The 57,671-nt window shown below is 70.3% G+C and carries 45 protein-coding genes (2 of these 45 running past the window's edge); 12 read left to right on the plus strand and 33 right to left on the minus strand.

Going from position 1 to position 57,671, the window contains the following annotated elements; all coding sequences use genetic code 11:
• Window positions 1-193: the 5' portion of a type II toxin-antitoxin system Phd/YefM family antitoxin gene (locus IPI43_19625; GenBank protein ID MBK7776312.1), read on the minus strand. Its footprint begins 62 nt before the window's first position; 193 of the gene's 255 nt are visible here — the first part of the coding sequence; its start codon is at window positions 191-193; its stop codon lies beyond the left edge, outside the window.
• 157 nt (window positions 194-350) lie between these two features.
• Here IPI43_19625 and IPI43_19630 point away from each other — a divergent pair, with 157 nt between their 5' ends.
• The gene (locus IPI43_19630; GenBank protein ID MBK7776313.1) at window positions 351-962 is read left to right on the plus strand and encodes a hypothetical protein; all 612 of its coding nucleotides are present in this window, start codon (window positions 351-353) and stop codon (window positions 960-962) included.
• Between the two features lie 493 nt (window positions 963-1,455).
• Here IPI43_19630 and IPI43_19635 read toward each other — a convergent pair whose 3' ends face one another.
• Both IPI43_19635 and IPI43_19640 read right to left on the minus strand, forming a co-directional pair.
• Window positions 1,456-2,331, minus strand: coding sequence for an IS3 family transposase (locus IPI43_19635; GenBank protein MBK7776314.1), 876 nt, complete (start codon window positions 2,329-2,331; stop codon window positions 1,456-1,458).
• A complete protein-coding gene (locus IPI43_19640; GenBank protein ID MBK7776315.1) occupies window positions 2,328-2,609 on the minus strand; it encodes a transposase in 282 nt (93 codons plus the stop codon). The genes IPI43_19635 and IPI43_19640 overlap by 4 nt, the downstream gene beginning before the upstream one ends.
• A 39-nt stretch (window positions 2,610-2,648) precedes the next feature.
• Between IPI43_19640 and IPI43_19645 the strand changes: the two genes are divergently transcribed.
• Complete coding sequence (locus IPI43_19645) at window positions 2,649-3,722, plus strand: hypothetical protein (protein MBK7776316.1); 1,074 nt, start codon at window positions 2,649-2,651, stop codon at window positions 3,720-3,722.
• A 152-nt stretch (window positions 3,723-3,874) separates the two neighbouring features.
• Here the strand turns inward: IPI43_19645 and IPI43_19650 are convergent, their stop codons facing one another.
• From IPI43_19650 to IPI43_19700, 11 genes are read right to left on the minus strand one after another with little or no spacing between them, the layout of a single operon-like run.
• The gene (locus IPI43_19650; protein ID MBK7776317.1) at window positions 3,875-5,383 is read right to left on the minus strand and encodes a hypothetical protein; all 1,509 of its coding nucleotides are present in this window, start codon (window positions 5,381-5,383) and stop codon (window positions 3,875-3,877) included.
• Window positions 5,384-5,387: 4 nt separating this feature from the next.
• Window positions 5,388-6,029, minus strand: coding sequence for a TetR/AcrR family transcriptional regulator (locus IPI43_19655; protein ID MBK7776318.1), 642 nt, complete (start codon window positions 6,027-6,029; stop codon window positions 5,388-5,390).
• Window positions 6,022-6,870, minus strand: a complete 849-nt coding sequence (locus IPI43_19660; protein MBK7776319.1) for a 1-acyl-sn-glycerol-3-phosphate acyltransferase — start codon at window positions 6,868-6,870, stop codon at window positions 6,022-6,024. Before IPI43_19660 ends, IPI43_19655 begins: the two co-directional genes overlap by 8 nt.
• Window positions 6,867-7,796, minus strand: coding sequence for a hypothetical protein (locus IPI43_19665; GenBank protein MBK7776320.1), 930 nt, complete (start codon window positions 7,794-7,796; stop codon window positions 6,867-6,869). The genes IPI43_19660 and IPI43_19665 overlap by 4 nt, the downstream gene beginning before the upstream one ends.
• On the minus strand, window positions 7,793-9,511 hold the full coding sequence (locus IPI43_19670) for an AMP-binding protein (GenBank protein MBK7776321.1): 1,719 nt from the start codon (window positions 9,509-9,511) through the stop codon (window positions 7,793-7,795). The genes IPI43_19665 and IPI43_19670 overlap by 4 nt, the downstream gene beginning before the upstream one ends.
• Before the next feature lie 7 nt (window positions 9,512-9,518).
• Complete coding sequence (locus IPI43_19675; GenBank protein MBK7776322.1) at window positions 9,519-9,761, minus strand: acyl carrier protein; 243 nt, start codon at window positions 9,759-9,761, stop codon at window positions 9,519-9,521.
• 12 nt (window positions 9,762-9,773) lie between these two features.
• Window positions 9,774-10,703 (minus strand): enoyl-CoA hydratase/isomerase family protein, encoded by a 930-nt coding sequence (locus IPI43_19680; GenBank protein MBK7776323.1) that lies wholly within the window; start codon window positions 10,701-10,703, stop codon window positions 9,774-9,776.
• A complete protein-coding gene (locus tag IPI43_19685; protein ID MBK7776324.1) occupies window positions 10,703-12,496 on the minus strand; it encodes a hypothetical protein in 1,794 nt (597 codons plus the stop codon). The genes IPI43_19680 and IPI43_19685 overlap by 1 nt, the downstream gene beginning before the upstream one ends.
• Window positions 12,493-13,677 (minus strand): SDR family oxidoreductase, encoded by a 1,185-nt coding sequence (locus IPI43_19690; protein MBK7776325.1) that lies wholly within the window; start codon window positions 13,675-13,677, stop codon window positions 12,493-12,495. Before IPI43_19690 ends, IPI43_19685 begins: the two co-directional genes overlap by 4 nt.
• A 46-nt stretch (window positions 13,678-13,723) precedes the next feature.
• A complete protein-coding gene (locus IPI43_19695; protein ID MBK7776326.1) occupies window positions 13,724-15,334 on the minus strand; it encodes an SDR family oxidoreductase in 1,611 nt (536 codons plus the stop codon).
• Complete coding sequence (locus IPI43_19700; protein MBK7776327.1) at window positions 15,331-16,044, minus strand: HAD family phosphatase; 714 nt, start codon at window positions 16,042-16,044, stop codon at window positions 15,331-15,333. Before IPI43_19700 ends, IPI43_19695 begins: the two co-directional genes overlap by 4 nt.
• 586 nt (window positions 16,045-16,630) lie before the next feature.
• Between IPI43_19700 and IPI43_19705 the strand changes: the two genes are divergently transcribed.
• Genes IPI43_19705 through IPI43_19715 form a run of 3 tightly spaced genes read left to right on the plus strand, consistent with a single transcriptional unit; the run spans window position 16,631 to window position 18,473 of the window.
• Window positions 16,631-16,882: a hypothetical protein gene (locus IPI43_19705; GenBank protein ID MBK7776328.1), complete on the plus strand. Its 252-nt coding sequence runs from the start codon at window positions 16,631-16,633 to the stop codon at window positions 16,880-16,882.
• Complete coding sequence (locus IPI43_19710) at window positions 16,879-17,751, plus strand: 50S ribosomal protein L11 methyltransferase (protein MBK7776329.1); 873 nt, start codon at window positions 16,879-16,881, stop codon at window positions 17,749-17,751. The genes IPI43_19705 and IPI43_19710 overlap by 4 nt, the downstream gene beginning before the upstream one ends.
• Complete coding sequence (locus tag IPI43_19715) at window positions 17,748-18,473, plus strand: 16S rRNA (uracil(1498)-N(3))-methyltransferase (GenBank protein MBK7776330.1); 726 nt, start codon at window positions 17,748-17,750, stop codon at window positions 18,471-18,473. Before IPI43_19710 ends, IPI43_19715 begins: the two co-directional genes overlap by 4 nt.
• Window positions 18,474-18,494: 21 nt before the next feature.
• Here the strand turns inward: IPI43_19715 and IPI43_19720 are convergent, their stop codons facing one another.
• The 10 genes from IPI43_19720 to IPI43_19765 form a co-directional block, all read right to left on the minus strand.
• Window positions 18,495-19,229 (minus strand): hypothetical protein, encoded by a 735-nt coding sequence (locus IPI43_19720; protein MBK7776331.1) that lies wholly within the window; start codon window positions 19,227-19,229, stop codon window positions 18,495-18,497.
• A complete protein-coding gene (locus tag IPI43_19725) occupies window positions 19,229-19,972 on the minus strand; it encodes a hypothetical protein (protein MBK7776332.1) in 744 nt (247 codons plus the stop codon). The genes IPI43_19720 and IPI43_19725 overlap by 1 nt, the downstream gene beginning before the upstream one ends.
• A gap of 52 nt (window positions 19,973-20,024) precedes the next feature.
• On the minus strand, window positions 20,025-20,960 hold the full coding sequence (locus tag IPI43_19730) for a hypothetical protein (GenBank protein MBK7776333.1): 936 nt from the start codon (window positions 20,958-20,960) through the stop codon (window positions 20,025-20,027).
• Window positions 20,961-21,081: 121 nt separating this feature from the next.
• Complete coding sequence (locus IPI43_19735; GenBank protein ID MBK7776334.1) at window positions 21,082-23,082, minus strand: PEGA domain-containing protein; 2,001 nt, start codon at window positions 23,080-23,082, stop codon at window positions 21,082-21,084.
• Between the two features lie 222 nt (window positions 23,083-23,304).
• The gene (locus tag IPI43_19740) at window positions 23,305-23,937 is read right to left on the minus strand and encodes a TetR/AcrR family transcriptional regulator (protein ID MBK7776335.1); all 633 of its coding nucleotides are present in this window, start codon (window positions 23,935-23,937) and stop codon (window positions 23,305-23,307) included.
• 18 nt (window positions 23,938-23,955) lie between these two features.
• Window positions 23,956-24,570 (minus strand): hypothetical protein, encoded by a 615-nt coding sequence (locus IPI43_19745; protein MBK7776336.1) that lies wholly within the window; start codon window positions 24,568-24,570, stop codon window positions 23,956-23,958.
• Window positions 24,557-25,639 carry an NAD(P)-dependent oxidoreductase gene (locus IPI43_19750; GenBank protein ID MBK7776337.1) on the minus strand — a complete coding sequence of 361 codons (1,083 nt, stop codon included), beginning with the start codon at window positions 25,637-25,639 and terminating at the stop codon, window positions 24,557-24,559. The genes IPI43_19745 and IPI43_19750 overlap by 14 nt, the downstream gene beginning before the upstream one ends.
• The gene (locus tag IPI43_19755) at window positions 25,636-26,940 is read right to left on the minus strand and encodes an aminotransferase class III-fold pyridoxal phosphate-dependent enzyme (protein MBK7776338.1); all 1,305 of its coding nucleotides are present in this window, start codon (window positions 26,938-26,940) and stop codon (window positions 25,636-25,638) included. The genes IPI43_19750 and IPI43_19755 overlap by 4 nt, the downstream gene beginning before the upstream one ends.
• Window positions 26,937-28,157, minus strand: a complete 1,221-nt coding sequence (locus IPI43_19760) for a sulfotransferase (GenBank protein MBK7776339.1) — start codon at window positions 28,155-28,157, stop codon at window positions 26,937-26,939. Before IPI43_19760 ends, IPI43_19755 begins: the two co-directional genes overlap by 4 nt.
• Window positions 28,154-28,771, minus strand: coding sequence for a hypothetical protein (locus tag IPI43_19765; protein MBK7776340.1), 618 nt, complete (start codon window positions 28,769-28,771; stop codon window positions 28,154-28,156). Before IPI43_19765 ends, IPI43_19760 begins: the two co-directional genes overlap by 4 nt.
• A 105-nt stretch (window positions 28,772-28,876) precedes the next feature.
• Between IPI43_19765 and IPI43_19770 the strand changes: the two genes are divergently transcribed.
• On the plus strand, window positions 28,877-29,698 hold the full coding sequence (locus IPI43_19770; GenBank protein MBK7776341.1) for an SDR family oxidoreductase: 822 nt from the start codon (window positions 28,877-28,879) through the stop codon (window positions 29,696-29,698).
• Window positions 29,699-29,760: 62 nt separating this feature from the next.
• Window positions 29,761-31,341: a peptide chain release factor 3 gene (locus tag IPI43_19775; protein ID MBK7776342.1), complete on the plus strand. Its 1,581-nt coding sequence runs from the start codon at window positions 29,761-29,763 to the stop codon at window positions 31,339-31,341.
• A gap of 43 nt (window positions 31,342-31,384) precedes the next feature.
• Here IPI43_19775 and IPI43_19780 read toward each other — a convergent pair whose 3' ends face one another.
• The gene (locus tag IPI43_19780; protein MBK7776343.1) at window positions 31,385-33,097 is read right to left on the minus strand and encodes a serine/threonine protein kinase; all 1,713 of its coding nucleotides are present in this window, start codon (window positions 33,095-33,097) and stop codon (window positions 31,385-31,387) included.
• Window positions 33,098-33,432: 335 nt separating this feature from the next.
• On the opposite strand from IPI43_19780, the gene IPI43_19785 reads away from it, so the two are divergent.
• Window positions 33,433-34,695 (plus strand): OmpA family protein, encoded by a 1,263-nt coding sequence (locus IPI43_19785; GenBank protein MBK7776344.1) that lies wholly within the window; start codon window positions 33,433-33,435, stop codon window positions 34,693-34,695.
• Between the two features lie 35 nt (window positions 34,696-34,730).
• Complete coding sequence (locus tag IPI43_19790) at window positions 34,731-41,141, plus strand: tandem-95 repeat protein (protein ID MBK7776345.1); 6,411 nt, start codon at window positions 34,731-34,733, stop codon at window positions 41,139-41,141.
• A gap of 13 nt (window positions 41,142-41,154) precedes the next feature.
• On the opposite strand, the gene IPI43_19795 is transcribed toward IPI43_19790, so the two are convergent.
• The 5 genes from IPI43_19795 to IPI43_19815 form a co-directional block, all read right to left on the minus strand.
• Window positions 41,155-41,961 (minus strand): crotonase/enoyl-CoA hydratase family protein, encoded by an 807-nt coding sequence (locus IPI43_19795; protein MBK7776346.1) that lies wholly within the window; start codon window positions 41,959-41,961, stop codon window positions 41,155-41,157.
• A 78-nt stretch (window positions 41,962-42,039) separates the two neighbouring features.
• Window positions 42,040-45,804: a protein kinase gene (locus IPI43_19800; GenBank protein ID MBK7776347.1), complete on the minus strand. Its 3,765-nt coding sequence runs from the start codon at window positions 45,802-45,804 to the stop codon at window positions 42,040-42,042.
• Window positions 45,805-45,832: 28 nt separating this feature from the next.
• Entirely contained in the window at window positions 45,833-47,470 is a 1,638-nt protein-coding gene (locus IPI43_19805; GenBank protein ID MBK7776348.1) for a protein kinase, read from the minus strand.
• Between the two features lie 64 nt (window positions 47,471-47,534).
• Entirely contained in the window at window positions 47,535-50,894 is a 3,360-nt protein-coding gene (locus IPI43_19810; protein ID MBK7776349.1) for a hypothetical protein, read from the minus strand.
• 138 nt (window positions 50,895-51,032) lie between these two features.
• A complete protein-coding gene (locus IPI43_19815; protein MBK7776350.1) occupies window positions 51,033-52,070 on the minus strand; it encodes a hypothetical protein in 1,038 nt (345 codons plus the stop codon).
• A gap of 107 nt (window positions 52,071-52,177) precedes the next feature.
• Here IPI43_19815 and IPI43_19820 point away from each other — a divergent pair, with 107 nt between their 5' ends.
• The 3 genes from IPI43_19820 to IPI43_19830 all read left to right on the plus strand — a co-directional run bounded on the left by IPI43_19820 (window position 52,178) and on the right by IPI43_19830 (window position 54,273).
• Window positions 52,178-52,969, plus strand: coding sequence for a hypothetical protein (locus IPI43_19820; GenBank protein MBK7776351.1), 792 nt, complete (start codon window positions 52,178-52,180; stop codon window positions 52,967-52,969).
• 106 nt (window positions 52,970-53,075) lie between these two features.
• Window positions 53,076-54,050, plus strand: a complete 975-nt coding sequence (locus IPI43_19825) for a hypothetical protein (GenBank protein ID MBK7776352.1) — start codon at window positions 53,076-53,078, stop codon at window positions 54,048-54,050.
• A gap of 7 nt (window positions 54,051-54,057) precedes the next feature.
• Window positions 54,058-54,273: a hypothetical protein gene (locus IPI43_19830; GenBank protein MBK7776353.1), complete on the plus strand. Its 216-nt coding sequence runs from the start codon at window positions 54,058-54,060 to the stop codon at window positions 54,271-54,273.
• A 27-nt stretch (window positions 54,274-54,300) separates the two neighbouring features.
• On the opposite strand, the gene ppk2 is transcribed toward IPI43_19830, so the two are convergent.
• The 3 genes from ppk2 to IPI43_19845 all read right to left on the minus strand — a co-directional run.
• Window positions 54,301-55,455, minus strand: coding sequence for a polyphosphate kinase 2 (ppk2, locus tag IPI43_19835; GenBank protein MBK7776354.1), 1,155 nt, complete (start codon window positions 55,453-55,455; stop codon window positions 54,301-54,303).
• Window positions 55,456-55,542: 87 nt separating this feature from the next.
• Window positions 55,543-55,950 (minus strand): globin, encoded by a 408-nt coding sequence (locus IPI43_19840; protein ID MBK7776355.1) that lies wholly within the window; start codon window positions 55,948-55,950, stop codon window positions 55,543-55,545.
• 168 nt (window positions 55,951-56,118) lie between these two features.
• On the minus strand, window positions 56,119-57,671 hold the 3' portion of the coding sequence (locus tag IPI43_19845) for a hypothetical protein (protein ID MBK7776356.1). Its footprint extends 901 nt past the window's final position; only the last 1,553 of its 2,454 coding nucleotides appear in the window; the start codon falls outside the window, past its right edge — the gene reads right to left on this strand; its stop codon occupies window positions 56,119-56,121.

Below are 57,671 nucleotides of genomic sequence, written 5' to 3' on the forward strand. Positions count from 1 at the left end.
AGAGGCCCGGCATGGCCAGCGCATCGAGCAGGTTGCGGCGCTGGCCGGTAAGCCGCTGGTACTCCTCGATGCTCAGGAGGACATGAGCGGGCTTGCCACGATCGGTGATGAACACCGGCCCGTGTTTAGCGGCTCTCTTCGCTCGACCGATGTCTTGGTTGAGTTCGCGGCTGGAAAGTGTGGTGACCGTCATGGTGCCTGTGTCTCCAGTTGATGTAGTTACGTTACTACGTCGAAATCGAAGTCGCCAGCATGAGTTCTCTGCGCCCCGGACCATCCCTTGACGCCTAAGAGAAGTATGATAAAATGCACACATAGTAAGACGATCGTAATCACTACGCGGAGGTACCATGAAACAGCGCTTGACGATTTCCGTGAGCCCCGAGGCGTATGAACTGGCGGTGGCTGTGGCCTCCGAGAAAAAGTGGAACATGAGTCAGGTCTTCGAGCATGCCGTCCTCGCGGCGCACCCCATCTACGAGGTGATGATCATTCTCGGCGAGCACGGCCGCGATGTGCTGCAGGTTAAAGTCAATGGCGCACGCATTGCGTATGTGCGCTTCGCGCAGCGGAACATCGTCGCGTCTGTTGACTGCACGATTGTCCTGTCCGGCCAGGGCCAGCCGTCGACGCCGGCGATCGCGGCGGCGCTGGGGACACGCCTGCCCTGGGCGACTCAGCTCCGCTCCGGGCTGCCGGTGACATACAGCGCTGGGGGACTACGCGTCGTTGTGACAGACCTAATGATGGCGGTTCACGATCGCCCCGAGATGGTCGACAGCTACATGTTGCGCGCCTCGAAGCATCTCGACGCAATCACCCAGTCCCTTCACGCCCTGCAGCGCCAGGGGGCGTGCCCGAGCTGCGGCCAGCGAGCGGACTCTATCGCTATCTGGGCACCCGACCACATCATCGTGGAGACCGAGTTCACGTGTGCGGCGAATCACTCATGGCAGCCGTGATCTCGCCGCTCGACGCCCAGTGACGACTGTCGTAGGGCGCATCAGTTGGCGCGCCCCCCATGTTGTGCAGCACGACCGCGTCGCAGGCCTGCTCCTCGACACGCCAGGCGCGATCGTGATGGCAAACTCGGCGGAAAGTGTGAGACGCTTCTCCGCTCCGGCCAGATGGACAATATGAGGGGATCTTCATGGACGAACTTCGACTCCGAGTTCAGCAAGCAAGCAAGATGCGTCGCGACGCTGCGAATGCAGTCTTTCATCCATCGCAGCCAATCCGCAGCCCAGAGATGCTCTTTGGCCGTCACACGCAGTTGCAGCGGACAATGACCAGCCTCGAGACCCCGGGTCGATCCGTATTCATCTACGGGGAGCGCGGTGTTGGGAAGACGTCGCTTGCCCAGACCGCTGCATACATGGTCAATTCATCGGAAACGGAGCCCGTGTTTCTGAGCTGTGGAGTGGACCGGCGAAAGTGGACAGTGTCTAGCGTAGCTCAGGCCGCCATGGCCTGGGCGAGTTGAAGCTCAGCGTGCATGGGGCTGAGGTAGTTGTTGGTCGAGTGTCGACGCCGAGGGTTGTAGAAGTTGTCGATGTAGTTGGCCACGTCGTCGTACGCCTCGGTGTGCGTGGCGAAGTGCCGACGATGGATGCACTCCCTCTTGAGCGAGGCGAAGAAGCTCTCGACGGCGGCGTTGTCATAGCAGTCGCCGGCGCGGCTCATGCTCTGCGCGACCTCGTGGTCCCGCAGCTTCGAGCGGTAGGCGGCGCTCGCGTACTGGCTGCCGCGGTCGCTGTGGTGGATGAGCCCAGCGCAGGGGCGCCGAGCCTCGATGGCGCGGGTGAGCGCCAGCAGCGGCAGCTCGGTGCGCATGTGGTCTGCCATCGCCCAGCCGACGACGCGCCGGGCGAAGAGGTCGATGACCACGGCGAGGTAGGACCACCCCTCGGCGGTCCAAACGTACGTGATGTCGCTGGCCCAGACGGTGTTGGGCGCGTCGACCGCAAAGTCCTGCATCAACAGGTTGGGCGCGATGGGGTCATCGTGCTTCGAGTTCGTGGTGGCCTTGAACCGGCGAGGTTTCCGAGCTTGGAGCCCGTGCTCCCGCATCAGGCGCTGCACCTTGCCGCGCCCCACCAGCTCGTCATCAGCAGCCAGCTCCACCTGCATGCGCCGGGAACCGTAGACGCCGCTCGTCTCGGCGTGGACCGCTCGTATCTTGGTCAGCAGCCTGAGGTCCGTGCTGCGGCGAGGCGTGTGCTGGCGCTCGCGCCATGCGTAGTAGCCCGACGAGGACACCCCCAGCAGCGCGCAGAGAACGCGTACCGGGAACTCGGCCGCCACCGTCCGGACAAGCTCGAACGAGCTCATGCCCGGGTCCTCACGGCGACGGCGATCGATTTTAGCAAGGCCTCGCGGTCTCGCTTCAGCTCGGCGTTCTCGCGCCGCAGCCGCCTCAGCTCCTCCTCCGGGGACTCACCGCGGTCACTGACAACCGGGACGGCTCCTGGCTTCCGCCAGCCGTGCAGCAACGTGGAGGAGACCCCCAAACTCTGCGCGACCTCGAGCACGGTCCGCGTGCCTCGGGACTCGACCTGGCGCACCGCCTCGGCCTTGAACTCGGGGGTGTACTTCTTTCGTTTGCTCATTTTCCGGGACATCCATCACGAGGATAACCTCCTCGCAGGGTGTCCACTAAAACCGAACCAGCTCACTGCTCGCCAGATACGACCTTCAGCAAATTGGTGGTCCAGATTGCCAGTCGGCTGCTTGCGATTCCGGTCCACAAACAAAAGCGGAGAACTACCACAACCGAGGCGAACGTTGCCGCGGGTCCGCTCAGTTTGATTCGCCGTATAGAGTCATCTGACAATGACATCCGGAACGATCTCGATACCAACGACGCTGTAGATCTATTCAACGAGATCTCGAAGAGAGACCCGTCTAGAAAGACAGTGGTCGTGCTAGACGAAATTGATACGATTCGGTCGGCCGACGTTCGTCGCGAACTCGCCTATTTGCTGAAGCAACTTGGCGATCGTGAATGCCCCGTAAAGTTCATCTACGTTGGCATCGCAGACACAGTGGAAGAATTGCTGAGCGACCACGAGTCGGCATCTAGGTACATCGCGACGGTGCCGCTCGAACGCCTATCGATGGACGTGCTCAGCGAGATGGTGGTCGAGGGATTCAAACAACTCGGCATCGAACTCTGGGAACACTTTGCTACTCGAATCGCCCGCGTGAGCGATGGCTTTGCCCATTTCACGCACTTGATCAGTCTGAAACTTGCGTACATTGCCATTGACAATGAGCTTACGAAGCTCGGCGCAGAACATATCGAGCAAGCGCTTGCCATGGCGGTCGAGGACTCCGAAGCGTGGCTGAAGAACCTGTACGAGCATGCCGTCCAGAAGTACCGTGATCGTTACGAGGCTGTGTTGTGGTCCGCCGCGGACCATTGGCAGCTCGACCGCAGCACGGACCATATGTACCCAGCATATCTTCGCATCTGCGGAGATCTCCGACAGACACCTCTGCCGCGCCCCAAGTTCTCCGGCGCCCTAAACGCACTAAAGGGGCAGGCCCACGGGCAGGCACTCGTAAGTAAGACGCGCAGCTGGTTCAGATTTCGCCAGGCGATGCTCCGTGGATATTGCCGGATGGTTGCAGAGTCTCGCGGTATCCAGGTGGGGGCTGCTTACCTTGCTTCAAATTCTGTTCGGCACGCCAATGGGGGACCGACGACGTCAGAGTGCTAACGCTCTCAACCTCAGCTCGTGGCTCATCACGCTCCTTCATCAGATTGGCAAGCATTCCAACCGCCGCCGGACTTTGGCACCCAATTTAGTTCATCTTGGTGCCAGCGTCGAAGCACCAACACAAGACTGGCGCGCCAATGCAGCACTTGGGGTCACGGCGCGGGCTCGGACGACGCGCTGCCTGAGCGTCCGCGTCGCCGCCGGCGCCGACGCTTCGCCGCGCCATCGCCACCTTCGACCAGAGTGGCCTGCGCATTCACGGCGGGCTTCGGCGTACCAGCGCGCGCGTCCCGCGGTGGCGCGGCCCGCTCGTCGCCCTTCGGACGCTGAGCGTTCGCGGGCGGTGCCGAGGGGCGCTGCCCGTTCCCCGGCCGCGGGTTCTGGCCACGCTGGCCCTGCTGCTGCGCCTTGCCCGTCTGCACGGGGCGCTGCGGCTGCTTCGCCCGCTCGGCGCGTGCGGCCTGCGCGTCGCGCGCGGCCTTCGCGATCTTCGCGGCCATCTCGCGCTGCGCGTCGCTCAGCACAGGCTGAGACGCTTGCAGTGCCTGCAGCGTGGCCGCGTCGGGTCCACGTGGCCGGCGGCGTGCGTCTTGCGCGGGAGCTGGACGCGCGACGGGGCCCGCATCGCGTCGGCCCTCGGGAGTAGACGGCCCGCGCGTGCCAGGAGCACCACCAGGGCGCTGCCCAGCTCGCGCTCCCTGCGCCTCCCTCGGGGCCCCCTGTCCACCCCGGCCCATCACCACCTCCACACGGCGCCTGGGTCCACCCGAACCAGCGCCGCCACCCGGTGCATCGCCACGCTCGTCCTCGCGCGCCGGCTCGTCGTCCACCGCCAGCCCCGCCCGCACCGCGTCGCGCTTGGCGTCCTGCAGCTCGCGCAGCAGCCCGCCCATGTCGGCGGCCTTGGTGTCGGGCCGGTAGAGCCCCTTCAGCTTGGTGTCGGGCAGCAGCTCGCCGCGCTCGAACAGCGCCCACATCTCTTGCGCGAAGGGCTTCGGCCGGTAGCCACGCGTGGCACGTCCCAGGAAGTTGTGCAGGTTCTCCACGTCGCGGATCAGGATGTTGCGCGCGTTGCGGTTCCCGGCCGCGTCCAGGGCCTGCGGGAAGTCGATGACCACGGGCCCGGTGTCGCTCAGCAGCACGTTGAAGTCCGACAGGTCGCCGTGCACCACGCCGGCGCACAGCATGCGGATGACCTCCTGCATGAGCGTCTCGAAGATGACCACGGCCTCGTCGGGCGACACGTCGGCGTCGCCCAGACGGGGCGCGGCCAGGCCGTCGCCGTTGGTGATGAACTCCATCACCAGCACGCCGTCCGAGAAGATGTAGGGCTCGGGCACGCGCACGCCGGCGGCGCGCAGCCGGTAGATCATGTCCACCTCGGTGGACCGCCACGCGGCCTCGTCCTGCGAGCGCCCATGCTTGGTGCGCTGCGCCATGGCGCGCTGGTCACGCGTGTTGCGCGTGCGCCGCCCCTCGGTGTAGTCGGACTTGTGCTTGAAGGAGCGCCGCGCGGCGTCCTTGTAGACCTTGGCCACGCGCTCGCGGCCGCCGGCCACCACCAGGAAGACCTGCGCTTCTTTTCCGCTCATGAGCGGGCGCACGACCTCCTCGATGATGCCGTCGTCCACCAGCGGCAACAGGCTGGGCGGGACGTTCACAGGCTCAAGACTCGGCGTCGCGGCGGAGCAACCCGCGGAGATTGAAGTCCAGCACCGACAGCGCCATCCGATCCACGTCGACCTCCTGAACGTCCATCATCACGAGCTGCTCCACGAACTGCTTGATGGTTCCGAGAATGCACATGGCCGCCACCTCGGTGTCCAGCTCGCGAATGAGCGAGAGGCGCTGGCCCTCAGCGACGGCGTCCCGGATATAATGCAGCAGCTCGGCGTAGAAAGCACGCAGGCGCGCGTCCACCTCGGCGTCCAGGCCCACGGCCTCGCGGATGATGATGGTGGAGAGCATGCGGTTCTGGACCATGGTGCGCAGCACCTCGCGCACGGTGCCAGCGAGCTGGGCCACCACAGGGGGTGCTCCTTCGGCGGTGCTCACCCCCACGATGTGCCGGCGCAGCTCCGCCAGGAGCCCGTCCAGCAGCTCGAGGAAGATGGCGTTCTTGCTCTCGAAGTAGAGGTAGAACGTGCCGCGCGCGATCCCCACCTCGTCGATGATGTCGCTGATGTGGGCGCCGTGATAGCCCTTCTCGCCGAACACCTTGAGCGCGCCCTCGAGGATCGCCTGGCGACGATGCTGCCGCTTGCGGGTGGCCCGCAGCGTGCGTCCGTCGAGGCTCTCGTCAGCCACGACCAGCCTCCTTGCGGTCGAGGTACGCGTCCACGTGCCGCGTGATGGCGGCGCGCGTCTCGGCGGCGATGGCGGTGACCTCTTCCGGGCCGCGGCCGGCCGTGAGCACCGGCTTCTCCACGTGCACGGTGACCTCTTGCCCCGGCCGGATGACCAGCGAGCCCTTGCGCATGACGTCGTACATGCCGGTCACGGCCACCGGCACGATGGGCACGCCCAGGCGCTGCGCGGTCACGAACACCCCTCGGCGGAACGCGCCCACGCGGCCGTTGAGGGTGCGCGTGCCCTCGGGGAAGGCGAGGATGCTGCGCCCGGCCTCGAGCTCGCCCTTGATCCCCTGGTAGATGGCCTCGGTGCGCGCGGTCTTGTCGGCCGGCACCGGGATGGTGCCGCGCGCCTCCATGAACCAGCCGTAGATGGGGTACTTGAAGTGCGACTGCAGCTCCAAGCCCTGCTTGAAGTGCGGCGTGCTGTTGTACATCGACAGGTGGTCGAAGTGGTTGATGTGGTTCTGGCAGAAGATGTACTGCTGGTTCGGGTCCACGTCGGGGTGCACCTCGGCGCGCCACTTCACGAACAGCAGCTGCAGCTGCCCCTGGATGTACAGCCGGGTGGCCCGGTCGATCTTCTGCGAACCGAGGGCCTTGTAGGCTGCGGTGAACCCCAGCATGGTGGGGACCATGTAGCTGAGGCCCAGGCCCCACGTGCCCACGCTGCGCGCGTGCTCGACGAGGCTGTGGTGCTCGTGCCGGCGGTCACCCGGGAGCCCCTTGCGCTCGGCGGCGTCGGGCTCACCCAGGGGGGGCACGCTCTCCCGCACGTCCTGCTGCTGCGGGCTCATGCCAGCACCTCGAGGGCGCCCGGCAGCACGTCCAGCGACTCGAGCTCGAGGCGCAGCTGCTCACCGTCCACCAGCACGTCCAGCATGCCCACCCTGCCGAAGCGAACGGCGTTGGCGCGCGCCTGCTCCACCGCGGGGTGCTCGATGAACGTGCCCGTGAAGATCTTCGGGAACGTGGTGATCAGGTCCAGCCGCGACAGGCGGTTGACCCGCACGATGTCGAGCGCGCCGTCGGACACGTCGGCTACGGGGGCCATCATCATGGCGCCGCCCGTGTAGCGGCTGTTGGAGAACGACACGAAGGTGTTCTCGCGCTCGTCGAGCGGTGCCTCTGCCAGCGCCTCGGCGCTGAGCCCGAGCCCAAAGCGGTAGGGTGAGCGCAGGTAGCGCAGGTCGGCCGTGCAGGCGACCACGGCGGCCACGTAGCCGGCGGTGCCCAGCGACTTGAAGTGCTGGTTGGTGAGCGCGCCCGCGCGCGGCACGAAGCCCAGGCCCAGGGTGTTGATGTAGTGCAGCTCGCCGTCGCCGTGCGTCACGCGCACCACGTCGATCTTGCGCGCGCGCCGGCGGGAGATGGCCTCGAGCGCGGCGTCTTCGTTGGTGATGCCGAAGTCGCGCAGGAACGAGTTGCCGGTTCCGAGCGGCAGCATGCCCAGCTGCACCGTCTGGCTCTCCTTGTGCGCGCGCGGGAACAGCCCGTTCACGATCTCGTAGCTGGTGCCGTCACCGCCCACCGCGATGAAGTGGCGGTGGCCCGCGTCGTAGGCGTCTTCGGCCAGCTCGCTCGCGTGGCCACGCCCCTCCGTCAGGTGCACCTCCACCTTCACGCCGGCGTCGCGCAGGCGGCGGGTGGCTTGGTCGGCTCGGGCGCGGCACCGGCCCCCGCCGGCTGCGCCATTCACGATAGCGAAGAATGTATCCGTCATGCTCCCACCGGTAGAATCGCCCCCCGAGGCGACTGTGTACGAAGCGCGTCGGCCAGGGCCGCTCGCTTGATCTTCATGGACGCCGTGCGCGGAAACTCGCCGGCGAAGGGCAGAACACCCGACACGCGCTTGTAGTCCGGCAGCCTGCCGTTGCGCACGCGGATGGCTTCCAGCAGGGCGTTGCGCGCGGCGGCGTCGTCCAGCTTCTCGGCGCGCACCACCACGAACAGGCCCTCTTCCGTGAGCGCCACGCCCGGCCAGACGTAGCCCGTGGCGAACACCGCCAGCTCGTCGCAGGGCACCCCCGCGAACGCGCCCTCGATGTCCTCCGGGTAGACGTTCTTGCCGCCCGCCGTGACGATCATGTTCTTGCTGCGCCCGCGCAGGTGCAGCTGCCCCGACGGGTCCAGGAAGCCGAGGTCACCCGTGCGCAGCCAGCCGTCCATGATGGTCTCGGCCGTGAGCTCGGGCTCGTTCAGGTAGCCCAGCATCACGGTGCGGCTCTTGGCCCAGACCTCGCCCACCTGCGTCTCGGGGTGCGCGTTGCGGATCTGCAGCTCGACGCCATCGAGCGGGCGCCCGACCGAGTCCGCGCGGAAGGGCAGAAGGTCGTTCACCGTGAGCACGGTGCCCGCCTCGGTCAGCCCGTAGCCGATCACCACGGGGATGCCCAGGTCGTAGAAGAACTGCGCGCGCGCCGCATCCACGAAGGCCCCGCCGCAGAACAGCATCTCCAGCTTGCCGCCGAACGCGCTGTGCACGGGCGCCAGCAGGCGCCGGCTGAGCCCCGGGCGTGGACCGCGCAGCGTGAGCGCGGCGTTGGCCTGGCGGAGCCCCTCGAACACGTGCTCGGCCACGCTGCCGCGCTCTTCCAGGCGCTCGCGGATGCGCTCCTCGAAGGCCTCGAGCAGGAGCGGCACCACGGCCATGTGCGTGATGCCGTAGCGCTCCATGCTGTGGTTGATGAACTCGGGGCGCAGCGAGCGCTGGTGCACCACGGTGGCCCCGCTGCACAGCGGCCCGATGAAGCCCGACATGAAGTCGATGGCGTGGTTGGTGGGCAGGATGCTGAAGTAGCGGTGGCCCGTGCGCAGCGGGTAGAGCAGCCCGAGCGTGCGGTACTGCTCGAGGTAGTTGTCGTGGCTGAGCATGCAGCCCTTGGGCACGCCGCCCGTGCCCGACGAGTACACCAGCGTGGCCTGGTCGCTGCGCTTGCGGGGCACGAAGGTGGCGCGCGGCCCGGTGCCGGCCACGGCGTCTTCGTAGCGCGTGGCGCTGCCCACGTTCTTGCCCTCGGGGGCCTCGCTCACCAGCACGTGCGGGGCGGGCAGCGCGCTCACGTCGTAGCGCATGAGCACCGGCCACTCGGTCACCAGGCAGCGCGGGGTGCAGTGGGCCAGCTGCGCCAGCTGTTCGGCGGGGCTCAGCTTGTAGTCCACCGGCACGACCACGGCCCCGCGCGAGAAGGCCGCGCAGGCCGCGACGATCCACTTGCTCTGGTTGCCCATGCAGATGGCCACGCGCTCGCCCGCGCCCACGCCCGCGTCTTCGAGATAGCGCGCCACGCGATCGGACTCGCGCAGCAGCTCGAGGTACGTCAGGCGACGCGCCTCCTGCTTGCGGTTGGCCTCGATCAGGGCGACCTCGGACTTGTACTGCACGAGCGCGTCGCGCAGCAGCTCACCAAGGCTCTCGTAGCGTTCGGGCGGGATCATGGTGACGTCAGATGCGGTCGGCGATGAGCTGGGCCAGGGCGCCGAAGGTGCGCACGTCCTGGACCTCGTAGTCGGGGATCTCGATGCTCCACTCGTCCTCGATCTCGGTCAGCAGCTCCATGGCCTGGTAGCTGTTGATGGCGAGGCGGTCGAAGAAGTCGTCGTCGGGGCCGAGCGCGCTGGTGTCACGCTCGAAGCGCTTGGCTGCGAGCTTGAGGAGCTTCTCGAGGATCGAATCGTTGCTGGCCATCGCGTGCTCGGTTCAGGGGAGGTAAGAGTGGGCGTCGTCGCTCTCGACGAACTTCTTGAGGGCGGCTTCCACCACGGGCGAGCCCATCAGCTCGATGAACAGGTCCTTCTCGCGGCGCAGCTCGGCGCGCGGGATGGGCTTGGCGAAGCGCTTGGCGGCGGCCGTGGTGGCGCGGTCGAACTTGGCGGCCTGCTCGCCCACCTTGCGCGCCACCTCGAGGCCACGGCCGCGCGGCACCACCTGCGACACGAGCCCCACACTGCCCGCCTTGCTGGCGTTGATGCTGCGGCCCGTGAGCAAGAGATCGCGCACCACGGCGTTGCCGAGGTCGCGGCGCAGGCGCGGGATGCCACCGAAGCCGGGCACCAGGCCGAGGCGCAGCTCCGGGAACGCGAAGCGGGTGCTCTTCTCGGCGATGATCTCGTCGCACGTGAGCGCCAGCTCGAAGCCGCCGCCGAAGCAGAAGCCGTGCACCACCGCGATGGTGGTGATGGGCGCGGTGTCGAAGGTGTCGAACACCGCGTGGATGCGGTCCAGGAAGTCGCGCACCTCGAAGGCCATCTGCCAGCGCGACAGGCCCGCGCCGCGGCGCTGCACCATGCCGGTGTAGAGCTCGCGCAGGTCGGCGCCCGCCGAGAAGCCGCGTGGCGCGGTGCTGTGGAAGAGCAGGGCGCGCGCGCCGCCTGCGCCAGCCTTCACGTAGTCGGCCAGCTCTTCCAGCTCGCGCAGCATGACGCTGCCGATCTCGTTGCAGGGCTCGCGGTGGAGGACCACCTCCAGTGTCTGTCCCTCGAGCGACCAGCCGATGGCGTCGCCGTGGAACACGGGCGGGATGTCGGTGCGCGCGCGGAAGCGGCGGGCCGACGCGGAAGCCTGGCGGCCGAGTCGCGAGAGGGCCACGCGCGCAGGCCAGGGCAAGAGCGAGGTGTGGTCGCTGAACATCACGCCACGCTCCGCGGACCACTGCTGGCCGCATGACTGGAGGCGCTGGCTGCGCGCGGGGTGCGTGAGGCCGCAGCGTCTCGGACCGCCGCCTGGTCTCGTGCCGCCACCATCTCGCTCAGGCGAGCCGGCAACGACGGCAGGTGCGCGAACGGGTCGCCGCCCTTGCCCAGGCCCTCGGCGAACGGGAACTCGGGGTGGTGCGCGCGCACGAAGTCCACCAGGTCCATGCCCATCTGCCCCATGCGCTCGAGGTTCTCGAGCACGCACTCGTCGATGCTGGCGCGGATGCGCGGGGCGTCGGTGAAGAGCGTGAGCAGCGCCGTGTGCACGTTCGCCGCCAGGTTCGGGTCGTCCACCTCGAGGGCCAGCTCGGGCGTGCCGCGGTCGGCCATCAGGTTGCGGATGCGCTCGTCCATGGTGACGCCTGCGGACGGCAGCCCGTCGGGCATGGTGGTCACGATGGCGTGGTAGCGCGACGACAGCATCAGGCGCGCCTGCCGCATGATGCTCACCATCGCGTACATGTCGTGGTCGTCGGAGACGATCACAGGGCACTCGGCGCCCAGACGGTCACGCAGCCCTTCGCAGGCCTCGCGGTCCAGCATCTCGCTGCCGATCATCACCGGGAACACCTCGTGCTCCGCGCGGAAGCGGCGCACGCCCTCGGCCAGCGCGTCCAGGTAGCGCTCCTGGCGCTCGTGCACGTCGGCGCCCTCGCGGTGGAAGTAGACGCTGCCGTAGTGCGCGTCCTGGTACATGCCGCTGACCGCGTTCACGGCAGCGCGCGTGACGTTGGGCTTCACCGGCCACCAGAAGGGGTTGATGGGGCAGAGCGCCAGCACGGGGGTCACACCGTCCCAGCCCGCGTCACGCAGGATCTGAGCGCCCACCTCGGGGTCGGCCGGCGTGAACGTCCACGCGGTGTCGGTGCCATAGCGCGAGGCGATGCCCAGCTCACGCAGTACTTCTTGGCTCTCGCGGTTGCGCGCCAGGATCAAGGCCTCGCGGCAGTAGCGCTCTACCAGGGCGCGCAGGCCCTCGTCCATCTCGCCGGCCTCGCCGCCATAGCCGATGGCCAGCTTCTGCTCCGCCGCCGCGAGCCCGATGCTGCCCACCATCATGGTGGAGAGCGCGCTCGCGAACTTGCTCTTGAACATGGAGCCTTCGCAGGCGACCACGGCGTGGTGCGCGTGCACCGTGTCGAACAGGTAGCGCGGGAAGATCTTGGGGATGTGCAGCTGGCGCACCGTGCGGAAGTAGCCGCGCGTCTTCTCCGGGTCGATCGTGTAGATGCTCAGCTCCACGTGCTCGTCTCCGAACAGGTGCCGGAACTGCCGGATCATCTCCTCCACGCGCACGTCGGCGCCGGTGTTGCGCGTGCCGTTGTAGCCCGCCAGCAAGAGCTTGAGCGGCTCGCCCGGCTTCCACTGCGCGCCCGGATCCAGCGCGTAGCGGCTCTTGGCCGTCTCGATCACCGCGCTCATGGCGTGCATCAGCGCGCGGTCGGCATCCAGCTGCTCGCTCACCGCGTCGCGCGCGGAGCGGGCCACGTCCTTGATGGCAGCCCACAGCCCCTCCGCGTCTTCCCGCGCAGGGCGTCCCCCGCGGGCAAAGTCACGCAGCAGCCCGAGGGCGCTGGTCTCGGCCAGCTCCCGGGCGTGCTTCGGCCGCTCGCGCGGCGCGCTGCTCGCGTCGGCCCGCGAGGCCACCGCGGCAGGCTCGGCCTCTACCACGGCGGCCGGCCGCCAGCGCTGGGCGGTGCGCTTGGTGCTGTCGGGCCCCTTGGTCACGCGGAGGCGGCTCCCCTCGAGAGGTTCGGCGCGGGCGTCTTCTGCACGGACTCGCGCGACGGCAGCGGCACCACCGGGTACTCGTAGTTCACGCGCTTGGCGTAGTCGTACAGGCGCGCGGCGTACTCGGCGAAGGGCGTGGGCGCGAGGCCGATCTCCTGCACCGCGCGGTCGTTCAGGAACACCGTGTCGTAGGTGATGTACGGCAGGAACACCTTGAAGAGCGAGCCCACCAGCGTGGCCGGGTTCTTCGACTTCATGCCCGCCAGCTGGTCCATCAGGCGCTCGAACGAGCCCTCGAGCACCGGCACGAAGCGCGGCGGCTTGCGCTTGCCCGACGCCACCAGCGCGCGCGCGATCTCCACGATGCGGTGCGACGCGGCGCCCGACGACAGGTGGTAGATCTCGTGCTTCGGCGCGTCCTTCAGGTGGATCTCGGCGATGGCGCGCCCCACCCAGTCGGCGTTCACGATGTCCACGCGGCCGTCACCGCTGAACGGCAGGATGGGCAGGTCCACCAGCACGCAGAACGCACGCACCATGTCGAACTGCGACGTCTCGGCGAAGCGCGAGTCGCCCATCACGATGCTGGGCCGCAGGAACGTCTTCTGCACGTCCGGGAGCAGCTCACGCACCATGTGCTCGGCGAACTTCTTGGTGCGGCCATAGGGGTCGTAGTCGCTGCGTTCCCACTCGATGGCATCGTCTTCGCGCAGCGTCTCGCTGTCGCGCTGGCCGGCCACGGCCACGGTGCTCACGTGGCTGAAGCGGCGCAGCCCGTGGTGGTTCTGGATCTCGCGCGCCAGCTTGATGACGCTCAGCGTGCCGCGCAGGTTGTGGTTGAGGCAGGTCTTCTCGCTCTTGCGGTTGAGCGACGCGGCCATGTGCAGCACCGACTCGGCCTGCTCCACCACGAGCGTCCGGTCCTCGGCGGACAGGCCCAAGCCTGGCGCGGTGAGGTCGCCTGGCATGAAGCGCACGCGGTCGAGGTAGCTGTAGTACGTGGCCGCATCCATGTGCAGCTGCATGGCCTGCCAGAAGCGCTGAACGCTCTCCTCGCGGTTGCGCGCGCGCGTCAGCAGCAGCAGCGTGACGTCGGTCTCGCGCAGCATCACGTCGGCCACGTACGAGCCGAGGTAGCCCGTCGCGCCGGTGAGGAAGATTTGTTTCTTCGTGGTCATCGGAGGTTCACATCCATCGAGATGGGTCAGGGTGGGTGGGCGCCGCTCAGGCGCTCAGGCGAGTGGCGGCGGGGCGCACCAGGTGCTCGCCCGTCTGGGTCCTCGCGCTCTCGGTCCGCGCCGCGAGCGGCGGGTCGCACGGGATCTTCTCGCCGCGCAGGAGCGGGATGCACCAGGTCTCGAGGCCCGGCACCTGCACGTCGATGTAGTAGCGGCGCCAGTCCAGCTCATCCACATCGAAGCCGAAGAGCGGCAGCTCGTCACGATCGAGCCGCGTGGTCAGCGCGCACGCCGCCTCGGTCTCGAAGGTGTAGTCGTGGTCCCAGATGAACGGGCGGAACTGCCGCAGCATGTCCTCCACGCTCTTCAGCTTGCGGGCGTGGTTGCGCGCGTCGGTGGACCAGTCCCGCAGCTGCGTGCGCAGCCGCTCGCCATGGCGCTCGAAGGTGGCGGGCGGCAGCAGCCGCTGCACGTCCAGGTCCTTCAGCGTGTTGCGCAGCGCCTCCGTCAGGCGGCGCGTCTGCTGCACGCCCAGCGTGTACTCGCGGTCGGGGTCCGCCGAGTAGGCCGACAGCTGGCTCAGCACGTAGCGCGTGAACGGGTCCTCGGACTTCCGGTGCTGACGGCGGATGGCCAGGTTGCTGAGGTCCAGCGCGCGCTCGAAGTCGAGGCGGTTTCGCCCGCCCGTGCCCAGCTGATAGATGGGCTCGGCCTCGTCCCGCAGTGCTGCGGCGGTGGCCAAGAGCGTGCCGCGGCAGACCATGTCCACCGGGATGATGTCGAAGCCCACGCTGTGTCGCACCGGCAGGCGCCGGAAGGCGGTGCCCATGAGCCACACCAGCGGTCCCGACGTGTTGATGCCCTCGTTCCAGCCCGCGAACGGGTATCGGTCGGCGCACTCCACGATCGCGGGCCGCACCGTGGTGGTGCGCAGGTCGTCGCGGCCATCGAGCAGGTGCTCGCTCAGCGCCTTGGTGAAGGTGTAGACGTTGGGCCAGCCCAGCCGCTGCGCGCGCGCCATGCCGAGCGCCAGTCGGTCCGCCTTCGACGGCAGCGCCCGCAGCGCGGCCTCGAGCCACGCCACCTCTTCGGCCGGGTCGAAGACCGTTCCGTTCGCGGAGACGCCGGGCGTCAGGGTCTCGGCCTTCACGCCGCTGCTCATGCCCGCCACGAAGCAGGTGGAGCAGTGCACGTAGCGCCCGCTCGGCGTCAGCGCGGCCAGGTCGGCCACGTGCTGCGCGCCGTGGATGTTGGCGTCGATGGCCATCTGAGGGTCGGGCTCGAAATCGGTGAGCCCCGCGAAGTGCACCACCACGTCCACGTCCGCCATGAGCTCGCGCGCCTGCCACGGATCGAAGCCGCACAGGGGCGCGCTCAGCTTCGCGTCCAGCACCAGCACCTTCTCGTCCATCAGGTCGTAGAGGCCCTGGCCCAGGCGCTCGCGCAGCGGCCGGAACACGGGGGACGAGCGGTAGATCTGCTCGAAGCGCTGCGCCGCGTCCTGGCCCTTCTTGCCACGCCCCAGCACCGTCACGCGGCGCACGTCGGGCACGAAGTCGAGCAGCATGGCCAGCCACACCTTGCCCACGAAGCCGGTCACCCCAGTGACCATGACGTGCTTGCCAGCGAGGGTCTCCCGAACGGGAAGCAGGCTCATGAGCGGTCCTTTCCTTCCACCACCGGCCACGCGTGGTCGCGCGCGATGCGGCGCAGCTGGCGGTCGGGGTTCACGGCGCAGGGACGCCCGATGGCGCTCAGCAGCAGGCTGTCGGCCGCGCTCGCGCCATAGGCATACGAGTGGTCGAGGTCGAGGCCGTGCTCCTTCGCGAAGTCGCGCGCCCACTGCCCGGCCACGTTGCCGCCGATGACCGGATCTTCCAGGCGCCCGGTGGCCTTGCCCTTGCGGAACTCGAGGCGGTTGCAGATCACGTCGTCGGCCTCCACGCGGTCGGCCAGCGGCCCCGCGACGAGGTCGATGTTGTCGCTGATCAACACGATGCGGCGACCCTGCCGGCGGGCCTCGTCCACCAGGCGCATGCCCACCTCGAGCAGCTCGCCGGCGAGGAACTCCTCCACGTACTCGGCGGCCAACACGGTGATGCGGTCCTCGCTCATGCCGCGCAGCCCCATCCACGTGAGCCGCGAGCTGGTCACCCCGGTGCTGAGCTCCCCGCTCAGCGCCATGGGGGCTGCGAGGGCCACGTTGCCGAGCCGGGCCAGGCGCTCGCCCAGCCCCTGCGCGTTGCCCGCCAGCCAAGCGGCGGCGGCCAGGGTGGGGCGGGTCACCAGCGTGCCCTCCAGTCGGAAGAAGGCAGCGCTGCGAGGCGCCTCGGAGCCCGTGTCGGGCAGGTGTGACTGCGTGGTCATGAGAAAATAGACTGACGTGTCAGTGTAGTTTGACTGGGCTGGTATACCCGCGTGACGGCGCGGTGGCAAACAGGTCTTTTCGAGGTGACGGCCAGGCATGGTCCGCCGCGCCGAGGGGGGGGCCGCGCCGGGGGGCGCCGGGGGGGGTTCTGGGGGGGTTGGGGGGGGGGGGGGGGGGGGGGCCGGGGGGGGGGGGGGGGGGGGGGGGGTGTCGGGGGGGGGGGGGGGGGGGGGGTGGGGGGGGGGGGGGGGGGGGGGGGTTGGGGGCGGGGGGGGGGGGCGGGGGGGGGGGGGGGGGGGTGGGGGTTGGGGTTGGGGGCCGGGGCGGCGGGGGGGGGGGGGGGGTTTGGGGGGCCGCGCCGGGGTTTGGTGGGGGGGGGGGGGGGGGGGGGGGGGGTTGGGGGGGGGGGGGGGGGTTGGGGGGCCGGGGGGGGGGGGGGGGGGGGGGGGGGGGGGGGGGGGGGGGGGGGGGGGGGGGGGGGGGTTGTTGGGGGGGGGGGGTGGGGGGGGGGGGTGTCGGGGCCGCCGGGGGGGGGGGGGGGGGGGGGGGGCGGGTCGGGACGCGTCCCATGGTATGCCTGCGGGGATGATCTTCACGGCCGACCTCTGGTGGCTCTTCGCGCTCAGCATCGTGGGGGCGCTGCTGCTGCTGGCCTACCTCGAGCTCGCGCTCGCCATCTTCCGTGCCCCGGAGCTCAGCAAGCGCATGCACTGGATTGGGCTCGTGGTCCCCGGCGCGGCCATCGTCCTGGCTATCCACATCAAGCGCCGCCGGCGCCTCGGGCTCTTCGCCCTCTTGCTGGTGGGGTACGTGGCGCTCAGAGTAGCGGCACCGTGACCTCTGACACCGAAGCCCCCGTCATCCCGCGCTACCCCTACGTGCACCTCGACGTCCCGACCGACGACGTGGAGCTGGTGTCCTCCGAGCTCTGGGAGCAGGGTGCCCAAGGCATCGAGGAGCGCGACGCGACCACGATCGATCAGGGTGCCAGTGCGACCGTGACCACCTTGATCGTGAGCGTGGTCGATGACGCCGCGGCGCAGACGCTCGCCGCCGCCTATCCGCAGTTCCAAGGGCGCGTGGCGCACGTCATCGGCAACGACTGGCGTGACGCGTGGAAGGCGTACTTCAAGCCCACGCGCGTGGGCAGTCGGCTGGTGCTGCGCCCGTCCTGGGAGTCGGTCGACGCGGCGCCCCACGAGGTGGTGCTGACCATCGATCCCGGTCAGGCCTTCGGCAGCGGCATCCACGAGACCACGCGCTTGGTGCTCATCGAGGTGGACCGCCGCGCCAAGCCCGGCGACACCATTCTGGACGTGGGCTGCGGCAGCGGCATCCTCGCGGTGGCCGGCCTATTGCTGGGCGCCGAGAGCGCCATCTGCCTGGACATCGATCCGCTGGCGGTGGACGTGTCGTTCGAGAACGCCGACCGCAACGAGGTGCGCGCGCGCCTCACCGCCTCGACGCAGGACGTGCGCGAGGTGCCCGGCCAGTTCTCGCTGGTGCTGGCCAACATCCAGGCCTGGGTGCTGAAGGAGCTGGCCGAGGCGCTCATGGAGCGCGTGGCACCTGGCGGCACGCTGGTGCTGAGCGGCGTGCTGGTGGGCCAAGAGCACGACGTGGCTGGGTCGTTCACCGCGCTGGGTGAGCCCGAGCTGCGCTACGAGAACGAGTGGGTGGCGCTCACCTACACGAGGCCTGCATGAGCGAGGCGCGGAGGCTCTTCGCCACGGAGCTTCCAGCCATGGGCGGCAGCGTGGTGCTGAGCGAGGAGCAGAGCCGCCACGCGCGCGTGCTGCGCCTCGAGCCGGGCCACGACGTGCTGCTGTTCGACGGCCAGGGCCGGCAGGCGCACGCCAAGGTGGTGGCGCTCGGCAAGCGGCTCACGTGCGAGGCCGAGGTTCCCACCGAGCTGCCCGACGACGGACGCGGCGTGACCCTGCTGCTGGCGCTGCCGCGCGCGGGGAAGCTGGACGACATCCTGCGGGCCGTGACGGAGCTGGGCGTGCGCGAGGTGCACCTGTGCGACTGCGAGCGCAGCGTGGGCAACATCCAGGAGCGCAAGCTGGACGCGAAGCTGGCCCGCTACGAGAGCGTGGTGCGCGAGGCGGCCCGGCAGTGCGAGCGCGAGCGCGTCCCGCGGGTGCATGCGCCGCTGCCGCTGGCCGAGGTGGCCGCACGGGCGCCGAACGACCCGGCGCAGGTGGCCAAGATCGTGCTCGCCGCCCGGGGCGACGCCCGGCTGCCGACCGCGTTGCCCAAGAGCGCGTGGGTGGCCGTGGGGCCCGAGGGGGGCTTCAGCGACGCGGAGCTCGACGGTTTGGTGCAGGCCGGGTTCGCGCCCTGCCGCGTGGGCCGCACCATCTTGCGTGTGGAGACGGCTGCCATCGCGGGGGTGGCCTTGGTGGCCGAGCGCCTCACCGATTGACGCTCACGCGGCCGCTTGGGATCAAGGCACGCGGTAGCGCGGAGACACGCGCCCGAAGCCGTCCAGCCAGGCCAGCTCGCGCACCGCGTTGGGGGCCGGCGGCCGCACGCCGGGGCGCACGTTTCCGCAGCGCAGCGGCCGAAAGAGGGTCACCCGGTCGTCCTGCTGGCGCACGCGCGCGGCGGCGCCCAGCTCGCCGTCCCAGTAGCCCAGCAAGATGGGCGAGCGCTGCGTGGTGGGCTCGAAGTGGGCCACCACCTCACGCGGGGTGTCGGACGTGGCGGCCTGCGCGCGCACGCGCGGCATCATCAGCGAGACCTCGTTCGGTGCGGCCGGGGGCGCCGGCAGCGTGGCACCCGCCACGATGTTGATGCTGGCCGCGGTGGGCAGACCCTCCACGCGCCACAGCCCGAGGGAGAGCGGGGTGCCCGCGCGCAGGCGCGCCACGCCCACCCCCAGTTCGTCCACGATGAGCGGCACGCGGTGCCCGCGGCGCGTGAGCGCGAAACCGTTGGCGAAGGGACCGTTCCGGTACGCCTCGTGGCGAAAGTCCGGCTCGGCCAGCAGCACCAGCGCGAACGCGTCTTGGTCTTGCGGCAGGCCTTGGCTGGTGTTGGTGACCAGCGTGGGGACGTACCAGCTCTCCGGGCAGGCCGCCTCCGCGCGCGCAGGGCTGCGGGGGGAGAGACCCGGCGGCAGCGTCAGCAGCGCCACGACTCCCAGCAGCCCCAGCGCCGCGCGGCGACCCCGCTGCATTACTGCCGTGCCCTCCGTGACACGCGGCCGAAGGCGTCCACGGTGGCGAGCTCGCGCTCCTCACCGGCGCGCGGTGCGCGCGTCCCGGCCAGCGGCGATGCGCAGTGGATGCTGTCCCGGAAGAGCACCACCTCCGTGACGCCTTGCGGCACCAGAGCGGCCGCGCCGGGCTCGCCGTCCCAGTAGGCAATGAGTGCCGTGGGCGGGCCCGTCACGGGCGCTGGCAATGTGGCGCGCACCGCGCGCGTGGTCACTACGCCGCCGCTGCCGCCCTGGACACGCATGGGGCCCACGTTCAGCTCCACGCGGCTCGGAGGTCGCGGCGGGCTCACGCGCAGCGCGCCGCGCCCGCCGAAGGTGATGGGGCGCGCACGCCCGAGACCCACCAGCTGGTAGACGCCATCACGTGGACGCGTGCTGGGCTCGTAGCGCGCCAGCCCGGCGCCGATGGGTACCACGCGCAGCGAGATGCGCTCTTCGGTGGTCGCGTCGCCCTCGCCCACCTGGCGGACCAGCGCGGCGTCTTCGGGGAAGCGCCCCTGGATGGCCTGATTCTGCATGTCGAACTCGAGCATCATCGCCACCAGGAACGTGGCGTTGGTGGGCAGCGGCTGTTCGGTGGGGGTGACCAGGGTGGGGATCCAGAGCGCCCGCGCGCAGCGCGCCTCGGCGTGCTCGGGGGCGTGGGCCACCAACCCGAGGAGGAGCGCGAGCGAAGCCAGGAGCGTGGGGGCGAGTCTCATGCGGCAAACAGTACCATTCATGCGCATGGGGCGCTGCCGGGGACGGTTCTATTCACAGGAGCGCGACGTTTCCGCCCCACGCCGCGAGCCCTGCCACGAGCGGGATGGTGAAGTTGTCGTCGAGGCGGCCGCTCAGCACCTCCGCCACCGCCCCTGCGCTGCCGCCCGCGAGCGCGACGCCCAACGCGACCCCCACGGGCAGATGGTGGCCCAGCAGCAGGACCGGCAGGCACATGAGCGTGCCCGCTGCAACGAAGGCCAGCGACCCCTCGAGCGAGCGCCCGCCCGGCAAGCGCGTGCGCCCGAAACGCCGGCCGATGATGGCGGCGAACGGGTCGCCGAAGCCCAGCACCACCACGCCCACGGCGCAGCCCACGGTCGGCACGAACAGCGCCAGCAGCATGAGCGCCAACGCGTACCACGACGCCGAGTTGATGCGGTGGCGCTCGTAGGGGTGCGCCACCTTCCCGAAGGCACGCATCAGCACTTCGTTGGCCCGCGGGCTCAGCTTGCGGCTGCTCTCCATCAAGATGGCCGACGTCAGGAAGCCGCCCGCCACCCACAGCATGCGCTCCGTGAAGACCTCGATCACGAAGAGCGCGAAGAGCGACGAGCACACGTGGAAGAAGTTGCGCGAGTAGTTGGTGGGCCGCAGCGAGGGCACGCGGTGGCCAACGCGACCCAGCGCCGCGACCAGGTCTTCGTAGTGCGGGCCCACGGCCACACGCAGGGCGACCCACGGGGCCACCTCCTGCGTGTCCGCGGTCGGAGCGGCAGCGAGCGCCTGCGCCAGCGCCGCGCTGCACGTGGCCACTTCGCCCTCGCTGCTCGCGAGCGTCCCGAGCCGCGCGGTGAGCTGCGCGAGCGTGGCGTGCAGCGCTGCCGCGCGACCCGGCACGAAGCGCGCAGGGTCCAGCTCGAGGAGCGTGCCGTAGAGTTCGAGCGCGAGGTCGGCCGCTGGGGGGCGCGTGCCGGGTTCAGCATCCATGGGCCGGGAGACTGCCAAACTCCCGAACGCCGGTCGAGAGCGGTGCGTGAGCGTGCCCGTTAACGACGACAGGCGACCCCGGGGGGCCGCCTGCAGTCAGGTCAGGAGCGGAAGCTCGCGCTCAGTGGAACTTGTACGTGAAGCCGAGGCGCCCGGTGAACACCGACGCTTGGTTGCCACGCGCGCCCGTGGCGCTCTCGGTGCGGAACAGGCCGTCGTAGATGTTGCGCTCGGTGCCGAGGAGGTTGCCCTCGAACGTGGTGAACAGGTTCCAGTAGGGCGTGAGGCGCAGCTCGAACGAGCCGCCGATGCGCACCATGCCGGTGGTGTCGGTGAGGCGCGCGTCCATGACGGTGGGGGTGTTGCGCGTGTAGCGGTCGCGGTAGAAGTCGAAGCCGACCCACAGGGTCATGGCCGCGCGCTTCGCGAAGAGGATGCTCGCCAGAGCCTCCGCGCCGACGCGGAGCGAGTTGGCGCTCTCCGGCCCGATGCCGCCGCCGAAGAACACCTGGGCGCCGAGGCCGATCTGCGGGGTGACACGCCACGCCACGCGCGAGCGCGCCTCGAACTCGAAGAGCCGATGGTTGCCACGGATGGCGATACCGCCGTCGATCCACTCGGCGAAGCCGGTGCTGGCCCGCAGCTCGAAGAAGCTGGGGTAGCCCACGCTCATGTCGATGAGCGCCTGCGAGGTGGGGATGACGTTGGCCGCGAAGCTGGTCTGGCCGGCGTAGTTCTCGAGGCGCTCGCGCTCGAGGCGGGCGCGCTCCTCGTCGCTCATGGCGCCCTCTTCGATGAGGGCCACGTCGAACAGGCGCGGCTCGGCCCCAGGGGTGAGCATGACCTGCGCTACGTGCGGGTCGTAGCCCGGCGCGCGCACCTCGAGGCGACGGTTGCCGGACGGCACGGTGCCCTCGTACGGGACGGGGCCGATCTGCTCGCCGTCGATGTACAAGGCGCTGCCGGGGATGTTGGAGCGCACGATGACGCGCACGGGCTCGGCGCCCAGGTTGGCGTCCACTTCGCAGTTGCGGCCGGGGCCGACGGTGCAGGTGGTGCGGTACTCCTCGAAGCCGGGAGCGCGGACGACCACGGCGTGCGTGCCGGCGGTGGCCGACTCGACGACGATGGGCGGTGCGCCGCGCTCTTCACCATCGATGAGGACCACCGCGCCAGGCGTGGAGGAGCGCACAATGATGGAGCCGGGGGCCAAGACGACCTCCTGCAGCACGATGTTGACGGCGCGGCGCTGGCCGGCCTCGATGGTGACGGGCTGCGAGATGGGCTGGAAGCCGGTCATGGACACCTCGAGGATGTGCTCCCCGGGGGTGATGCCCTCACGCGTGACGGGGCCGGCCCCGAGGGCCTCACCGTCCAGCACCACGCTGGCGCCGCGCGGCTGCGTGACCACCACCAGGGTGCCGCCGGGCGGCACGTCGGGGCGCAGCTGGACTTCCACGCGGGCGCGCTCGCCGGCGCGGATCTCCACCTGCTGCGACTGAGTCTGGAAGCCCTCGGCGCGGACCTCGATCTGGTGCACGCCGGCCGTCACGTTGTCCACGACGGTGGGCGTCGAGCCGCGCGGGTCGCCATCGATGTAGATGGCCGCGCCGCTGATGTCCGCCGCCACGAGCACCGAGCCCGTGGACGGAGCCTGACGCTCGAGGATCACCGGCAGCGCCAGCTGCTGGGCGCCTCCGACCTGCACCCACTGGGTGAACGTGACGTAGCCCTCGCGGTCGATCTGGATGAGGTGGCGGCCGGGCTCCACCATCTGCTGCATGGGGACGGCGCCGACGGGCTGGCCGTCGATGCGCACCGTGGCGCCCGTGGCGGAGTCATTGGCGGCGGCGATGGTGATCTCGCCGAGCGGGTCCAGCACGCCGCGGAAGGTCTCGTTGCGGCGGACGACATTGACGGAGACGCTCGCGTCACGGTGGCGCGGCAGGCGGAAGATGAGCGTGTGGGCGCCGCGGGTGATGCGTACGCGCCGCAGTGGGGTGACACCGAGGTTTTGTCCGGTGGCGCTGTCCAGGAACACGGTGGCTCCGGGCGGGGTGGACTCGATGTTGACAGGGATGGTGCCCGCTTGCGCGTTGGCCGCGGGCGCCGGCAGCAGCATGGCGAACAATACGGCGGCAACAAGGGCACCCGTGGGCGCTAGGCGTTCTACTTGGTTTCGAAGCACGGTAGTCCTCTCTTCTCTTCCTTGGACGGGTCTACGCTCCACGACGCTGACCCCCCAGATGGCTGGAATGTGGGGGAGGCTACCATAGGGCCCCCCCGAGTGCTCCCCCTTTCGGGACAGCCACCTCGCGCTACACAGCTATGGCCAGGCTGTTTTTCACCCCTGTGGGCGGACCGCCCCGTCGAGTTGGAGGTGCGCGCCGCATGCCCGCAGCATCGCGGCATAGGCGCGGTGGCCGCCTTCGCCTGCGGTGAGCGCCATGCCCACGGTCACCGACATGAGCAGCGAGGCGAGCGCTCGGGGGGTGGACGCGCCGGCCACCAAACGGTTCAGGATGGCAGGAGTGTCGATGCGCATCGCGCGGATGACGGCACCCAGCTCACTGTGTCGTCGGATGTCGAGCGGGACGGCGGCCATGAACAGCGGCACGCTCTCGTCCACACGGTGCAGCTCGATCGCCGCATCCAGCAGCGCGAGCAGGCGTTCCTGGCGCGACCCGGGGCCGTCCACCACGGGACGATAGGCGTCCGCGATGCGCCGCTCGGCGTCGCGGTACACCTCCACGTACAAGCCCTGCTTGTCGCCGAAGTAGTGATAGAGCGTGGACGTGGTGTACCCGGCTGCCTCCGCGATCTCACGCACGTTGGCGGGTCCGAAGCCGCGCCGGGCGAAGTGCAGCCGCGCTGCCGCGAGGAGCGCGTCGTGGCTGCGCTCCGAGTCGGAGCCCGGCGGACGCCCTGCCGGCTTCTGGCGCGCGGGGCTCGGGCTCTTGCGGGATGCGGCGCTCATGGGCTCCGCGTGACCGTATCACGGCCGCGCGAAGCGGCGCTTCGTGCGTAGCGCGGCTGCCCACGCACGCACGGCGGGCTCGATGGACAGCGGCCGGCCCAGCGCGGTGAAGTCCAGGATCTCGAGGTAGATGCCGAGCTCTGCGCGGGTGTCGTAGTAACGGTAGTCGAAGGACAGCCCGCGCCCGAGCGCCAGACCGCCGCGCACAGCCTCCGGGTAACCGGCCGCCACGAGCTGCGCACCGATGCGCCCCACGCCGGGCTGGTAGATCCCCGCGTGGTGCAGGCGCGCCTCCGCGCCGTCCAGCATGGCCGTGTAGAAGTCCGTGCCGCGCCCTGGGCCGAGGAACTCCACCTGGGTGTCGCCGGCATAGCCGAGGCCAACCTCGAGCGTGCAGCGCCGCGGCTCGCCTCGCTCCTGCCAGCCCGTGGCCGGGATGCGGGCCACCAAGAAGGGGCCGGCGCCCAGCGACTCGGCGACGGCGCAGCAGCGCCGCACGTCGCGGCAGGCGATGCCGTACTGCTGGGCTGCCGCCAGCCCGTACGTGTCCCGGAAGCGGCTGGGCAGCCGGGACGCGAGCGTTGGCACGTCGAAGCGCTCCAGCACCCGCGAGAGCAGGTCAACGCTCGCCACGCGCGCGCTCCTTGCGGGGCATCCACGCCTTCGCGGCGTTCCACGCTGCCTTGGCCAGGGTGAGGGCCTCGAGGGCCTCGGGCAGCAGCGGCCGCTGGCCGTGCTCCACGGCGTAGTGCCGTGAGTTGGCGAGCGCCACGACGCGCGCGACGGGGCCCACGCGGTCCACCAGGTGCACGCTGCGGCCGAGCCCGGCGCGCACCTCCGTGAGGTACTCGGCATAGCTGCGGCGCTGGTAGTCCAGCAGCGCCTGGCTCTCGTCGGAGTCCACCCAGTCGGTCAGGTAGAGGTGCTGACCGAACGCCTCGCGCGGCATGGGCGCGATGCCCATGGACGCGAACGCCTCGTTCAGCCAGTCGCGGTACGTGTAGCGGTTGGCCGCCCCGCCTCCCAGCAGCAGCACGCGGCCCTCGATGTCGTCGCGCACCAGCGAGTTGGCGATGGCCAGCGCCACGTCTTCCGGGTGCGTGAACTCCACGCGGGTGTCGGCGTGCATGTCGAAGATGAAGGGCCCGAGCGCGGCCGGCTCCACCGGCGGCGTGACGGCCAGCCGGAAGACCACCCAGCGCAGCGACGACGCCTGCAGGTCGCGCTCACTGTCGAGCTTCTGCCGGGTGTAGTTGTCCGACGCCTGCACCGGGTCGCTGGCCCGGCGCGGCGGGGTGGCGCGTGCGTTGTCGCCGAACACGGCGGCGCTGGACGTGAAGGTCAGCCGCGGGCGCTTCGCCGAGGCCTCGCAGAGCGCGATGAGCGTGCGTGTGGCCTGCACGTTGACCTTGTACGCCATGCGCTGGTCCACGTCGGTGGCGGGTGGGATCACCGCGGCCAGGTGGATGACGTGGTCCACGCCCAGCACGGCGCTCGCCAGCGTGGCCCGGTCGCAGATGCTGCCCCAGCGCACGGTCACGCCGGCCGGGAGCGCACGCGCACGCTGACGGTTGCGGGGGCTGTCGAGGTCCAGCGCCACCACCCGGTAGCCGCGCTTCGCGAGCGCCTGCACGGTCACCACGCCCACGTTCCCGCAGGCCCCCGTGACGAGCACCGTCTGCGGTCCGAGCGGCGTGGTCATACGCCCTCCGCGAGTTGTTGCGCCACCACGCGGAACGCCTCGTTGGTCTGCGCCACGTCCTCGTCCGTGTGCACCCCGGAGACGAAGAACTTTTCGGCTGCCTTGAGCACCCCCTGGCGCAGCAGCAAGTCCGAGAAGCGCATGTGTCGCAGCGTGTCGGCCTTGCCCACCGAGCGGTGGTCGCGCGGCTCTTGGTCGGTGAACCAGATCTGGAACACGGTGGGGTCTCCACACACTTGGGCAGGCACGCCGGCGTCGCTCATCGCGGTGCGCAGGCCCGCCATCAACGCGCTCCCCACGGCGTCCATGCGCGCGTAGATCTCGCCCTTCTCGAGCTCGGCGATCACGGCGCAGGCCACCCCGGTGGACACCGGGTTCGAGCTGAACGTGCCCGTCTGCATGGTGAACGGCAGCATGCGCAGGCGCCTCCGGGGGTCGGCCAGGTCCATGATGTCCGCGCGCCCACACAGCACGCCCAGCGGAAGGCCGCCGCTGATGGCCTTGCCGGTGCTGCACAGGTCGGGGGTCACGCCGTAGCGGGTCTGCGCGCCGCCGAGCCCGAGACGGAAGCCCGTGACCACTTCGTCGAAGATCAGCGGGATGCCGAAGTTGGCGGTGATGGTGCGCAGCCCCGACAAGAAGAGCGGGTGCGGCAGGAACGACCGCTGGATGGGCTCCACGATCACGCCGGCGAGCTCGTCGTGGTGCCGCTCGATGATCGCCGCGGTGGTCTCGAGGTCGTTGAAGGGGGCCACCAGCACCTCGGCCTGCACGCTGCGCGGGATGCCGTGCGAGTTGGGCACGCTGCGCGGGTAGGGGGCGTTACCCATCGTCCACTGATTGCTCATCAGCGCGTAGTCGTGCATCCCGTGGTAGCCGCCCTCGAACTTCAGGATCTTGTCACGGCCTCGGAACGCACGCGCCAGGCGCAGCGCGAAGAACGTGGCCTCCGTCCCGCTGCTGTGCAGCGACACCTTCTCGGCGCAGGGCACGTGCTCCACGATCTTCTCGGCCAAGCGGATGGCGTTCTCGTGGATGACCAGGTGCGACGTGCCGTCGAGGCCCACTCGCGTCAGCGCCTCGAGCACGGCGGGGTGCGCGTGGCCCAGCACGTGCGGGCCCGAGCCCAGCAGGTAGTCGATGTACTCGTTGCCGCTCACGTCGGTGAGGCGCGAGCCGCGCGCGGTGCCCACCACGAAGTTGAGCTCCTCCTCGAACGTGAACGCTCGCGTGCCCGTGGCCAGCAGCCGCTCGGCCCTGGCGATGAGCTCACGCTCTCTCTCGGTCCGCTGGATCATCATTCGCCGGCGCTCCTCTTCTCGATGCTGCGCGGGAAGCGCGCGATGTACTGGGCGAAGCGCTCGTGGACCATGGCCCGCGGCACGCCGAAGTCGCTGCGCTCGTAGTCGTGGGTGCCGAAGCGGCCGGGAGGGTTCGCCGCTTGCCACGCGCGCAGGGCGGCCTCGGCGTGCGCCGGAAAGGGCTGATCGAAGCGCTGGTAGATGCGCGCCACCTCGCCCACGGGGTCGGCCATGAAGTCGTTGAAGTACACGTCGTGGAACTGGTGCTCGCGTCCACGCCGCAGCTCGATGCCGCGGTCGCACGCGCGCGCCCACACCTCCAGCTGCTCACGCGCGATGCGCGGCCGGTCGGGGGTGACCTCCATGAGCGACCGGAAGTGCGCGCACAGGCTCACGTAGGACGGCAGCACCGAGGCCGGGTCGCGGTGCGTCCAGATCACGCAGGCGTCCGGGTAGGTGTCCAGGTAGGCCTCGAGGTTGCGCAGGTGCACGGGGTACTTGTCGAGCCAGCGCTTCTCGGGCTCGTACGAGCCCACCAGCTGGAGCGCGCGCTTGTGCCGCGCGTAGGTCGCGCGGTGCACCGTGTTCGCGTACCACTCGGAGTACGTGGGCACCGTGTTCACGACCTCGAAGCGGTCGTCGCTGAAGCCCTGCCCCAGCAGGCGGCCCGGCTCGTCCGGCCCCTCGGCGGTCATGAAGTGGATGGACTCGAGCACGCTCTTGCCGGCCGCGTACATCATGTCGAGCTCGATCTTGGCGTGCTGGAAGTCGCGTGCGGCTGGCCACGTGGCGTGCGGCGGCCGCGGCTGTGGGTGCAGCGCCAGCCAGTACTGGAGGTGCTGCATGTCCGGGTTGGCGCCCATCAAGTAGTGCAGGGCGGTGCTGCCGGTGCGCACCATGCCCGTGATCACCAGCGGCCGCGCGATGCGGTGCGAGGCGCTCTCGGGCTGCAAGTGGAACCAGTCCTCCGTACGCAGGCGCGACGTGAGCAGACCCACCAGCTGGTAGGCCATGGCCAGCTTGCCCTGGGTGTGGAAGCGCGCCTCATGGTCGTACGAGTAGAGCAGCCGCGTTAGGCCCTCGCGGTAGCTCGGGTCGCCGAAGTCGCTGAGCCCCGTCGCGCGCATGGCCACGTCGTGGAAGAGCTGCTCGCGCGACTGCCACGCGCCCTGGTGGATCGCGCGCGCGGCGCTCGAGTCTGCGGAGAGGCCGCTCACGAGGCGCCCCCTTCCACCCAGCGCGAGAGCGAGGGCAGCAGCAGCTCGCCCACCACGGTCCGCGCGAGGCCGCTGGCGCCGCGTGGCAGGGCCTGGAGCTGCAGCTCGAGCGCGTCGTCCACCATCTGCACGCGCGAGATGGTGAGCGCGCTGGTGGCTACGGCCGTGGCTTGGGCGATGGCCGCCTTCTCGGGGCGCGTGAGGGCCGGCAAGCGCATCAGGTCCAGCACCACGGCGTTGCCCTTCGCGCTCACGATGAAGTCCGGCAGGCCCAGCTGCGCGCCCACGCGGTCGCCCACGCGCGAGAGGTCGATGCTCCCCGCGCGCAGCGTCGCGGCCAGCGGTCCTGGGGCGTCGTCGGGCACCTGCGCGCGGGTGTCGAAGAAGCGCAGCGTCAGGAGGCGCGCGCGCCCCCGGACCTCGAGGCCGCCGATCTCGAGGTCGGTCGAGAACGTGATCGGCGCCCGCAGCGCCTCCGCCACGCCCGCTACACGGAGCCGCGGGCCGGCGCCTTCGAGCGAGAGGGTGATGGGGGCGCGCGCGAGGGCACGCCTCAACCGCGAGAGCGGGATCCTCAGGCGTCCGCGCGAGAGCGTGCGAGGGCTGTTCAACATGGTGCACAGGCTGCCCGCGCCCGTGCCCCGCGACAACCACCACAATGGAGCGCGCGTTTCATTTGGTGTGCGGCCCGCGGGCTCGCCTCGGACTAGCCTTCCGGCATGGCGCGACGACCCACGGCCCACCGAAACCGACCGACACCGAGAGACCGCGTGGCGCTGGTGACCGGCGCTGCCTCGGGGTTGGGCGCGGCGCTCACGCGGCAGCTGCTGGCCGAAGGGGCGCGGGTGCTGGCGCTCGACCTCTCCCTCGCGGCGCTCGACGCCCAACACGGCGCGCACGCGAACCTCCGCAAGCGGGCCCACGACGTGCGGGACCGCGCGGACGCGGCCCTCGCGGTGGCCGAGCTGGTGGACACGTGGGGGCAGCTCGACCTGGCCATCCACAACGCGGGCGTGGTGGGCGGTGGGCCGCTCCAGCAGTTCGACCCTGCCACGAGCGACCGCATCCTGGACGTGAACCTGCGGGGCGTGTTGCACGGCACCGAGGCCGCCTATGCGCAGATGTGTCGGCAGGGCACGGGCCAGATCGTCAACGTCGCCTCCATGGCCGGGCTCCACGCGGTGCCGTACTCGGCGGTCTACGCAGCGTCCAAGCACGGTGTGGTGGGCCTCACCCTCTCGCTGCGCGAAGAGGCCCGCCCGAAGGGTGTGCGCGTGAGCGTGGCCTGCCCCGGCCTGATCGCCACCGCCATCTTCTCTTCAGCCACCGACGCGGGGGGCTATCAGTACGCTCAGCAGGTGGCGCGTGTCCCGGGTGGGGCGCAGACGCCCGAGGAGGCCACGCGTGCCTTGTTGGACGGGGCCGCTCGCGACGAAGCCGTCATCACGTTCCCGCGTTCCTCGCGGGCCCTCGCCCTGGCCACCCGCCTGGCCCCGGGGCTGCTTCGGCGGGCCATCGGCCTGACCATGAGCCCGCGCTGACCACCGGTCGGTGCAGCCTCGCGTGGCCCCGTGAGCGCCTTGCTGTTACACCCCACGCCCCGATGGCCAATGAGTTCCAAACCCGGCGCACGTTCGCCATCATCTCGCACCCGGACGCGGGTAAGACCACCCTGACCGAGAAGCTCCTGCTCTACGGGGGCGCCATCCACGCGGCCGGCGCGGTCAAGAGCCGCAAGTCGAAGCGCAGCGCGGTCAGCGACTGGATGGAGCTCGAGAAGGAGCGCGGCATCTCGGTCACGTCCTCCGTGCTGCAGTTCAAGTACGACGGCATCGACTGGAACCTGCTCGACACGCCGGGTCACAACGACTTCAGCGAAGACACGTACCGCACGCTCACCGCGGCGGACTGCGCCATCATGATCCTGGACGCGGCCAAGGGCGTGGAGCCCCAGACTCGCAAGCTGTTCCACGTGTGCCGCATGCGCGGGACGCCCATCGTCACCTTCGTGAACAAGCTGGACCGCCCGGCGCGCGACGCCTTCGACCTGATGAGTCAGGTGGAGGACGTGCTGGGCATCCACACCGTGCCCTTCACCTGGCCCATCGGCAGCGGTGACCTGTTCCAGGGCGTCTACGACCTGCGCAACCGCGTGGTGGAGCGGTTCCAGAAGGGCGAGGTGGGCAAGCGCGCCGAGGTCACGCTCACCGGCATCGACGACCCCGAGCTGGGTAAGCTGCTGGGCGACGAGCCCGCCGAGACGCTGCGCAACGAGATCGAGCTGCTGGAAGGCGCCGGCGAGGGCTGGGACGAAGCCGCCTTCCTGGGCGGCCAGCTCACCCCGGTCTTCTTCGGCAGCGCGCTCAACAACTTCGGCATCGAGACGTTCCTGCGTGACTTCAAGGCGCTCTGTCCGCCGCCCGGCACGCGCCTGGCGGGCGATGTGGAGGTGCACCCCACCGACGACCGCTTCAGCGCGTTCATCTTCAAGGTGCAGGCCAACATGGACCCCTCGCACCGGGACCGCGTGGCCTTCGCGCGCATCTGCTCCGGCAAGTTCGAGGGCGGCATGCGCGTGAACCACTTCCGCCTGAAGAAAGAGATTCGGCTCAACCGCGCCGAGCAGTTCTTCGCGCAGGACCGTGAGACGGTCATGGAGGCCTTCGCGGGCGACATCCTGGGGCTCTACGACCCGGGCATCTTCCGCATCGGCGACACGCTCAGCAGCGGCAGCCCGCTGGCCTTCGACGCGGTGCCGCGCTTCTCGCCGGAGCACTTCGGGCGCATCCAGCTGCTGGACCCGCTCAAGCGCAAGCAGCTGCAGAAGGGCATTCAAGAGCTGGCCGAGGAGGGCACCGTGCAGCTCTTCACGCAGCCGGGACGCGAGAAGGACCCCATCTGTGGCGTGGTGGGCCGCCTGCAGTTCGAGGTGCTCACCTTCCGCATCCAGCACGAGTACGGCGCCAAGATCGTGTTCGACGCGCTGCCGTACACCTACGCCCGCTGGGTGGAGGGCGCGGCCGACTGCGAGGAGCTCGACAAGCGGCGCGTGCCGCTCGCCGTCATGGACATCGATGGTCAGCCGGTGGCGCTGTTCCGCGACCAGTGGGAGCTCGACCGCATCGCGCGGGACAACCCGTCGTGGAAGTTCCACGAGACGGCGCCCATGTTCGTGGCCTCCTGAGCACGCCCGCCTCCGGGCGGTGCGCGACGGAGGGACCCTGCGCTCAGAGGGTGGGCAGGTCGCCGGCCGGGCCGCTGTAGACGTGCGGGTTGGGCGGCGGCCTGGGCGTGGGCGTCGGGTCCACCATGGGCGCGGGCGTGGGCTCTGCCGCCGTGTCCGTGCCGGGACGAGTGCTGTCGGTGCGGAGCCGTGTGGAGCCCGACCCGCTGGTGTCTTCGACGACCTGACCACCGTTCAGGGCGGCGTTCAGTTCGTCGGCCGTGGCGTCGCGCAGGCCGCTGCCGCGCGGGAGGTTCACGCGCAGGCTGCGGGCTTGGTCGAGCGTGAGCAGGAAGCGCAGGCTCTGGCGCCGCTCGCCGCTGACCTCGATGAGCTCGGGCTCGGTGCTGGACTCGATGTCGGCGTCGTACGGGAGGTCCAGGATGCGGCCACGCACCACGGCGCGCCCGCCATCGGCATCGCTCTCGATGTGCAGGCTGACGGTGGCGACGGCAGGCGCCGTGCCGGCGGCAGGTTGCGTGCCGCCCGCGGGGTTGCCGTCCGTGTCCGTGGCCGCCACGGTGGCGGTGGCGGGGATGACGGGGGAGACCGCCACGGCCGCGATGGGCGGGGGGGCCTCCACTTCGGAGCGCGAGATGGCGATGGCCGCTGCGCCGCCGCCCAGGGCCAGCACGGTGACCACGGCCAGCGCGATCATGAGGGTGCGGCTGCCGCCGCTCACCGCCTCCGCAGGCACCGGCGTCTTCTTGCGAGCGCCAGGCCCCGTGCGGATGTGCGAGCGCGTGCCCGCGCTGAGCAGCGCAGACCCAGAGGGCAGGTCCGAGCGCACCGAGATCTCGGCCTCGGTGACGCTCTGGTACGGACGCAGCGCCTCGGCGAACTCGTCCATGGAGGCGTAGCGCTCGGCGAGGTCGCGCTCCATGGCGGTGGCGATGACCTCTTCGAGGCCCGCCGGGAGGTTGCCGCGCAGCATGCTGAGGGGCGGCGCGTCACCCGTGGTGATCTGCAGCGCGAGGCCGGCCAGCGAGTCGGCCATGTACGGAACGCGGCCCGTGAGCGCCTGGTACATGATGACACCCATGGCGTACACGTCCGCACGGGCGTCCACCGCGGAGGCGTCACGCAGCTGCTCTGGCGCCATGTAGTACGGCGTTCCCATGGCGGCGCCCACGGCCGTGCCGGGGCTGGTGGCCATGTGCGACGCGAACTTGGAGATACCGAAGTCCAACACCTTCACGTGGGGGTCACGGGGGCCGTGCTCCACCAGGTAGATGTTGTCGGGCTTCATGTCGCGGTGGACGATGCCCTTCTTGTGGGCCGCCGAGAGCGCGCTGGCCGCCTGCAGCATGATGTCCACGAGGCGACCGACCTGCATGGGGCCGCCGACTTCGATCTCTTCGTCGAGGTCGCGTCCAGTCAGCAGCTCCAGCACCAGGAACGGCGAGCCGTCCTCGGCCTGGCCGAGGTCCGTGCAGTCCAGGATGTTGGGGTGGCCAATCATGGCGGCCGCGCGCGCCTCGTTGACGAAGCGCTTGACGACCTTGCTCTCGGACGCGAACTGCGCGTGCAGCACCTTCACGGCCACGCGTCGGCCGATGACGGTATGCTCGGCTTCGTAGACCGCGCCCATGCCGCCTTCGCCCAGCAGACGCAGCACGCGGTAGCGATCAGCGAGGACGGTTCCCACGTAGCGGTCGGGTCGCGAGAACTCCTCGAGGTCGTCCAAGTGGTCGGTGCTGAAGTCGGCTTCGCCCATACGGATACTGTACGGGAGCATACGCCGAGGAGGCCCCCGTTGACCACCTTTCACTGTGATTTTCTTCTGACTTTTGCCTGCTCTGGATGAAACCCAGATGAAACGTGCTTGTATCGCCGCCGCGACACGCGCCGTATGGGCGAAAACCCCTATGAGAAAGCGTGTCGCAAAGCAGCGGAGGTGCGCGGCGACGTGGTACCGTGTGGGCTCTTATGCGCTCGCCCGCCCCGCTCCGCCCCGCTCTCGGCCTCGCTCGGTTCGTCGCAATCACCCCAGGGGCGCGACTTCGTTCGCGGGTGCCTCAGCGGCGACCAAAGTGGGCCGGGGTCACGCTCGTGGCGCTCGGTGTCGCGCTCGCCGTGGCCGCGATTGCGCCAGTGCCTGCTTTCGCGCAGGCGGGGCGCGGCCCACACGTGCTGCGCGTCGAGGGCGCCGTCGGCCTGTCGCTGCGTCGCAACGACGACCGTGACAAGTGGGGCTTCGGTGTGGGTGTGGGCTACGAGTACCGCTTGTCGCGTTGGCTCGGCCTCGAGGGCATGCTCAACGGAGTCTTCTTCCCCTACGACGAGGAGCTCTTCGTGGGCGGCGGCTGGGCCACGTATATCGGCTTCGGCCTCGGCGCGAAGCTGCACGTGCTGCCACAGGACTCGAGCGTGGATCTCTGGCTGAACGGCGGCGCCGACGCGGTGCTCACGGGCTCGCTCGTGCGGCCGGGCATCCATGCGGGCGTCGGGCTCGATCTGCGGCTCGGCTGCGGGGCGGTGGGCATAGGCCCCTTCGCGCGCTACAGCCACGTGTTCCAGCCCAACGGAGCGCCACAGGGTGGGGCAGACGGACGCATCCTGCAGGCGGGGCTCGCCTTCACGTGGGGCCCGGACCCGGCTTGCTCCGGTGAGGTGGTGGAGCCTGAGCCGGAGCCGGAGCCGGTGGTGGAACCCGAGCCGGAGCCGGTGGTGGAACCCGAGCCGGAGCCGGTGGTGGAACCCGAGCCGGAGCCGGAGCCGGAGCCCGTGGTGGAACCCGACCCCTTCGAGGACCCCGAGCCCGTGGTGGAGCCCGAACCGGAGCCCGAGCCGGACCCCGAGCCCGTGCCCATCGACCGCAGCGAGGACCCCGCTCGCGGGGATGGCGGCCGCGACCGCGATGGTGATGGTGTGCGTGACTCGCAGGACCGCTGCCCAGACGAGCCGGGCGATGCGCGTCATCGTGGCTGCCCCGGCCGCACGCACACGGTCACGCTCGACACCATCGTCTACTTCGACTTCCAGAGCGCCACGCTCAACGCCGACGGCATCGACGCGCTGCGAACCGTCGCCCGCATCATGCGTGACGAGCGCGGCATCCGACGCGTCCGGGTGGTCGGTCACTCGGACCACCTCGGCGACGCGGCGTTCAACCGCTGGCTGAGCCGAGAGCGTGCGCACGCCGTGGTGAGCTGGCTGGTGCGACAGGGAATCCACCGGAGCCGATTCGTCATCGACGGGGTGGGCGACACCGACCCTGCCGTGCAGGCCGAGACCGCCGAGCAGCTCGGCCCCAACCGCCGCGTGGAGTTCGAGATCATCGACCCCGCGAACGGCGTCGTGCGAGGTCAGTGATGGAGTCGAGGAGCAACGCCATGAACGCAGGACGCATGACCAGTTCTCGCAACCCCGCGGCTCGGCTCGCGCTGCTGCTCTCGGCAGCCGTGTTCGCGGCGGGCTGTGGTGAAGCGGTGGTCGGTGGCTCGGAGCTGCGCAACACCGCGCCCACGCTCGGAACCTTCACGGACCTCACCACCGACGAAGACACGCTCGTGACGGGCAGCTTCACGGTGGCGGACGCCGAAGATCTCGCCACGCTCACGTTCACCGTAACCTCGTCGGACCCGGCCGTCGTGTCCTCGGCGGGTGTCGTCATCACGGGCAGCGGCACGGACCGCACCATCAGCATCCTGCCCGAGGCGAACGCCAGCGGTCTGGCGGTCATCACGGTCCTGGTCTCCGACGGCGAGTACTCGGCCACCGGCACGTTCACCATCACCGTGCTGCCCATCAACGACCCCCCGGTCATCGCGCCCATCGCCAACGAGTCCACCACGGAGGAGCTGCCGGTTGGTCCCATTCGCATCACCGTCACCGACATCGACAGTCCGCTCGGCGACCTCACCCTGACCGCGGTCTCCGGGGATCTCGGCATCGTGGACGCGGCGGGCGTCATGGTGGCCGGCAGCGCCGGGGCGTTCACCGTCACGCTCTCCCCACTGCCCGACGCGTTCGGAGAAGTGGTCATCACGGTCACCGCGAGCGATGGCGCGGCCAGCAGCGTGGCGTCGTTCACGCTCACCGTCACGAACGTGAACGACGCGCCCACCATCACGGCGCTCACCGATCTGACCACCGACGAGGACACGGCAACGGCGGCGCTGCCCTTCACCATCGCCGACGTGGACACGCCCGTGGGTGACCTGCTGGTGACGGTCGTTTCCGACAACGCCACGCTCCTGCCCCCCGCCAGCTTCATGCTGGGTGGGAGCGGGGCGTCCCGCACGCTCACCATCCTGCCCGCTACGCAGCAGAACGGCAGCGGCACCGTGACCGTCACCGTCAGCGATGGCTCGCTGAGCGGCAGCACGTCGTTCGTGCTCACCGTCACCGCCGTGGACGACGCCCCCGAGATCATGGGCGTGACCAACGTCACGGTCATGGAGGACCCCGCCGCGGTACCCACGCTGGCCTTCACGGTCGTGGACGTGGACACCCCAGCGCCCACCGTCACCGCCACGAGCGACAACCCGGCGCTGGTGCCGAGCGGGGCGCTCACCATCGTGAACGGCGGTGGCAACGCCTACACGCTCTCCCTGCCGCCACTGCCCAACGCGTTCGGCATGGCCACCATCGTCATCACCGCCAATGACGGCGTGAACGCGCCCGTCACGTCCAGCTTCGTGTTCACGGTCACGCCGGTGAACGACGCGCCGGTGCTCACCGCGGTGATCCCCAACCGCTCCACCAACGAGGACACCCCGCTCTCGTTCTCCTACGGCATCAGCGAGATCGACGACAATCTGGACACGCAGGTGACCTATGCGCTCGAGCTCGTCAGCGGCAGCGCCACGCTGTTCCCTGCGGCCAACATCGTCCTCGGCGGCGCCGGCGTGCTCCGCACCGTGCAGCTCACGCCCGCGCTGAACCAGAACGGCGTGGTCCGCTTCCGTATCGTGGCCACGGACTCCGGCGGCAGCACGCCCACCGTCCTGACCGTCTCCCAAGAGTTCGACATCACGGTGGTGGCCATCAACGACGCGCCCACCATCGTGCCCAGCGCACCCGTGCCCAACCCGCTCTTCGCGGAGGAGCGCAGCTTCGGCGCGCCGCCCAACATCGGCCCGCTCACCTTCACCATCGCCGACGTCGAGACGCCGCTCGGCTCGCTCACCATCACGGCCGCGCGCGCCAACGGCACGGTCATCGACACCGTCACGTTCGTGGCGCAGGGCGGGGGCGTGTTCGAGCTGGGCGCGTCCAGCTTGGACTTCATCTCCGGCGACGAGACCATCACCATCACCGTGACCGACAACGGCGCGGGGGGCGTCACAGGCAACGCTCAGTCCACGTTCGCCATCCCCGTGAGCGTCGTCCCGGTCAATGACCCGCCCGAGTTCGTCAGCTTCAGCGGTTCGCCCACGGTCGCCGGCACCGAGGACACCGCCTCGGTCGTGCCCTTCGTGGTGTTCGACATCGACAACGCGCAGCCGGCCGCCTTCCCCGTCTCGGGCGGCTCGGCCGGGTTCACGCTCACGGCCACCACGCCGGGCATCCTCGGCTCGTTCAGCGTGGCGTTCATCGCCGCCGCAGGCCCGAACCAGGGGCAGTGGGCGCTCACGCTCAACCCGGCGCCCAACGCCAACGGCTCCACGCAGATCACGTTCGTGGTGCGCGACCCGCTCGGCGTCTCGGACCCGCTCTCGCGCGACACCGTCACGTTCACCTACAACGTGGCCGCCACCAACGACGCGCCCACCATCGCCAACGTCACCAACGTCACCATGGCCGAGGACACGGTCGGCAACGCGGTGCTGAGCTTCAATGTCAGCGACATCGACGACGTGCCGAGCACGCTGGTGGTCACGGGCTCGTCTTCGCTCCCGGCGCTGGTGACCAACGCCAACCTGGTGCCCACGTGTGACGCGCTGGGCGCCTGCACGCTCACCATCACGCCGCAGCCCAACGCGTTCGGGGTGGCCACCATCACCCTCACGGTCGCCGACGACGGCCTCCCGCCGGGCACGGCCTCCGCCAACTTCCAGCTCACGGTCACCAACGTGCCCGACGCGCCCGTCATCACGGCGGTGGCGGATCGCACGGGTGCCTCGGCGCTCACCGAGGACCTCGCCAGCGTCGTCGCGGTCACCGTGCAGGACCCCGACCTGTGCAACGCCGCAGGCGGCGTCAACGGCGCCGAGAGCATCACGCTCACGGCCTCGTCCAGCCAGACCACGCTCCTGCCCAACGCCAACCTGGTGGTCGCGCCCACGGGCGGCACGTGCGCGCGCACGTTCAACCTCACGGCCACGAGCGGGCTCAACCAGTTCTCGCCGCCGAGCGCCACGGTGACGCTCACAGCCACCAGCAGCGACACCCTCAGCGGCACCGACGCCTTCGCCGTGGAGATCAACCCGGTGGATGACCCGCCCGTCATCTCGGCCATCGCCAACCAGACCATCTCCGAAGACGGCATGACCACCGCGCTGGCCTTCACGGTCACGGACGTGGACACGGCCATCACCCTCGCCGACCTCCAGGTGCTCACCAGCAACGGCGCGGTCGTCCCCGTCAGCGGCATCACGCTCGTGAGCACCGGCGGGTCGGGCAACGTCACCAACTGGACCGTGCAGGTCACCCCCCTGCCCAACACGTTCACCAGCGGGGTGCCCGTGACGGTCACGGTGCGCGTGCTGCCGGGAGACGCCAACCAGACGGACGAGACGTTCACGGTGACCGTGAACCCCGTCGACGACCCGCCGGTCATCACGCAGATCGGCACGCAGCCCATGGACGAAGACACCACGGCGATGATCACGCTGACGGTCACGGACATCGACTCGCCGTGCAGCGCCATCACCCTCAGCGGCACTAGCAGCGACACCAGCGTGGTGGCCAACCCCGGCATCAGCGACGGGACCATCTGCCCCAACCACGTGCTGGTCATCGCCCCCGTGGCGGACCAGTTCACGAGCCCGCCCGTGGGCAACACGCTCGACATCACGGTCATCGCCAATGACGGCACCTCCAACTCGCTGCCCATGACCTTCGCGCTGGACGTCCAGAACACCGATGACTCGGTGGTGGCGGCCAACAGCGCGTTCGCGACCACGTGGGGTGTGCACCTCCCCGCCGCGGTGGCCCGCACGCTGACCGCGAACGACCCGGACCCCGTGGACACCGTGGCGTATCGCGCCGACAGCGGCACCACCACGCTGGGCGGCTTCTATCAGGTGTTCGCCAATGGCACGTTCGTCTACGCGCCGCCCACCATCTACGCCCTGGGCGGGCCCACCGGCACGGCCGACACGTTCCCCTTCCGCGCCGTGACCGGCGGGGACACGGGCGCCGACCCGTGCAACGCGCCCACCTGTGACGAGGCCACCGCCACCGTCAACCTCTCCGGCGTGCAGCAGCTCATCATCGACGACACGGTGAGCTACGCGGCGTGCACCGACCTCCCCGCCGACGAAGAGGGCGCGTGCGGCACGGACTTCCGCCCGTTCCCCACGCTGGGCACCGACGCCGTCGAGGCCGACTCGGTTCAGTGGGCCACGCTGTTCACGCTGCGCTTCGGCAGCGGCACCTACGACACCGACGCGAACGGGCTCAGCCTGCGCGCGCAGCAGACCGTCACGGGCATTCCCATGCCCACCAGTCCGGTCATCCGCAACGCCACTGGGCGTGCCGTGGAGATCGACGCGGGCGCAGCGGGCGCGACGCTCACCGCCGTGGACATCCTGGCGGGAGGCGGCGAGGGCGTGGACGCACGCGACGACAGCGTCACGCTCACCAACGTGGACGTCACCTGCACCGCAGCCGGCGCCTTCCACGCGGTGCGTCTGGGCGGGGCCACCAGCGCCAGCACGCTCACCGACGTGGCCATCGACCGCACCAACGGGGGCGGTGTCTCGGCTGCGCTCTTCTCCTCGGGAGGCGGCATCACCCTCGGCGGCACCGTCACGGTGGACGCCGCAGAGGCCTCCGGTGTGGTGCTCTCGGCCACCACGGTGAGCTCGTTCTCGCTGGCCTCCGTGATCGTCGATGCCACCGCGCTGGCTGTGGCCAACCGCGGCATCGCGCTCGACAACGTGACCGGCACCGTCACGGTGGTGTCGGCCGACATCACCACCCGTGGCGGCATCGGCATTCGCCTCAACGCCTCCACGGGGCTCACCCTGAACGCCGGCGGCGCTGGCGGCTCGATCACCACGGAGGGCGCGCGCGCGCTCGAGGTGTCCGGCGCGGTCGCCACGCTCACCCTCGATGACGTCACGGTCACCGGGTCGGCCACGGGTGCCATCAACATGACCGGTGCGGGCGGCAGCAACGTGGCCATCGGCGTGCTCTCCGCCACCACCACTGGGGGCACCGCGGTGTCCCTCAACGGGCCGCTGACCTTCGGCGTCTCGGGGGCCACCTCCACCATCACGGCCACCGCGGGGCCGGCGTTCGTGGCAGCCAACAGCGCGCTGGCCGTCACGCTGCGCACGGCGGCATCCAGCGGGTCGGCCACCACCGGTGTCTTGCTCACCACCACCACCGGTACGTTCACCGTCACCGGCACGGGCACCACCACGGACAGCGGCGGCGTCATCGCCTCGCCGGGCGGGGTGGGCGTGGTGCTCAGCTCCGCCGCGGGGGTCAGCCTCGCCAACCTGACGGTGGACGCCGACGCCGACACCGGGATGACCATCACCGGGGCCAGCACCGTGTCGCTCGACAACCTCGAGGTCACCCAGACGGGGACCGATGAGACCGGCATCACCGTCATCGACCTCACGGGCACGCTCGCCATCGACGGCGCCACCATCTCGGGTACGGGCCTCGAGCGTGGCATGTTCGTGTCGGCGGCCACCGCGAGCCCGAGCGCGACGCTGACCTTCAACGACCTCGACATCGAGACCGAGATCATGCCGATGGGGGCGCCCATTCATCAGGCGCTGGTGGTCTCGGCTTCCGGGACCGAGAGCGTGGACGTGGTGCTGACGGGTGCCAGCCTCATCACCCACGGCGCCCCGAACTCCGCGGCGCTGCAGGTGAGCGCGACGGGGGCCTCGGCGGTGCAGGTGGACACGCTCGGAAGCACGCTCAGCTCCACCTCGCGTGGCCTCTGGGCGCTGGCCGACGGAACCTCCACGACGCGCGTGCTGGTAGACACCACCGCCATCTCCGCGGTGCGCGCCGCCGCGTTCCTAGACGTGCTCGCGCCGGGGGCGGCGCTGTCCTACGACATGTCGGGCGGCTCGCTGGTCATCGCAAACGGTGGCCCCAACCGCGCCGCGTTCGACCTCTTGGCGGAGGAGGGCCAGGCCGACATCCTGCTGGACGCCGTGACCGTCACCGCCCAGAACGCCACGGGCATCCTCGCGGTCGCGGCCGGGGACTCGGACGTGCGCATGAGCGTGGTGAGCTCGCCAGTGACGCTCACGTCGCTCACGGCGTCGTTCGTCGGCATCGAGGTGGCGACGTCAACGGGCTCGACCGCCACCATGAGCGCGGCCCTCGACGGCAACACCGTCACCGGCGGCGGCGCCGACGTGGGCATCCGCGCGCGCGCCCTCGCGGCTGGCAGCACCACCTGCGTCAACGCCGAGGACAACGCGTCGGCGGGCGTGACGTCCAGCTACACCATGGGTCAGACCGCTGGCACGTTCCAGTTCACGGGTTGGAACGGCGCCTTCACGCTGCTGGCCAACCTGATGGTTCGCGGGAACACGGTCACGGGCGCGGCCCCGGTGGCCGTGAACACCATCGCTGCGGGGATCTGCACGGCGCCCACGGCCGTCACCCCGCTCTGACCGACGTTGGCGATCACTTGCCCGTGAAGACGGGCTTGCGCTTCTCGAAGAAGGCCGTGGGGCCCTCCTTCGCGTCGGCGCTGCGGAACACGGGACCGCCCAGCTTCTCTTCCTGGGCGAGCGCCTCGGTCTCGGTGAGGCCGTCGCTCTCCACGAGGCTGCGCTTGATGGCGCGCACCGCGAGGGGACCGCACGCGGCCACGCGCTCGGCCAGCTCACGCGCCTTGTCGAGCGCCTGGCCGTCTTCCACCACGTAGTTGATGAGACCCCAACGCTCGGCTGTCTCGGCGTCGATGCGGCGTGCCGCCAACAGCATCTCGGCGGCTCGCGCGTAGCCAATCTGACGCCGCAGCCGGATGGTGGACCCGCCCAGCGGGAAGAGCCCGAGGGCCGCCTCGGTGACGCCGAAGGTGGCGCTCTTGCCGGCCACGCGCAGGTCCGTGCCCTGCAGAATCTCCGTGCCACCTGCCACAGCGAACCCTTCCACGGCGGCGATCACGGGGACCGCAGGGCGGTACTCGCGCAGCAGCGCCTTCCAGTGGATGCGCGGCTCGGTCTTGAAGCGCTCCTGCAGCATGAGTGTGCGCTCGTCTTTCTGGCCGAGCTGGTTCTCCTTGAGGTCCGAGCCCGCGCAGAAGTGGCCCCCCGCGCCGGTCAAGATGATGGCGCGCACCTCGGTGTCGTCGTCACACATCTGGAAGGCGTCGGCCATCGCGATGAGCATCTCGAGGCCAAAGGCGTTGCGCTTCTCGGGGCGGTTCATCGTCAGGGTGACGATGTGGCCATCGCGGTCGATCTTGAGTTGGTCAGACGTAAACACGGTGCTCTCCTAGAACGTGTTCTATCTCGCGGGCGCAGCGCGATCAACCCGCGCGTTCGGGCCACGGGCTGCAGGCGCTCACTCGGTGCGCAGCGGGCCCACCCAGATGCCCAGAAAGGCGTCCGGATGGCGCACGCCGAAGGCCCGCAGGTCATGGCGCGCCTGGTCGATGAACGTGGCGCCGGCGTCTCCTCCGAGGGCCACGCCGTGTGCTGCGCGCGCGATGGTCGCCATGGTGGCCATGCCGCGCCGGCGCAGCTCCACCTCGGCCTCGTGTAGCGCCACCATCGCGTCGGTCTCTCGACGCCGCTCGATCAGCAAGAGTCCGTCCAGCAGCCGCGCCAGGACGTGCTGCGCGGGGGTGGCGTCGGCCCGGATCCCACCGGCGATGCGGTCGGCCAGTGCCAGCGACTGGCGCACGCGCAGCGCATGGCGACCCGAGCGCGCGCTGGCGAGGGCGACGAGGGCTCGCCCCATGTGCAGCTCCACGTCCAAGTGCTCGATGCCCAGATGCGCTCCGCGGGCGTCAGGACCGAGGGTGGACTGCACGCTGTGCTCGGCGTGCTCGGTGTCGCCCTCGTACAGGTGCGCGTAGGCGGTGGCCAGGTCGGCTAGCGCGTACGGCAGCGGGGCGGACGAGCGATCCCAGACCGACCGCACGCGCTCGGCGCGCCGCAGCACCTCTGCCGCGTCGCCTTCCGCCAGCTTGGCCAGCGCGCACGTGCCCGTGGTGAGGGTGGTCTCGAAGAAGCGATCGGCGCGCGGCTCGGCGTCGGACAAGAGCCCCTGGATGCGCGCGGACATGGCACGCAGCTCGCCCAGCTGCGTCATGGCCCACAGCATGTACGTCTCGGCCACCGCCAGCTCCCAAACCTGTGCCCGCCCCCGCTCCCGCGCAGTGCGCAGCGCGCGCGCCAGCTGACCCCGCGCTTTGGGGTAGTCACCCGCGGCCACGCTCAGGATGCCGCGCAGCAGCGGCAGCAGCGTGGCGGCGCGCACCTGCGACTCGGGGTCGGTGGGGGTGAGACTGGTAGCCCGCGCGAAGAGCGCGTCCACATCACGCCGCGCGGCCTTCCCGCGCAGGCCGGTCATGAACGCCTCGGCCCACAGCGAGCGGGCTAGACGCCGAGGGTCGGCCAGACGACGCGCGTAGCGCTGATGTCGCAGCTGCAGCCAGCCGGCGCGCGTGGGGTCGATCAGCGCGAGGCCCGTCACGGCCTCCCAGTGGGTGTCCACCAGCTCGGGCAGCAGCGCCTCATCGCTCGCCGTGAGGGCCTCTCCGAGCACGCGCCGCGAGCTCTCGGCCGCGGCGGCCACCACCCGCGACACCAGCGAGTTCGGGATGTCCAGCAGCTCGGCGCCGAGCAGCGTCAGCTGGGCATTCATCGCGGCCTCGCCCTCTTCGAGGTAGCCGCTGCGCAGCAGGTGCCCCGCGCCGATGCGACGACACTCGTGGGAGAGCGGGGTGGTGGGCGCCGAGTCGGCCGCGCGCACGTAAGCGCGCCCTGCCTCGGCGCCTCGGCCTGCCAGCGCCAGTGCCTCGGCCAGGCCGCGCCGATGCTCGAAGGTCACCGCGTCGTGCGGCAGGAGTTGCACGGCCATCTGCGCGAAGCGCGCCGCGCGCTCGAACCGCAGCGAGGTGCGCGCCGTGTTGGCGGCCGCCACGGCGAGCTGCGCCGCCAGCTCGTGCAGCCCCGCTGCGCGTGCGTGGAAGAGCAGCGTCTCGTGGTCGTCGGGCCGCTCGGCCCGCACCGCGTCCAGCAGCGCCAAGTGCAACGTCACACGGCGCTCGGGGTCCAGCTTGGCGCGCACCAGCACGCGCACGCGATCTTCGTTCACGTCCAGACGCAGCCCGCGCCCGGCGGGCAGGCTGCGCACCAGCTCCTGGCGGCGCAGCACCGCCAGCGTGTGGGCTTCGTCCGCGAGGCCGCCCAGCGCACGCAACAGCACGGTCAGCGTCTCGCGGTGGGTGGCCAGCGACACCGCCTCCAGCAGCCGGCGCGCGTCTCCCTGCAAGAGATCGATGCGCGCCTGCAGCACGTCCACCACGGGGTGCTCGTCGAAGCCATCGCGCGCGCGGGGGGTGGTCTCCACATGCTCGGCCAGCTTGCGCACCAGGGCGGGCAGCCCGGCCGCGCGGGCAGCGATCTCGGTGGCCCACTCGTCGTGCACCCCGTCGCCGAGCCACGCCTGCGCCAGGCGCTTGGCCTCCTCCGTGGACAGCGGCGCGAGCTCCATCTGCGTCAGTCCGCCGAACGCCTCGGGGCGCCGCAGGATGTCGTCGTACATGGGTGCGCTGTCTGCGTGCGGTTCGCTGCTCTCCACCGAGCCCACGAACAAGATGGGAGGCGAGGACGGGTGCCCCAACAGCGCGCTCAAGATGGGCAGGCTCTCCTCGTCGCCCCAGTGCAGGTCGTCCACGATGATGAGCCACGGTCGGTTCTGACCTACCGCGTGCACCAGACGTCGAAGCGCGTCGAGGGCCCCGCGCCGCACCTCACGCGGGTCCAGCGAGGATGGCGCCGTGGCGCGCGCGCCTGGGTCCGGCGCCAGCGCGGGGACGCGCGCCAGCATGGGAAACAGCGTGAGCAGCGGCTGAATCTCGTCGGGTGCCAGCTCGCTCCCGAGGTCCACCTCGGACGAGCGCAGGTACGTGACCAGCTCGTCCAGCACCTCGTCGAGCGCTCTGTGGGGCACGAACTCGCGCTCGTAGCAGGCACCCACCAGCACGTTGGTGTGCTCTGTGCCCCGCACCTCCTCGGCGAAGTGACGGAGCACGGCGGACTTGCCCACGCCACGCGGCCCCTGCAGCAACACCGTGTGCCCGTGCCCCGCGCGCGCCACCTGCTGGAGCGAGGCACGCAGCGCGGCGAGCGGCGCGTCACGGCCCAGGAGCGGGACGCTGGCCAGCAGCGGTGTCGGACCCAGCGAGTCGCCGAGGGTGGCGCGCAACTCGAAGGCGCTCGGCCGGAGGGCAGGGTCGATGGACAGCAAGCGCATGGCCAGCAGCTCGAGGTCCACGGGCACCGTGGCCTGCGTGAGCTCGCTGGGCGCCACCGGCGTCACGCGCTGCTTGCGGACCATGATCTCTTCCGAGTCCCCCGCGAAGGGGCGCACACCCGCCAGCGCCTCGTAGAGCATGACGCCAACACCATAGAGGTCCGACGGCGTGCCCAGCGGCGCGCCGGCGGCTTGCTCCGGCGACATGTACGAAGGCGTGCCCACGATGGCGCTGCCCTCACTCGCGGAGCGCAGGTCCGTGACCAGCCCGAAGTCGCAGACCACCACGCGCCCGCCGCGCGTCACCAGCACGTTCGAGGGCTTGATGTCTCGGTGCAGGCGCCCCGAGCGGTGCACCACGTCGAGCCCCAGCGCCAGCTGCCCGAGGGCGTCACGCAGGCGCCCCTCGGACAGCGTGCCGGTGTCGACGTGCACGAAGGGCGACGAGCCCGACCCCGTGGGCGAAGCGTCCTCCGCCACGGCCACGGCCTCGGAGTCGCGCGTCTCGCTGCGGCGCAGTTGGTAGCCCGGGCGCACCCACTCGAGGAAGTTCACCCCGTCGATGCACTCCATGGTCACGAGCCACTCGCCGTCCCAGCAGAGGAGCTCGTGCAGTTGCAGGAGGTTGGGGTGGTCGAAGCGGGTGAGGGCCCGGAACTCGCGCTTGAGCCCAGCGATGGAGTCGGCCGTGGGTTTGCGCAACGCCTTGACCGCCACCACCGCGTTGCGCTCGTGGTCGAACACTCGGTAGACCGTGCCGCCTGCGCCGGACCCGATGGCCTCGGGGTTGGCGAAGCGACGTCCGCGGGCGCTGCTCAGCCAGCGCGGTGGCGGGGCGCTCATGGTGACTCGCTCCGGCGTCTCATGGCGGTCAGATGAGCCGCTCGAAGTGCGGTCGGAGCGCCTCGATGGGGCGCAACCGGGTGTTGAGGTCGTGGGAGATGCGCAGGAGGCTGGTCTCGGTCTCGGTGCGCGCCACGCTGCGGTGGGTGGCGCGCAGGGCCACCTCGGACTGCTGCTTGCGCGCGCTCGACTCGATGTCCTCCTGCTGCCGCCGCAGCTGCTCCAGCTGGAACATCAGGTCCTTGATGGGCGTGGCCTCCCAGGCGCGCATCCACTCCCCGTAGGCGGCCGTGGCCTCGCGCATGCACGCCAGCACCTCGGGGCCCGGCACGTGCGGATGCTCGAGGTGCAGCGCCTCCACCCGCTCGAGCTGCGCGCGCCACGTCTCGGGGTGCGGGCAGCGCTCGCGGAACTCGGCGCGCGCGTGGCTGAGGTCCGCCGCCAGCGTGGAGATGGCGCGCCCCAGCTGCGCACGGCGCGTGCGCAGACCGTCGTCCAGGTCGTCCAGCTGCGCCACCAGCGCGTGGTCCGTGGCACGCGCGCCGCGCAGCGACTCCACCGCGTGGGCCAGCCGGTCCACGAGCGCCAGCAGGTCTTCGGGCTGCTTGCGCGGAAAGCCCAGCGCGATCATCTCCCGGTACACGGTCACGCGGCGGCTCCACGCGTCCAGGTCGAGGTCGGTGCTGCGTGACCGCGCGCCGTCCACCGCGTTGGCGCTCACGTGGCGCATCACGCGCGACTTCTGCGTGGCGAACGGGGCCAGCCGCTTCTCCACGATGTGCGCGTCCGCCGGGCGGTCGATGGGCTTCTTGGCCAGCATCTCGGCCACCAGGCGCGACAGCCCCTCGGGGCACTTGGGCTGCTTCAGGCGCACGTCGGGCGGCGCCTGCTCGAGGTGCATGAGCAGGTAGCCGGGGAGCGTGGCCGCCTGGAACAGCGGCTCGCCCGTGAGCAGCTCGTACAGCACCACGCCCAGCGAGTAGATGTCGCTCGCGGCGGTGTCGGGCTCTCCGCGAAACCGCTCGGGCGCCATGTACTGCGGGCTGCCCACGAAGTGCCCGGCGGCCGTGAGGCGCGAGTCGTCGTTGCCGAGCGCGATGCCGAAGTCCACCAGCTTGACCACCGGCTCGCCGTCGTCGCTGCGGCACACGAAGATGTTCTCGGGCTTCACGTCGCGGTGCACCACGCCCAGGTCGTGCGCACGCCCGAGGCCACGCGCCACCTGCAGCCCCAGGCCCGCGGCGTCGGCCACGCTGATGCTCCCCGCCTGCCGGTAGCGGTCGAGCGGGCTGCCCACCAGCAGCTCGCACACCAGGTAGGGTACGCCGTCTTCGGTGAGCCCGAAGTCGTAGACGTCCACCACGTTGGGGTGCGCCACCGTGGCCGCCGCGCGGGCCTCACGCTCGAGGCGCGTGCGCACCTTGGCGTCGTCGGCGAAGCGCGGGTGCAGGATCTTGATGGCCACCAGGCGCCCCGGCTTCAGGGTGTGGGTGGCCGCGTAGACGGTGGCCATCCCGCCGGCGCCCACCACGCGCTCGATGCGGAACGTGCCGCCCACCAGGCTGCCGATGCGCGGATCCGCGATGTTCTCGAGCGGCGTCCCATCCACCAGGCACACACGTGCCCCGTCGGGGTGGTTCAGCCGGCACGTGGGGCAGATCAGCATCGGCCGGAAGGATACCAGGGTACCGGGGGGCGGGGTCCACTCCCGGGCGAGTGTGCCTGGCGGCTCAGATGGGGGGCGGCATGGTCAGCACCGTCACGAGGGGCAGGGCCAGGAGATTTCCTGGCCATGAGACGCCTCCCCCCCAGCAGTGGGCTACGCCGCCGGCGTCGATGCCGCACGTGCGCGAGCCCGAGGATTCGATGTGGATGAGCTCGAGCCCGAACGCAGCCGGTGTCGGTGTCGGTACCGACACGACACTGACGATGCCGAGCTGTGTGTTCGAGTTGGGGCCCCAGCCCACCCAGGTGCCATCCAGACGCCGCGCGAGACATCCGGAACGGCACACCAACCTGTCGGCGTCGGTGAGACCCGCCACCAAGATCGGCGTGCTCGTGTCGGCCGAGCTCCCGTTTCCGAGGGCATGGCCGCTGCCACTTCCGAAGCACAGCACGCGTCCGTCGCTGCGCAGTGCGCACGTCGACGAGGACCCCGTCGCCACGTGGGTGATGTCGGTGAGGAAACCAACCCCGCCAACGCCGACAACGCGCTGCGGCGTATTCCAGATGCCCGAAGTCGATCCCTGCCCGAGCCGCCCGTACGACGCGCTGCCCCAGCAGTAGACGTCCCTGTCTGCGGTGACACCACAGGTGTGCTCCGGGCTGAGGGACAAAGACGTGAACGTGAGTCCGCCGCTCACCGCCACGGGGGTGGCGCTGCAGCCGTTGGTGCCGTTGCCGCAGACTCCAGACGTGCCGCCTCCCCAACACCACGCCGCGCCGCCGGTGTCGAGGGCGCACGTGCGCTGCGAATTGTTGTAGCTCATTCCACCCACGAAGACCTGCGTCGCCGGCCCCATGGCAGAAGCGTCCACGACCAGGGGCACCCGCGAGCCGGAGGTCGCCGCGACGTTGCCGGCGACGCCACCTCCCCAGCACCGCACCGTCCCGACGTCGTCCAGCGAGCACGCGCGCGTCTCGCTCCGCTCGACCTGCGTGATGCCGTTCGGCGTCAGCACTTGCGGCAGGTAGCGCGTCAGGCCATCGGCGAAGCCCGCTGTGTTCCCCTCGCCCCAGCACTGCAGCCCCGCGTCGTCGATGGCGCACGAGGCCCCGTCGCCGAGCGCGATTGCCGTGACGTTCGAGAGGCCGAGCGGGATGTGGGGGCTGGTGCCGTCGCGTGGGCCGTCGCCGAGCTTGGGTTCGTGGGGCGAGCCCCAGCACGTGACCTCGTCGCCCGCGAGCCCGCAGCAGACGTACTGGCCGCAGTGGATGGCGCTCGGCAGACGCGTGAGGGGGACCGTCATCGCCACGCTGGCGGCCACCGCACCCGCGGGCCGAATCGTCTCCCCGAAGCTGGCCGCAGCGCTGCTTCCCCAGCACGACACCGTTCCGTCCTGGAGCGCGCATCCCAGGCTGTACCCGAGTGTCACCGCGTCAGCGCCACCGGGCACGGACAGGGCTGTGGGGCTCAGCAGGTGGCCGGCCCCGCCCGTGCCTGCGCTCGTGGCACGTCCCCAGCATGACCAGCCCGATGCTTGCCGTGCACAGACTGCGTTGCTGCGGTGGTCCGCCGCCAGCTCGAGCACGCCAGTCAAGCTCGCTCGAACCGGGACCAGCGAGGACATGGTCACGCCGTCGCCGGTGGCGCCATAGCCCCAACAATAGACATGCCCGTGGCCGGTTCGAGCGCACGCCCCGCCGTCGCTCACCTGCAGCTCCACCACGCCTGCCAGGCTGGGCACGCGCGTGGGCGTGGGGGTGACCGTGGTGTGCCCCAGCCCCAGCTGACCTTCGTCGTTGTCGCCCCAACACCACACCTCGCCGCTCGACTTCAAGGCGCAGGTGTGCAGGACGCTTGCTTCCACGGCCAGCACCTCGCCGAGTCCGAGCGGGGTGGCGAGGCCGGCGACGGACGCCGTGTGGCCGACGCCGAGCTGGCCGTAGTTGTTGGTTCCCCAGCAGCGCACCGTGCGGTCGGCCAAGCGCACGCACGTGTGGGAGTATCCAGAGCTCAGTTGCTCCACGCCGCTCAGGGTGGACAAGCGCTCGGGCACGTACATCCCGGTGTCGCCCCAGCACGCGACCTCGCCGTCCGTGAGCACCAGGCACGTTTGGTTGGCTCCGACCGAGAGGCGCTGACCGGACAGGCATCCGAGGTCGCACGTGTCGTCCCGCCCGCACACGTCGGTGCCGCTCTCGTCGGTCTGCCCGTCGCAGTCCTCGTCGATGGCGGAGCAGAACTCGGCGGCGCCGCCGTGGATGGTGGCGTTGGCTTCGTTGCAGTCGTCAGCCGGGAAGGTGCCGGCCTCGGCCGAGCTGCACGTGGCGCCGATGGGAGCGTGGCCATCGTCGTCGACATCCTCGTCCGTGGACACGCCGCCGGGGGTCGCCACCATCGAGCAGTTGTTGTCCACGCGGTCGCATAGCTCAGCGGCACCGGGGTAGATCGATGGGTTGGTGTCGTCGCAGTCGCCCGGCACCGCGCTGTAGCCCAGTGGCGGGTCGCACGTGGTGGACGTTGTCGGCTCAGCAGAGTTGCCCACGCCGTCGTCATCGAGGTCGCGGTAGAACGTGTAGCTCGTGCTCTGCTCGTCAATCGTGGTGTCGCAGTCGTTGTCGAGCCCGTCGCACAGCTCGGTGCCAAAGGGCCGCACGTCGCGCTCGAGGTCGTCGCAGTCGCCGGCGCTCGAGGCCCAGCCCTCCGGGCGTGCGCAAGCCTGAACGGGAGTCGCGCTCTCGTCGCCCGCCAGGTCCATGTCCACGTCGGGCCAGTAGGGCTCGAGGCTCAAGTTCTCGTCCACGCTTCCGTCGCAGTCGTCGTCCACGACGTTGCAGGTCTCGGCCTGCCCGGGCTTGATCATGCCCGTGGCGTCGTTGCAGTCGAGGCCGCGCACGGTGCCCGCCGTGGCGTCGTAGACCACCGCGATGCCGCATGCGGGTGATGGTGCTTCGGTGACCTCGTTGGCGCACACGGCGCTGAGGAAGAGGTCCTGGTCGGCGTCCAGCGTCCCCACGGTGCAGGGGTCGCAGTCTTCGTCGTGGCTGGTCAGGTCGCAGACCTCGTTGTTCCCCGGAAAGCGCTGGTCGTCGTCGTCGTCGCAGTCGTCGCCGCCGCACGCCGCGTCGGGGTGCCCGTCGCCGTCTGCGTCTTCGCAGCCCGTTTCGCACATGTCCGTGGCTTCATCGCAGCTCGCGGCTGCACACGGCAGCGCGCCCAGCAGGCAGCCGTTGGCAAGCGCGTCCGGGCTGCTGGGCATGCACAGCTCGGGGCCCGTGCAGAACAGCTCGTCATCGCAGTCCGCGTGACTGGTGCAGGGCGTCACCACGCTGGCGTCCCCCGCAGGTGTTCCAGGGCTGCCGCAGCCCGCGTACAAGCTCGTCAGCGCAGCGGCCATCATCCAAGCGGGGGCGGTCCTGATGCTCATGCTGTGCCCTTCACTCGCCCTCGCGCGAGTCACGTGTTGGCCCCAGTGTATCCACATGGGCGGGGATCTTGGCCAGGACTCTCCTGCTCTGCGGGGTACGCAGCTCCCTCACGTTCCTCCCCACGTGCGAGGGTGAGTTCACTCGTCCTCGTCGAAGGAGCCCGGGTCCACGTCGGCCATCTCGGTGGGCGGGATGCCCCGAAAGCGGCTGCCGGGCGCCACCAAGTTCTCCACGAAGCCGATGCCCTCACGGTCACCCCAGCGGAAGCGGCTGTGCTGCTCGTACCACATGGCGGCTTCCTGCGCGGCGTCCATGGCCTCCTCGTCGCGCTCGTCCCAGTCGTCGGGCAGTGGCGCCAGCACCACCGACCCGATCTCCTCCACGTCGATGACGTGCTGCACGCCGTCCACCGTCTCGAAGCGCAGGCGCCGGCGCTTGGCGCGCTTCCGGTGGGGCTCGTGCAGCTCGAGGATGTCGTGCTCGAAGCTGCGGATGGGCGTGACCTGCCCGGCCGTCGTGGTGATGGCGCCGTCCACATAGAGCGGCTTTCCGTCCTGGTCTTCCTGCAGCCAGAGGTTCACGCAGGCGTCGTCGAACTGCGCGTTGAGCCACGTGTAGAAGGGCAGGGCGGTCCAGCGGCGCACGCCCCAGCTGCGGTTCTTGTGGCCAATCGGGTCCACGAAGCGGTGCTCCCCGATGCGCACCTCGCCCGTGAACTGCGAGCTGGTGGTCAGGTGCTCCATGTCGATGATGGGGTCCGGATCGCCCGCCAGGAACACGTGCTTGAAGTGGTAGCTGGGGCAGCGCGGGCGCCACACCAGGTCCGCCAGCAGGCCCACCTCGGCGTCTTCGAAGTGCAGCTTCCACTCCTGGTGCGGCGTCACGATCTCGAAGCGGTTCTCGCCCACCGTGATCACGCGTCCCGTGGATTCCTCCAGCTTCTGGAACCAGATGCTGCGCACGTGGCGCGTGCCCACCCGCGCGAACACCGCCGAGCGCAGCAGGTTGCGGTGCGGGAACACTTCGAGCGTGGCGAAGATGCTCAGCTCGCCCGCGCGGTCCGTGATGAAGAAGTACGTGGCGTCGTCGAAGTCGCGGTGCGGGTGCGACGCCTCGCGCAGGGTCTTCGCGTCCTGGTGGATGGGGTAGTCGTCCAGCTCTCCGATGCGGCGCATGGCGCGAGGGTGCCTTCGACGCGCGAGCCGCGGCAAGCCTCGGGTGCGTGCGCTTCCTGCCCGAGGACCCCTTGACGGGTGTCGAGCGTTCGAGGCAAGACGGCGGAATGCTCTCGCTCTCGCTCGCCGAGTTCCCGTCGCTCTCGACCGAGGAGCGCCTCGCGCTGGGTCGTCAGCTGGCCCACACCCTCGGCCCCGCGTGGGCGGCGAGCGGAGAGCTGGTGGGCTCCTCCCAGATGATCGAGCTGGTGCACCAGAGTGGCGTGGCGTTCGTGGTCGTAGGCCGGGCGCGCTTCGAGCGAGGCCTGCGGGATGCGGAGCGCGACGCGCTGATCACCGCCATGCTCGGCCCGCAGGGGGAGGACGAGGCCGAACTCGACCTGGAAGCGGAGCGCAGGTTCATGGCGCGGCAGATTCCCCCCAACGCGATGGCACCCGAGCTCGTCGAGGTCCCCGCGTTCCTCATCAGCCGTGAGCCGCTCTCGGTGGCCCGCGCGGCCAGCCTCGGCACGAGCCCGCTGCAGGATCTCGGCTATCCCGAAGCGCTCGCCGACGCCTCCGAGTGGGGCGCATTCACCATGGACCTGCCCGATGGACTTCGGATGCCGACCGAGGACGAGTGGGAGCTCGTCGCGCGCGAGGGCGGACCGGGGTCCTGGATCGTCCCTGTGCCGCCGGACGGCTTTCCGGGCATGTGGCCACCCGCAGAGATCTTCGCCCTCGAGAACGCGTTGGGCCTCCGTGCCATGGCCGTCAGCCAGGTCTTCGCGAATGGCTATCGGCGTGGCATCGGCGACGGTCGCGGCAACTGGGGCGGCTCGAGCGGCAACGCCGAGCTCCATGCGGCCGCGCGCTGGCCCGAAGGCTTCGGAGCATCACGGCTTGCACGCAGCTTGTGAGCGCAGCCAGTGCGCGACCGTGGGTCCGCCGCATCCGTCGGCGGGCGGCCCGGGCGCCAGAAGCTGCTAGACCGTGGGCCTGCCGTCCCTGCCTCTGCCGGAACCCATGAGCGCCTCCCCCAAAGACCCCAACGCGCAGCCTGCTCCGGGCACGCTGCAAGAGCTGTTTCCCGCGCTAGCCCGGCCCACGCCCGCGCTGCCGCTCGAGCCGCTGCATGCGCGCGTGCTCACCGTGCTCGAGCCGGCAGGCGCAGCGCTGGTGCTCACCTGCTGGCGCAACCCGGGCGGCGCTGCGGGTCTGCACGCGGGCCTGCGCCCCAAGGTGGAGGCCGCGCTGGTGGCGGAGCTGTCGCGTCCGGCGTCCGAGCTGGTGGAGCTCACGCACGAGCTGCGCTTCCTGCGCCTCGCCGTGTTCGACGAGATTGGTGGAGACGTGCCCGGCGCGCTGCGGGCCTTCGGGCTGCAGCCGGTGTCGCTCGACGCCGTGCGTGAAAGCGGTGGCTGGCGCGAGGCGCTGGCGCACCTGCGCGGCGAGGCCCAGCGGCACGGCCACGTGGTGCCCGACGAGCCGCTCATGGCCTTCGAGGCCGACATCCTGCTGCCCGGGCGCACAGCCAGCGGTATCGCCGCGCTCGAGCAGGCGCTGCGGCAGCGCCTGGGCGATGAGATCTTCGGCGTGCGCCCCGGCGCGCTGTACGCCCACCTGGCGGCGCTCACCCCACAGCACTTGGGCCTCACGCTCACGCCCACCTGCGAGGGCCTCGCCGCGCTCGAGCACGAGTTGATGTCGCTGGCTCCGGGCCCCATTCGCCTGATTCCCCCCGCCATCTTCCAGGCGCTCTGCGACTTCGTGGCCGTCATCGCCGCGCGCGAGTTCCAGCGCCGCGTGGAGTGGGCCCCGAGCGACCCGGACGAGCTGGGCCTCTGCCCGCCGCCGCTGGTGCGCGCGCACCTCGACGGGGCGTGGGTGCACATTCCCCTCGGGCTTCACCTCCTGCGCTGGTGCGTCATGCCCGTGCAGCCGGGCGAGGTGGTCCCGCCGCTCTGCGACTGGGTGCTGGACCAGTTCGGGCAGCGCTGAGGCGGCCGTGCCACTCGACCCGAACGACCTGATCCCGGACGTGCGCGACGGCCTCACGCGCGTGGAGCGCGTGATCCTGTTCTGCCTTCACGAGACCCAGAAGGAGTTCCCGGGCCGCAACGTGCCCACGGCCACGCTCTACGGGCGCGTGGTGGAGCACATCGACATCAGCGTGCCGCAGTTCCAGCGGGTGCTGCAGCGGCTGACCGGCCGCGGGGTGTAGCGCACCCAGGCTGGCCGGCGCCGCGGCTCAGCCTTGTCCCGTCGAGTCCAGCTGGTCGTCGCTCTGCACCGAGACCAGCGCGGGCCGCCCCACCACCAGCGGGTCCACCGCGCCCACTGCGGCCAGGTCCTTGTTGGCGTACGGCAAGCGGTGCAGCAGGTAGCGCATGGCGTTCAGGCGCGCGCGCTTCTTGCAGTCGCTCTTCACCACGGTCCACGGTGCGTCCGAGGTGTCGCAGTGCAGGAACATGGCCTCCTTGGCGCGGGTGTAGTCGTCCCACTTGTCGAGCGACGCCACGTCCACCGGGCTCAGCTTCCACTGCTTGAGCGGGTGCGCCTCGCGCTCCTTGAACCGGCGCCGCTGCTCGGCCTGGCTCACCGAGAACCAGAACTTGATGAGGTGCACGCCGCTGCGCACCAGGTGCCGCTCGAACTCGGGCGCCTGCCGCATGAACTCGTCGTACTCCTGGTCCGTGCAGAAGCCCATCACGCGCTCCACGCCCGAGCGGTTGTACCAGCTGCGGTCGAACAGCACGATCTCGCCGCGCGTGGGCAGGTGCTGGATGTAGCGCTGGAAGTACCACTGGCCCCGCTCCACGTCGCTGGGCTTCTCGAGGGCTACCACGCGCGCACCGCGCGGGTTCAGGTGCTCCATCATGCGCTTGATGGCGCCGCCCTTGCCGGCCGCGTCGCGCCCCTCGCACAAGATGACCACGCGCTGGCCCGTCTCCTTCACCCAGGCCTGCAGCTTGAGCAGCTCCACCTGCAGGCGGTACTTCTCCCGCTCGTAGCGCTTCCGGCTCAGCAGGTTCTTGTAGGGGTAGCGGCCGTCGCGCCACTTGGGGTGCAGCTCGGTGTCCGGGTCCACGCCCAGGGTGGTCGGGCTCTCGGTCTCCCGGTCGAACAGGGCCTTGCGCAGGGCCTTGGCTTCATCGGGGGATGCGCCGGCGATCAGCGCCCGAAGCTGCGCCACGGCCTCGGCATCCGTGAGCAACCCACGGCTGTCCTTGGTGAGCACGTCTCGCACGACCTCGGCCTGCTGCGTGTGCGTCCGCAGTGTGCCGCGGGCCACGCGCTCCGCCGAGGCAGGGCCCACCACGGTGTCGCCGGACGCCACGGCTCTCGGACGCCGTGCTCGGGCCGGTGCGGGGGGAGATGTTGGACGGGTGGTCTTGCGGGCCATGAAGGTTCCTCCGGGGGAGTGATGATGGCATCACCCATCCGTCCGAGCTTGCGCTGGGTCAATGCCTCCCGCGAAAAGCGCCGCGCTTCAGCGCGTCATGATGGCGATGCACGGGCGGAGGCACGTCTCCCAGGCGGCCCCCGTGACGTGGTCGAAGTGCGGGTCACACTCCCCAGCGGCCTGCACCAAAGCAGCGAGCCACTGGTCGTAGAACTCGGCCTTGATGTCCAAGCCGCGCTCTCCGTGCGAGCGCGCGATGGTGGCCAGGTGCTCCATGCCGTCGGAGAAGCCACCCGCCGCCCGCGCCACCAGGTAGAGCGAACCCCGCAGCACGCTGCGCTGGCGGTTCATGTCCACCCCCGCGAAGCGGGCCGCCACGGCGTCGCTGCTCTTCAGGAAGATGTCGTAGAAGCGCTCGAGGAAGGTCTCGCTCGCCGCGCACCGAAAGAGGCTGTTCTCGAACGTGGTGTAGGTGGCGGGGTCGATGGCCGACATCGTGAGGCGCTCCGGGGGAGGCCCCATGCTCGCACGGCTTGCCGTTCGCATGCTATCGGCACTGTGACGAGGCGCCGCGGGGTGCACCCCGGCAGCGGAACGTGAGAGGGCCCGAGCCGCTCGCAGTCGAGGCGGCCCAGGCCCTTCCGAGCGGTCTGAGCAGGGCGCCTACGGAGCTGGGCACCCGATTTGGTTGTGATTGTATCCAGTGCCTGATCCGCGAGAGATCATGGGATTTCCCGTCGAGGCGGAAGCCACGGTGATCCAGGCAGTGACAGCCGAGGCACGGAAGATCTCCTCGCTCACTGTCGTGGTGAGTCGCTGCACGAGCTCACCATCGCTCGTCCGCGCCACCAGCCAGAAGGCGTTGCCCGACCCTTCGAGATCCAGCGTGCTGTTGAACGTGCTCGCCCCAATCGGCGTCGCCACCGTGCGGGTGCTCGTGACGACCGGACACAGGGTTCGCGCGTAACCGCTCAGGCAGTTGAGAGAAGCTGTCAGGTAGTGGAAGCGGGGAAGGTTGTCGGGCCCCACGTACGCAATACCCACGCCGAAGGTGCTGACCGCCACCGTGGGGTTGCTGCCTGCGCCCACCGCCGCGTTCGAACTCACCACATGGCCCGCCGAGACGAGCGCCACGTTCACCGTTGGAGTGAGGCCCGTGACCCAGGTGACCACGTAGCCGCCGCTTGCGCCGCGCGCCGCGATGTCCATGCCCAGTTCCGCGCGCGGGTTGCTGCCGGGGAGGGCCACGGAGGTCGCCAGCGCTCCCGCGAAGTCGATGTGACCCACGCGAATCGACGAACCCGACTGGAAGACGGTCATGGCGTCGGTGCTGGAGTTGGCGGCCACTCTCGCGATGCCATTCACCGCGTTGTCGTTGATGAACTCCGAGTCTTGCGAGGCAGGGGCTCCACTGCTGAGGCCGATCCGCTGGACGTTGACTCCGCTGCCCGCTCTCGCGCTGACGGTCACCCACTGCGTGTCCGAGACCCGCCCGACGTCTACCGAGACCACGTTGCTGGAGTCCAGGGCGGTGGCGCTGTGGGTCACCGTTCCGCTCGCGTTGGTGCGGTACACCAGCGCAACGTCTCCGTAGCGTTGAATGCCCACGAAGCCGCTACCGTCGCTCGCCAGCTTCGCCGTGTGGCCCACCGGGGCACTCATGCTCGTAGAGAACGCCCGCACACCCTCGTCCACGAAGCCATCGCAGTCCTCGTCGACGGTGTTGCACACCTCGCTGGGCGGAGTGCACGCCGCCGCCCCCGGAATGCCACACATCGCCGTGCAGCTCCCCGTTCCCATCGTCCCACAGGTCGTCGAGCACGCCACGCTCGTCCCCAGCACGCACGTGAACGCCTCGTCCGACGCGCCACTGCAGTTGTTGTCCTCGGCGTCGCACACCTCGGCGTTGCTGGTCCAGCACACATCGCACGTGTCGTCGCAGTCGTTCTGGTTCACCACGTAGCCGTTCGGCACCCCGCAGGCGTCCATGAACATGGCCGGATTGCCGTGTGTGTCGGCGTCGGCGTCCCGGAAGAACCGCGTTGTGACGCCTTCGTCGATGCCGCCCGTGCAGTTGTTGTCGAGGGTGTCGCAGGTCTCGGATGCGCCGGTCCAGCACACGTTGCACATGTCGTTGCAGTCGTTCGCCGTCGTCACGTAGCCGTTCGGCAGCGAGCACGCCTGCATGCTCATCCCCGGTGCGCCACGGTTGTCGC

The organism is Sandaracinaceae bacterium (genome assembly GCA_016706685.1).
Taxonomy (GTDB): Bacteria; Myxococcota_A; Polyangia; order Polyangiales; family Houyiibacteriaceae; genus JADJJE01.

Coding starts and splice junctions, on each gene's coding strand:
- IPI43_19815 (MBK7776350.1), bottom strand. CDS start 52,070: ATGCGCCGCATCGGAGAGCTGGACGACTACCCCATCCACCAGGACGCG.
- IPI43_19800 (MBK7776347.1), bottom strand. CDS start 45,804: ATGAGCGCCCCGCCACCGCGCTGGCTGAGCAGCGCCCGCGGACGTCGC.
- IPI43_19705 (MBK7776328.1), top strand. CDS start 16,631: ATGATCTTCACGGCCGACCTCTGGTGGCTCTTCGCGCTCAGCATCGTG.
- IPI43_19790 (MBK7776345.1), top strand. CDS start 34,731: ATGACCAGTTCTCGCAACCCCGCGGCTCGGCTCGCGCTGCTGCTCTCG.
- IPI43_19750 (MBK7776337.1), bottom strand. CDS start 25,639: ATGACCACGCCGCTCGGACCGCAGACGGTGCTCGTCACGGGGGCCTGC.
- IPI43_19780 (MBK7776343.1), bottom strand. CDS start 33,097: ATGGGCGAAGCCGACTTCAGCACCGACCACTTGGACGACCTCGAGGAG.
- IPI43_19825 (MBK7776352.1), top strand. CDS start 53,076: ATGAGCGCCTCCCCCAAAGACCCCAACGCGCAGCCTGCTCCGGGCACG.
- IPI43_19640 (MBK7776315.1), bottom strand. CDS start 2,609: ATGAGCAAACGAAAGAAGTACACCCCCGAGTTCAAGGCCGAGGCGGTG.
- IPI43_19770 (MBK7776341.1), top strand. CDS start 28,877: ATGGCGCGACGACCCACGGCCCACCGAAACCGACCGACACCGAGAGAC.
- IPI43_19695 (MBK7776326.1), bottom strand. CDS start 15,334: ATGAGCCTGCTTCCCGTTCGGGAGACCCTCGCTGGCAAGCACGTCATG.
- IPI43_19670 (MBK7776321.1), bottom strand. CDS start 9,511: ATGATCCCGCCCGAACGCTACGAGAGCCTTGGTGAGCTGCTGCGCGAC.
- IPI43_19680 (MBK7776323.1), bottom strand. CDS start 10,703: ATGTTCAGCGACCACACCTCGCTCTTGCCCTGGCCTGCGCGCGTGGCC.
- IPI43_19660 (MBK7776319.1), bottom strand. CDS start 6,870: ATGAGCCCGCAGCAGCAGGACGTGCGGGAGAGCGTGCCCCCCCTGGGT.
- IPI43_19735 (MBK7776334.1), bottom strand. CDS start 23,082: ATGCTGCTGCCGGCGCCCGCGGCCAACGCGCAAGCGGGCACCATCCCT.
- IPI43_19820 (MBK7776351.1), top strand. CDS start 52,178: ATGCTCTCGCTCTCGCTCGCCGAGTTCCCGTCGCTCTCGACCGAGGAG.
- IPI43_19775 (MBK7776342.1), top strand. CDS start 29,761: ATGGCCAATGAGTTCCAAACCCGGCGCACGTTCGCCATCATCTCGCAC.
- IPI43_19675 (MBK7776322.1), bottom strand. CDS start 9,761: ATGGCCAGCAACGATTCGATCCTCGAGAAGCTCCTCAAGCTCGCAGCC.
- IPI43_19720 (MBK7776331.1), bottom strand. CDS start 19,229: ATGCAGCGGGGTCGCCGCGCGGCGCTGGGGCTGCTGGGAGTCGTGGCG.
- IPI43_19840 (MBK7776355.1), bottom strand. CDS start 55,950: ATGTCGGCCATCGACCCCGCCACCTACACCACGTTCGAGAACAGCCTC.
- IPI43_19730 (MBK7776333.1), bottom strand. CDS start 20,960: ATGGATGCTGAACCCGGCACGCGCCCCCCAGCGGCCGACCTCGCGCTC.
- IPI43_19700 (MBK7776327.1), bottom strand. CDS start 16,044: ATGACCACGCAGTCACACCTGCCCGACACGGGCTCCGAGGCGCCTCGC.
- IPI43_19635 (MBK7776314.1), bottom strand. CDS start 2,331: ATGAGCTCGTTCGAGCTTGTCCGGACGGTGGCGGCCGAGTTCCCGGTA.
- IPI43_19725 (MBK7776332.1), bottom strand. CDS start 19,972: ATGAGACTCGCCCCCACGCTCCTGGCTTCGCTCGCGCTCCTCCTCGGG.
- IPI43_19805 (MBK7776348.1), bottom strand. CDS start 47,470: ATGCTGATCTGCCCCACGTGCCGGCTGAACCACCCCGACGGGGCACGT.
- IPI43_19755 (MBK7776338.1), bottom strand. CDS start 26,940: ATGATGATCCAGCGGACCGAGAGAGAGCGTGAGCTCATCGCCAGGGCC.
- IPI43_19810 (MBK7776349.1), bottom strand. CDS start 50,894: ATGAGCATCAGGACCGCCCCCGCTTGGATGATGGCCGCTGCGCTGACG.
- IPI43_19690 (MBK7776325.1), bottom strand. CDS start 13,677: ATGACCACGAAGAAACAAATCTTCCTCACCGGCGCGACGGGCTACCTC.
- IPI43_19765 (MBK7776340.1), bottom strand. CDS start 28,771: ATGTTGAACAGCCCTCGCACGCTCTCGCGCGGACGCCTGAGGATCCCG.
- ppk2 (MBK7776354.1), bottom strand. CDS start 55,455: ATGGCCCGCAAGACCACCCGTCCAACATCTCCCCCCGCACCGGCCCGA.
- IPI43_19630 (MBK7776313.1), top strand. CDS start 351: ATGAAACAGCGCTTGACGATTTCCGTGAGCCCCGAGGCGTATGAACTG.
- IPI43_19715 (MBK7776330.1), top strand. CDS start 17,748: ATGAGCGAGGCGCGGAGGCTCTTCGCCACGGAGCTTCCAGCCATGGGC.
- IPI43_19740 (MBK7776335.1), bottom strand. CDS start 23,937: ATGAGCGCCGCATCCCGCAAGAGCCCGAGCCCCGCGCGCCAGAAGCCG.
- IPI43_19665 (MBK7776320.1), bottom strand. CDS start 7,796: ATGACGGATACATTCTTCGCTATCGTGAATGGCGCAGCCGGCGGGGGC.